Origin of the sequence: Desulfopila sp. IMCC35006 (assembly GCF_005116645.1) — a bacterium.
GTDB lineage: Bacteria > Desulfobacterota > Desulfobulbia > Desulfobulbales > Desulfocapsaceae > Desulforhopalus_A.
This window is the reverse complement of sequence record NZ_SWCM01000008.1, coordinates 173,014-230,684: the sequence shown is the minus strand read 5'-3', so window position 1 is coordinate 230,684 and position 57,671 is coordinate 173,014. Positions and strand designations below refer to the sequence as shown.

Here is a 57,671-nt window from a genome sequence, read left to right as displayed (position 1 = left end):
GACATGGATTATCAGAAACAGTTCCAGTTTATGAACGAGGCTTTTGCACGGCTGTGCACGACCGATGATGCAAAGGAAGGAGTCGCTGCCTTTTTGGGGAAGAGAAATCCACAGTGGAAATTACAGTAGGTGTTGAGAATATCCCCGCCGACAATTCTGTTTGATCCCCCTGCACCCAATAAAAAATGCGCTGCAGGGTCCTAACGGCTATTTTTTTTCAGCGGAAATTCATGCAACCGGTCTCATCGACACGCATACCCACCATCTGTTCAACCATTGCCCGGCGAGGAAGACACTATGGGAAAGATTATTCATCAATCGCACATCACCATTACCCGCGAAAACGGCCCGACCCGCATCGCCCATATTCGAGGGTTCGATCAACCGGTATACTACGGCGTGCATGGTGGCATTAAAAAATTCTACAATGTTGAACCGGAAGAAGAGCACGCCGCCACCCTGGACCACCTGGTCGGCGCAGTCGGCGGGTGAATGATGGGTACATTGGCCACGGTGCTGGCCAAAAAAAAGATCCGAACCTTCCAGGACCGTTATATGGCAACGGTTACCGGCGATATCGAGGACGTCAACGGGGTGCTGAAGATTGTGCGTATTCACGTGCACTATAATTTAAAGCTGCCGGCGGATAAACGCGCGGATGCAGAAGAGGCGTTCAACAACTATATCACCCTCTGCCCCGCCGCCCAAAGCGTGATTGAGGCAATCAACATCACCCATGAGCTGGAGATGGCGGACGAGGCCTGAAAATTACTGTAACACCTGCACGCCGCACGGGGCGCGGATCGTCAGACTAAAAAGAACGGCCGCAGCGTGATGGAAAAACGCAGAATGGGCCCTCCTCCCTGCCTTCTGTCCCCATGTAGTTAAAGCCGGTTCAGGGCCTGGGCCTGCTGCAAGCTTTCCGAATTACGCGCGGTCAACTCAGGCGCATGGCTTTTTCAGGGCAGATCTCCTGGCAGCAGAAACAGGTAATGCAGGTATCGGCATCTACGACTGGAAGAGAATCCCGCATGGTGAGCGCAGAAACCGGGCAATGTTCTATGCAGGCCCCGCACGCAGTACATAATTCCGGATCGGCCTTGGGTTTAACATTGATTTTGGTATTCATTAACTGCTGAATCGCCTGATTCCCCGCGATCGCTTCGCCACCCAGCGGGGGCAGCTTGAAATGAGCCAGAATCGGCATGACACCGTCGATTTGAATCGTTTGCGCATCGAAATCGCCAAGTCCAAGGGCCTTGGCCTTCTGCAGAAAACGCAGACGGGCCGGATCAACGCCCATCATCCTGGCAACCACCGCATCGAGCGCAACCGCATTATCCGCAGCCAGAATCACCCCGATCTCCCGCAGTTCGGGCGACGCGGGACCATTACCCTCCATGCCCACGACGGCGTCCATGATAAACAAATCAGGCACCCGCAGACGGAACACCTCAACGATCAGCTCATGAAATCGCTCCGGCGTCCCCGCCAGCTGGTGCAGTCGTGCCTTCTGGGCACCGGGCAGGATGCCATAGCTGTTTTTAATGGCGCCGGTCATAACAGTCAGGCCATGGGTCTTAAACTTGGGTAAACTGATAAAGATATCCGCGTCCATGATATCTTTTGAAACGCCTACTTCGGGCATAAACTCAGGATTAAAGGCCATGTGCCGGGTGGTGTCGCCGAGGTTTTTGTAATATCCTTTTGCCGCCTCCATCAGACCGGTTTCTTTAAAGCTGTTTTCATTGTCGCCATAATTAAATAAGCCGGGATTGTCGCCGACAACCAGCTCACGTGGCGACAGCTCCTCAACTTTATCAATCACCGCGCGCAACAGGGCCGGGTTGGTCACTATGTGCTCTTCGGCTTTCGATGTACGCAGGACATTCGGCTTGATCGTCACCTTTTTCCCGGCAATATCCTGGGGGAAAAGCTCAAAAGCCCGATCAACCGCTTTTCGACAATCGGCGTACGTTGCCGGATGTATCATGACTCGATGCATAGTGCCTCCTCTTGGTACCATTAAGCTTTTGACAGAGAAATAATGTTGCGCAGAGTACGTCTTTTCATTTAAGAGTTATGCTGTAAATTACCATGAAACCGGAGAAGGAACACAGAAATTTGATCCGGCACATACCACCCCTCGAAGAGGAAAGGAAATGACCATGCAAAAATATTATATAATGACCGCCTTTGGCCAGGATCGCGTCGGCATCGTCGCCGATGTTACCCGCCTGCTTTATGAAAATGGCTGCAACCTCGAGGACACGACCATGAATTTACTGGCCGACCAGTTCACCCTGAACCTGCTCTTTTCCTGCACACAGAATACCATTGAAGAGCACTTGTCACGGGAATGTCGACGGCTTGAACTTGAAAAAGGGATTTCGGCTTTTGTCAGATCACTGCCGGCACCGCAGAAAAGCCCCCGGAAGAAGGACAAAACCTGTACCTTGCACATCGAGGGGCTGGATCAGGCGGGAATTGTTTACAAAACCAGCAAGTTCCTGGCCGAAAAAAAATTAAACATCGTCCATCTCAATTCCACGGCGCAAGCCTCCCCTGAGAGCGGCGCCCTGCTGTACAGGATGGACATCCAGATCCAGATCCCGGAAGACATCTCGCTTGATCTCTTGGAAGACGATTTAAGTACCCTGGCCGATGAGCTGCAGGTCGATATAAATCTGTCGCGCTAAACAGACCAGGCGTCACATCTTTAACTGCTCTTCTGTCTGATAAAAGTATTGTCCTGTAATTCGGCAAAGGCCCTGTCCAGTTCCTCTCTGGTATTCATGACAATAGGTCCCCGCCAGGCGATGGATTCATGCAGAGGTTTGCCTGAAAGTAATAAAAATCGAAGCGGCCTGTCGCCGCCACACACCTTCACGGCATCACCATCGGCAAAGAGGACCAGCGTCTGATCGGCGACCGCTGTCTCATTTACCCGCCCCTCCCCTCCGATCACGTAAAGAAAGACGGTGTATCCTCTTTTAGTGTCATGGGAAAATTCTGTCTGCACCGGAACCGTGCAATCCAGATATTCAGGATCGATTATGATATCGGCGGCCGGGCCAAAAACGCCACCTGCCGAGCCGGCAATGATCTTTACCGTGGTCCCGTTTTCGCGGGTCACTGCGGGAATATCCGCAGCTTTAATATCCCGGTAACGGGGATCCATCATTTTGTGACTTGCCGGCAGATTGGCCCAGAGCTGAAAGCCGTGCATGGACCCACTGCCGTCTCCCTTCGGCATCTCCTGATGGATAATACCGCTGCCGGCGGTCATCCACTGCACATCTCCAGATGAGATAACCCCTTTATTCCCCAGGCTGTCACCATGCTCAACATCTCCCTTCAAGACATAGGTAATAGTCTCGATGCCCCGGTGTGGATGCCAGGGAAATCCAGGGAGAAAATCTTCCGGCGTATCGGAACGGAAATCATCGAGCAGGAGAAATGGATCAAACAGCTTTGTTTCGTTAAATCCAAAAATCCTCCGTAACCGAACCCCCGCTCCTTCCGTTACTTTCTCACCTTTGAATACCTGTCTGATCTCGCGTCGCATTGTTTTCTCCAATCGCAAATTAAGATTTACCCTGCTGTGATCTGTCTCCTCCAGAGAAAAACCATATCCCTCCTACCTGTTCACGCTGAAAATCAAGTATAGCAAGGTTTGGAAGAAATCCGTCTAAAAATTGCTTTCCACCGCCCTCGAAGATATCCCACCAATCTTGGTGATACAGCTCTTATCGCAGAGCTCATTACGAAAATCGCTGCGGCGGCCACCTGCTTGACAAGGTCATCGGGAACCGGTAACTTTTCGCATTATGCCGACAAAATAATTCAACAAAAATAATGGAATATGCCGAATGAAAGGAGAGACCACGTGACCCCCGACAACTATCATTTCGAAACCGGTGTTTACCGGCCCCCCAGCGAGGGTGGAAGCGCATCGCTTCTTGTCCGGTTTACCCGCAACTGCCCCTGGAACTATTGTACGTTCTGTGCCATGTACAAAACAGAAAAGTTCCAGCTGCGCCCCTTAAAGGAGATCAAAGCGGATATCGATGCAATGGCTGCCTTGGCCAAGGATCTGAAAACCGAATCCATCCGTCTGGGCTGCAACGGTGAAATTACCCGGGAGGCTATTCTGGCTCTCGTCGACCGCGCTCCTGAACTCAACTTTCATCAGGGGGCTGACATGCTGATCCAGTGGCTGGTTTCCGGCGGAAAAACCGCCTTTATCCAAGACGGCAATTCTTTGATCATGCCTCCCGGGGAGCTGATTCAGGCCCTGACCCATTTAAAATCCACCTTCCCCACCATTCACAGGATTACCACCTATGCCCGGGCACGAACCATTGCCCAGAGATCCCTGGAAAATCTGCAGGCCATCAGAGCAGCCGGACTGGATCGGGTACATCTGGGCCTGGAAACCGGGGATGACGACCTGCTCAAGCAGATCAAAAAAGGAGTAAATGCCCAGGGGCACATAACCGGCGGCCAAAAAGCCATGGCAGCAGGATTTCAGGTTTCAGAATACTGGATGCCAGGCCTTGGCGGCAAAGAGATGTCTGAGCAACATGCCCGCAACACCGCCCGGGTTCTCAATGAGATCAATCCCCACTATATCCGGTCCCGCCCCTTTAGACCCATTCCCGGCACCCCGATGTACGATCAGGTTCAGGCAGGGAGAGTAACTCTTCTCACCCCGCGAGAGCAGCTGCTGGAACTGAGACTCATGATTTCTGCGCTGGACGTCAGCTCAAAGGTTTGCTTTGACCATGCGGGCAACCATTGGCGCACCCCCGGCGGCAATCTGGTCTTTACCCATGATTATGAAGGTTACCAGTTCCCCGGCGACAAGGACAAGGTATTGGAACGGATCGACCAGGGCCTGCGCTTTAAGCACGTTTTGCCCTGACATTTTCGATCCTTTCAAGTCGCCACTCTTTTGAGAAACGCTTGTTTTATTTCGATTTTGGCAGTACATTTGCTGTCATTCTCAGGGCAGGGTGCAATTCCCTACCGGCGGTGATTTCCTCTTGTCGAGGATAAGCCCGCGAGCGCCTGCTGGCAACAGCAGGGTCAGCAGATCCGGTGGGACTCCGGAGCCGACGGTCATAGTCCGGATGGGAGAGAAAACGGTTGATGGCGGTGTTATTCTGCTGGAGTGCATGGGGCAGATCCTTGCCTGCTTTTCTGAAGGAAAAGGCAGACGTATGGACAGTTTTCCTGATGCAGTCCGCAGCAATCATATCGCCAGAGGCTTAAAAAACCGGCAGAGGGCCGGTTTATTCCCGCACGCCCTGATTCTGGTCACTGAGCCTTAAGGAGGCAACCATGAATCAGACCCCAGGCAGTTCACTTTTATCCCGCTTTGGCAATCCCCGGCAACGAGTAGAAAACGCCGTAACCGCTCTTCATCAAGGCAACGGAGTCCTTCTGGTCGACGACGAAAATCGCGAGAACGAAGGCGATGTTATCTTCTCAGCGGAACATCTCACCAACGACCAGATGGCCTTGCTCATCCGTGAATGCAGTGGCATCGTCTGTCTCTGCCTGACCGATGAGCATATCAATCGGCTCAAGTTGCCGATGATGGTCAGCGAGAACACCAGCACATACGGAACCGCCTTTACGGTGAGCATCGAGGCACGAGAAGGTGTAACGACCGGAGTTTCCGCCCAGGACAGGGTTACAACCATCAAGGCGGCTATCAAGCAGAATGCAGGCCCTGCGGATCTCTCGCGACCAGGCCATGTATTCCCCCTGCGCGCCCAGCCAGGAGGCGTTCTCACCCGGGGTGGTCACACTGAGGGTACTGTTGATCTGATGATTCTGGCTGGCCTGGAACCGGCAGGCGTCCTTTGCGAGCTGACCAATGCGGATGGCACCATGGCTCGTTTACCGCAGATTGTTGCGTTCGCCGAACAACACAACATGCCTGTTCTTTCAATTAATGACTTAGTTGCCCATCGCCAGTCAGAGCCCGCTTTTGCCTGATCTCGATTGCCGCAGGCGCTCGCGCCTGCGGTTTCATACGTTTTTGCCTGCAACCTCTCTTTGATTACCAGAACAGAGGACAAGTGCGAAATCCTGCATTACCCCAACAGAAGATGAGTAGCCCCAAGGCATAAGGATATTCATCCCGAGTGACGGTCTATAGCATGAGCCCATTGACCTTTGCCAACTGATAGGAAGTAACTATTGGAAAAGGCATATAACTTATGCTAGTCAATGGCTTTGTAAAGAATGCGCCACCTATACTTTTAATCAAGAACTTTCTGGGGGAAACCATGCAGAATCTAAGTAAAATTTTCATCTTCGGTTTATTGTGCCTGCTGCTGACAACTGCTGCTCAGGGGAGTGACCTTGATGCTTTTGTCGGGCAAAAGGGAATTCTCAAGATTGCCGGAGGAACCGCCCATATTCCGGTGATGAAAGAAGCTGCGGAACTCATTATGACCAGTAATCCTGATATTCGTATCACAATTGCAGGTGGCGGGACAGGTGTTGGGATCAAACAGGTGGGAGAAGGGCTGGTCGAAATCGGTAATGCCGGGCGCAAGGCGACGGATGAAGAGATTGCCACCTACAAGCTCTCTATGGTGAAGTGGGCAATTGACGGAGTCGGCGCGGTCGTTAATCCGCAGAACAAGGTGACCGCTCTTACCGCAACCCAGCTCCAGGATATCTTTTCCGGCAAGATTGTTAACTGGAAAGAGGTCGGTGGTGAAGACAGGGGGATTAATATTTATGATCGGGATGCCGCAAGCGGAACACGTGAAGTGTTCTGGAAAAAGGCATTGCAGAGTGGCGATGTAACCAAAAAAGCCAATGTCGTTGTTTCCAACGGGGCCATGAAGACGGCAATTGCTCAAGATCCATATGGCATTGGGTATGTCTCGGTTGGCCATATCGATGGAACGGTTACTCCGGTGGCTCTTGATGGGGTCGTGCCCAATCTTGAAAATGTCAAAAGCGGTGCCTACGGTGTTGCCCGCGGTCTTTTCAGCCTGACCAAGGGAAAGCCCGCCGGTCTTGCCAAATCCTTCCTTGATTTCCTCCTCAGTCCGACCGGCCAGCAAATTGCCAGAGACAAAGGGTTTGTTGCGGTGAAGTGAATATTCGTCCCGGCTTCTCGGTTCATATTTTCCGGCTGGCAGCGTTTGGCTGCGCCTTTCTGACCATTGCGGTCTTTGGGATGATGCTTTTTCTCGGCTGGCCGCTGTTATCAAGCGGCCAGTTTTTTGTTCTTCTCACCCGGGAATGGCTTCCCAGCCAGGAGATATACGGCATATATCCGATGATAGCCGGGAGCATGACGATCGCCCTGCTGGCTTTATGCCTGAGTTTGCCGATAAGTCTCGGCACCGCCTTTGTTGCTGCGACCCTTGCTCCGCGACGGCTACGAAAAGTGGTGCTGGTTACCGTCAGATTCATGGCCGGAATACCAACCGTCATTTATGGATTTGTTGCTGTATTTTTACTTGTGCCGTTTATGCGGGAACAGCTTGCCGGCGGTTCCGGGTTGAATATTCTCACGGCTTCCATGGTGCTCGCACTTCTCATCGCCCCCACCATGATCGTTTTTTTTGTCAATGGTCTTGGCAACGTTGCCAGGAGCTATTGTCTGGCCGTCGATGCCCTGGGCGGCAAACCGGTGCAGAAACTCCTGTATCTGCAGTTGCCGCAGGCCTGGCCGACGGTACTTGCCGGGATTATCCTGGGTTTTGGCAGGGCGATGGGCGACACGTTGATCAGCCTCATGCTGGCTGGCAACAGTATAGCCATACCCCGGGGAGTTTTTGATTCTGGGCGGACCCTGACAGCGCACATCGCGCTGGTTCTTGCCGCCGACTTTGCCAGCATGGAATTCAAATCAATCTTCGCCTGCGGTCTTGTCCTGTATATTTTTTCAGTGATCGTGGTCATACTTTTGCGATATCTGACCGGTGCTTTGGTGAGGCCGCCAGGATGAGAAGTTTGATTGAACGGGTGATCATAGCTTTTTCCTGGGGAAGTGTCGTCTTGCTGCTGTCGGCACTCTTTTTCATGCTGGGCTACCTCATGTATCGAGGCGCTGGGGTTATTGGTACCGAGTTACTCTTTGGCAAGATTGCTCCGATTGACGCCCTGCTATTAAAACGGCAGGTTTTCAATGGGCTGTTTCCGGCTGTTATGGGTACCTTTGCGCTGGTACTGCTCGCAGTTGGTTTTGCGGTGCCGATTGGTCTTGCTGCCGGAATTTATATGGCCGAATATTGTCGCGGCTGGTCACGGCAACTGCCGACGGTGCTTTTTGATATCCTTGCCGGACTGCCCTCCATTGTAATCGGCCTTGCCGGTTTCTCGCTGACTATTATCCTGCACCGGTTTTTTCCCGGTCGCCTGGGCCCGTGCCTGCTGATATCGGCATTGGCCATGTGTTTTTTAATCCTGCCCTATCTTATCCGGAGTACTCAGATGGCCCTGGAATCCGTCGCACCGTCCCTGCGACTCACTGCACCAGCGCTTGGCGCAACACGCCTGCAAAATATTCGCTACGTTCTGTTACCGGCAAGGCTGCCCGACATCCTTGGCGGAGTCATCCTCGCTATAGGACGGGCGGCGGAGGATACGGCGGTCATCATGTTGACAGGCGTGGTCGCTTCGGCCGGACTGCCGCGATCACTATTTGAACAATTTGAGGCGCTGCCGTTCTACATCTATTATATTTCGTCGCAATATACAAATCCTCGCGAGTTGCAGATGGGATTTGGGGCTGCCATCCTTCTCCTGACGGTCTGCGCGGTCCTGTTTGTCACCGCTTTTTTTATCGAGCAGGCCATTTCCTGGCAACTCAGCAGAGAGTAATCTATTGAAAGACAGGACAAAAATATTTGCCGAAAAAGTGTGTTTTTCGTACAGGAACAAGGCAGTTTTAGAGGATATTAATCTTGCCTTGCCGGAGAACAGTATTATTGCGGTAACCGGTCCTTCGGGGACCGGCAAATCGACATTTCTCTCTATTTTTAATCGATTGTGGGAAGAAAACGGTGGTGGTGCATTTAAAGGCCGGGTGATGATCCGATTCTCCGAGGGAATAGCCGATATTTACAGCAAGGAAGTTTCATTAGCCAGGTTGCGGCGCTCTGTTGGGATGGTCTTTCAGACACCGAATCCGCTGCCAATGACGGTATATAAAAATATTGCTTTTCCCTTCATCCTCCAGGGTGGAATGAAGAAAAGCGAAGTGGCGGAGAAGGTTGAGACAATGCTCAGGAAAGTTCACTTGTTCGATGAGGTGAAGGATCGCATGAACAGTGATGCCCGCAATCTCTCCGGTGGACAGCAGCAACGTTTGTGCATTGCCAGGGCGCTGATTTCCGATCCGGAGATAATTCTTCTCGACGAACCGACCTCGTCACTCGATGACAAAGCCTGTGCGAAGATCGAGGAACTTCTCATTGAATTACGAGAAAATTGCACGCTGCTGATGGTTTCGCACTATCAGGACCAGGTGCGGCGGGTTGCCGACCGGGTATATGAAATGGCTGACAGGCAACTCACTCGTGTTTCCTGATGCCTCAATCCTGAATATAAAATCACTCTTTAGCAATGAAGATTCTCCATCTCATCAGTCAACACCCGGAAAGTACCGGCAGCGGTTTTTACCTGCAGAATATTATTCGCCAGGCAACGGCTGACGGCCATCAGAATTTTCTTATAGCGGGGATCTCCGGCAACAGACTGCCGCAGCTTGATTGCATCAAGGCACAGTCCTGCCGTTTTGTTCACTTCGACCAGGGACGGCTGGATTACCCTATTCCAGGCATGAGCGACGTCATGCCCTACCCCAGTTCTACCTTCGGCACACTTTCACCTGGTCAACTTGCTACCTATGAGCAGGTATTTGGTGAGGTTATCCAACAGGCGGTTGACGATTTTTCTCCCGCTCTCATCCACAGCCATCACCTCTGGCTGGTAAGCGCAGCTGCCCGAAAACTCATGCCCGCCATGCCCATGGTGACATCCTGCCATTCTACCGATCTTCGTCAGTTTCTCCAGTGTCCGCATCTAAGAGACCGGGTCCTGCCCCATTGCCAAAAGATTGACCGGGTGCTTGCCCTGAGTGGTAATCAGGCAGACAAAATCAAGCAGCTCTATGCCATAGCCTCCCAACGGATCGATATCGTCGGCGGTGGCTATGACGAGACTCTTTTCACCATGCAGCAAAAGGACAATTCACCTGAAGTGCAGCTGCTTTATGCCGGCAAGCTCAGTTTCGCCAAAGGGGTTGATGTATTACTGAAGAGCATCCAATCAATAGGTAAAGGGAGAGTGCATCTCCATCTTGCAGGGTCCGGAACCGGGGAAGAAGAACAATACTGCCTGGAACTGGCGGCCAAAGCGGGTGTTTCAGTTACGATTCACGGCCGGATAAGCCAGCAGGAACTGGCTCGATTGATGGGGCGCTGCCATGTTTTTATTCTGCCGTCTTTTTACGAAGGGCTGCCGCTTGTACTGCTCGAAGCGCTCGCCTCCGGGTGTCGAATCCTGACTACCGATCTGCCCGGCTGCAGGGAACTGCTTGGTGACGCCGATGCCGATCTCGTCCAATTCATAAAACTGCCGGTCATGAAACAGATAGATCGTCCCGAACCGGAAGATCTGCCGCTCGTCGAGAAGCGTCTGGGAGAAGCGATACACGCCATGGTGGCCCGGGTGCGCGTCTCCCCCTCGCCTGCCCCGAAGAATATTCACGCGATTACTGCTCAGTTCGGGTGGAAAGCGGTTTTCGGGAAAATTACGCTGGCCTACAAAAAAGTGCTCAGCAGCTGATTGCCACGGCGGCGATATCGTCGTGAATCTTGAAACGGGGGTATTTTCGGCAATGCGGGTCCAGCTGTTGCAGATACCGGACATGATCGCGGACAGCTTGCAGCCCCCCCTGGCGATAAAGCTTGACAAAGGATTGCCAGTCATGATCTTCCAGTGGATTTTCCCGGGGGAGCTGCAGCCCATCGGTAAAGAGCAGGATGTCGCTGACATCGGCAAGATTTTCATAACCGTGGCGAATAAAAGCCAAGGCCTCGGGTTCGCCGTTCAAGACACCGTAAGTGACGTTCATTTCCAGGCGTACTTTGTTAATCTGATCGGCGAGGACCTCATGGATACGGGCATCTGGCGACACCTGCATCTCCTGCCACATCTGCAGGGTGTCCCGGTCGATATCGATATCCGGAGTAATAATTTTGTAACTGCCGTCTTTCAGCACAAAGAGAATGAGCGCATCACCCGTCTGGCAATATTCAAGCCGATTTCCAGCCAAATGAACAACCGCAAGGCTGGTGGACCAGAGTTTATGCCGTTCGTCAAGACCGATACCTTGCTCTCTCTGTGCTCTTTGAATATTTTGATTTGCCTCTTTGGCCTGTTGGTCAAGGGGAGTTCGATTACCCTGAAAAGACCCCGCAGCGGTCCTTGCCGCAAGCAAACCACCGGTCAGACCTCCGTGAAAACGCCGTTTGTCCAGGCTCGTCGCCCCATCAAAAACACCGAGGAGATCGCCTTCCTCAAGCAGGACGTCCTCATTGAATTCGCCACTGCCTTTTTCTAAAAGAGACCTTACCTTGTGTTTATGAAGAGGTCGGCTAAGGTTGGCAAAGGTGCGCTGTTCGGTGGACAAATACATAATATGTTGTTTTATAAATTTGATTTTCGGTGATGATCGGTTGCCAAGGAATATAGTTGACATGAGAAATATTACCAATATGATGTTCTTATAGCAAAAAGGCCCCTTATAGCCTTTTTCTATGATGACATATAACATGCTGTTTTTTCTCGGTATAATTTTGCCAACATGATCGACATTTTAGAAGATCCACCCCAAAAAAAATGGGATCACTACGCCGCTCAAAATATTGCGGCAAAATATTCCCATCTTTACGATTGGGGAGAAAGCCTTGCGACCACCTACGCCCTGCCAATCTTCCGGCTGGCGGCAATAAATCAGCAGACAAACCGATTCAGCGGCATCCTCCCCCTCGTTCTGTTTGACCCGCCAGACAATAAGAAGCGTTTGATTTCGCTGCCCTACACCGATGCGGCGGGCATACTGGCAGACGACGGGGAGAGCAGTCGTCGATTGCTCGCCGCCGCGCTCACGCTAGCCGACGAACTTGGCGCAGACCATCTCGAGTTACGTCAGGATGGAGTGTTACAAACCTTTTTTCAGCAGCAAAAGAGCATCGGTACCTGGTGCCATACCCCCCATACTTTCAAGACGGGCCTGCTTCGAGCGCTTCCAACATCAGGAGATGCACTCTGGACGGGGCTTTCCGCAAAAGTTCGCAATCAGATCCGCAAGGCCCGACGATGCGGTTGCAGAGTCAAGGCTGGCGGCGTCGAGCTCCTTGCAGATTTTTATGCGGTTTTCTCGGAAAATATGCGCGATCTGGGCTCCCCCGTTCATACGCCCGAACTCTTTCAGAACATTCTGAGCAGCACGTCGCTTGCAACCGGAATCATTGTCGTCTCGTTGCATGGCCACCCTGCAGCAGCAGCTGTCGTATTGCTGCATAATGAGACCCTCTACAACCCCTGGGCTTCGTCTCTTAAGAGTTACCGGCCATCCTGCCCGAACATGCTGCTTTACTGGTCCATGCTCGAATATGCGGTCGATCATCACTGCAGGTGGTTTGATTTTGGTCGCTCCTCTCCCGATGCCCCCACCTGTCGGTTTAAACGCCAATGGGGAGCCGGGATGGAACCACTTGACTGGCATGTTTTTTCACGAAAGCCGCACAACTGGGATCCCCGTAGCGAATCTCTGGAATACGATACCTGGAAAAGCATTGATCTGGAACGATCGCGCCGGGACGGTCCGGCAATCCGGCAATGGATCAGCCTGTGAGGCAGAAGATGAATCATGCCACCGGTAAAAATATCGAAGTCTTTTTACCTCTGCCGATTTTTCCGGTTATTGAGGATGTCGGCTGGTGGCAGGGAGAAGATGGATCCGCTGTTCAGCAGCCGTATCGCAACGCTTTTCCCAGACGACACTGCCTGGCGGATTACCAGGCCCTGGTCCGGCTGGCCGACAGACTTGGTGTACGCATTGGCTTGGGAATGGTACTCGGGGAATGGGACCGCAACAACTCCCTGCGGGGGGTGACGGGTGCCACCTGGATGGGCGATCATTGGAACAATCAGATTAATCAGGGGCCGTGGCTTGATGAAACGGCAGAGTATCTGCGCCACCAGCAAGGCTCCCTTGAATTGGGATTACACGCGCTTTGTCATGAATTCTGGCATGAGGGAAAGATGGAGCGCTCCGAATTCCATGATCAGAACGGTAATATGCGATCAAGACAGGTCATCACGGCTCATCTTGAGGCTTTCAGGAACATTCTCGAACAAAACGGATTTACAGAATTGCCCCGTCTTTTCTTCCCGCCGGCTCTCAACCACAGTTTCGGCAACGACCAGGAATCGATCCAGGCAATCCTGCACGACTACGGCATTCGTTATGTGATAACCCGCTTTTCCCGGGCACGACGCTTTGCTCCTCCACTTCATGAAAAGATCACCTGGGAATGCGGCGTGGGTCTTTTGGAACGAGGGCTGGCGCCGGTCCCATGGAATGTATCGGCCAGTCTGCCGGACTGGGATTTTTCCGGACCAATTCTGCCCCTGCATTGGGGCAATCTGCTGCATCCTGATCCAGAACGCAGCAGCGACATAGTTGATGGATGGGCAGAAATGCTCCTTGCCGGAACAGCCGGGCCAGAGCGCATTCTGGCCGCAAATTTCGATACCTGCTGGCGCCAGGCTGCCATCTTTTATTTCGGCAGTCTCTCCAGTGATGGTGCATCCATCGTCGTAGATCTGCAACCACTGCCACAGGATATGCCAGGTAGCAGTGGGTCGTTCTTCCTCAAGGTCAGGGGCAATCATGCGGCGCAGTTTCGATCTCAGGAGGCACAGATAGTTTCCGATCACCTTGATAACAGCAGCATCCGTACCCTGCAAATCCTGCCGAAAAAAGGAAGGAAGAGAATACGGCTGCTGCTTTGCTGATAGAGACGCCACGGTGAAGATACCGCCCAGGCAAGTGAAAAACTGAGCACCTCTCACCCTGCTGGCAAAATTAATGCTCGCTAAACCGTTTGTTGAATTGACTCCACGGTGACTTCAAGTACCCGTGTCAAAAAGGAATATTTTTCTTTCATCATATCCCACTCCGGGCCTGAGGGGATGAATCTCGCTGTTCCCTTTACAAGAAAACCAGTTCCAGGTCCCATTTTACCTTCTACCTCTTTTGACCCGACAGTGAGCAATACATTATTATTCTTTCGTACTTTCTTTTCGGTTTTCCTCATTGACCATGCAGGAAGCAGTATTCTTTCATCATCTGTGATGTGGAGGTAGCTATTCCAAGTATTTACAACATGAGCTTCATTGTCGGCGCAAGAAACTATGGCAACAACACCTTCGTGACTGATTACATCTAAAAACTTGTCGGTGAGCATGTCTCATCTCCTTTTGTGTTATAAGATCTATTGTGGATATATGTTATCCATGTTAACCTTAATACAAAAAAGAAATAATGGTCAAGACATTTTTTGGGTAAAAGAGTCTAATATGCGGTTTTGAAATCATCCAGGGAGATCATCGATGCAATACAGTATAGGCGTTGAATATGCGTTTCATTCACTTTTCTATATGGTGGACTTACCCGAACATAAAACTATCGGAATCAAGCAGATAGCCGAATTAAACGGCATTACTGAAACGTATCTTTCGAAAGTTTTCGCCAAATTACGCAAAGCCGGGATAGTCCGCTCAATTGCTGGCGTTAAGGGAGGCTACCAGTTAGCTAAAAGCGCTGACGCTATATCCTTTTGGGATATTATAGAAGCAATCGAAGGTCCTTCTTTTTTGTTTCAATGTGCGGAAATCAGGAAAAAGAACATATTTGTGGATGACCCGAGTGTCTTCACCGACAAATGCCCCTGCCTCATAAAGGTAGTTATTCAGGAAGCGGAAGAGTTAATGCGCAACCAGTTGAGGGTCAAGTCACTGCAATGGCTGCACGAACAGGTGCATAAGGATTTTTCGGTGGAAAAAAAAGATGGAATAGTCAACTGGTTGAAAACTATCTAATTTGATTTTAACGCATCCAGAGGGCAGCCGCAGGCCTAGCTAAACGGTGCCCTCTGGAGCGGAATCGCCCCTTTTAATTCTTCCCGGCTATCAGCGGATAAAATGCATCCAGGCTTTGTCTTCTTTTTCAGGCGGTGCGATCACTCCTTTGCCATTTTCAACCAACTTCATCAACCACGCCATATTCCTGCCCAGCGTTCGCATGATCTGTGCGCCTTCCACATCCTGGGTCGCCTCTCCCGGCTTGGTACCATGGATGACATTCCAATAATTGGATGTCGGCATCAGCATCTCGGCGTAACAGATGAAATTATTGAGTTGATTGAAAGTCGGCAGGCCACCGGAACGCCGTACAGCGACAACTGAAGCACCCACCTTATGTCGCAGCAGAGAACCGTTAACGCCGGTCACGTAAAAGGCACGATCGAGAAAAGATTTCATGGTTCCTGCGATGGCAGAAAAATGAACAGGTGAACCGAAAAGAATACCATCGGCATTTTTCATCAACTGAATCCACTCATTAACCGGATCGTCGACCTGAACACACTGTTCGTTCTGCTTTTTGACGCATTGACCACAGGCCAGGCAGCCTCGAACAGCCTTGTTGCCAACATGAATAATTTCTGTTTCAATCCCTTCCTTTTCCAACTCAGCAGTCACCATTTGCAGCGCATGACAGGTGTTGCCTTTCTTATTGGGGCTGCCATTAAATGCCAATACTTTCATAAAATCTCCCTCTGTTTCCTGATGGTAATTAATAGATACGTAATGTTGTTAAACACGTTTGCGCTATAATGCGCCATAGGTTACATTAAGTCAATAACGTACTTTCATGGTACGTAGTATCTTTGAGGGTACCTTAACACCATGTATCCCAGTTTCAAATGAGAGATTAAAATGGAACACAATGCAGTAACCAGCGACGTGATTGTTTTTCGGGACAAGCAGTACAAGTGTGGTATCGACGTTACCCTGGCAGTAGTCGGCGGGAAATGGAAAGCATCGATCCTTTGGCACCTCGCACAGCAGACAATGCGATTTTCTGAGCTGCAAAGACAGTTTTCCGAGACGACTCGAAAAATGTTAACCCAACAACTTCGGGAACTGGAGGCCGATGGGCTTGTGCACCGCAAGGTTTATGCGCAGGTGCCCCCCAAAGTTGAATATTCCCTCACCGAAAAAGGACGAAGCATCTATCCAATTCTTGACATGATGTGCAGTTGGGCTCGGGAGCATTTGCAGGATTAAGGATCGAAATATGAAGTACGCATGGCATCCTGGCCGGGACATTGGCAACCCTCTCACGTCAGTTTGCTCTGGCAATTTCAAACAGCCAAGATCTTGCCCGATAAGATTATTCCCAAATTCAAAAATAAGACATCAGATCGCCCCATGTGTCAAAGTCGCTCGATCATTTTTGATCCACCGTTTATCCGTTCAATGGGCATTCTTTTGCCATCCGGCAGCATTCATTAATCTGACGACCTCATGGGCGACGTAATACAGTTCAGTGGCAAACAGCTCTTCCTGAAGCATTCCGTCTTCATCAAGATATGTCCTGGTCTCTTCCAACACTTCGGTATTAGACGGACCAGCACATTGATCAAAACGCCAATAACCGTCAATACAGTTAAGCCCAAGGGTTGCCAGCCGCTCGCCAGATCGACTGCGAAGAGAAAAAAGACAGTATGACAACTCAGCGCATTGCTGGTGATAATCCAGGCAACAATTATTCATATGGTAGCTTTCCGACTGCAACAATTTCGCCGATGTTAATGGCATTATCAAATACGCACCAATGAGCATTTCCGGCAATTTACACTTCCACTTTTTGGGTCGTCTCAGAATAGAATTCCCGGTGGCCAACTCAGTTGCAAAAAAAACATTAGAAGTATCGACTTTGGATTGATATAGCATTTTCTTAGTACCTCCAGACGGTTACCGTCACCAGAAGATTAAACACCAAACTAAAACGATTTATACCGTTTGCTGCATCTGTTCACGTGCCATTGTTGCTAGAGCTTCTTCGCTTAAATAGTCTTCAATTGTCATGTATCCATGCAGTTCCGAGCACGTTTCACAAAGATACCTAAACCAGTGAGGGGCGCAGACAAACAGCCCGATAGCTGGTTTTCCATCCAATTCACATACCAACCGAGACTCTTGCTCGGCTTTCCGGATAAGATTGTGCACCACAGCGTCCCCGCCACGAATTTTTACCTGAAGCTCCCCCATCCTCTGCTGGACTTTGTCTATTTCAAGATTCTTGAGATGCGGATACTGAACGAGGTGTTCTCTGAGGCGTCCAGCGAGTACACGAATCAACTCAAACCACCCATCCTGGCACGCAAAACCGTGAATTAATCGCTCACGCCGAAATAGTTCCGGAAACTCTTGAAACAATCTCTCCGTCTTCTCTGTATGCATACATGACTCCTTTTCTCATCGTTCAGCTTCTCTGCCCGTCCATCCTATAATTGCATTATGCCACACCAGGGGTATCACAGAGTGAGTACCCTATGATTTATTTTCATTTTTCTGAAAATAAATTGACTCAGCAGGATAAGCGTCGATGAGGGCACAGGATGAAGCGTCGAGTAGAATTACAGATAGGTTGACGTCACAGCACTGAATATGGGTATGATTGTTGGTTGGGCTATTTATCGAGTGCGCAGAGAAAAAACCGCTCAACCCGAAGACATTGAAGAATCCACCCTTAGCAAACGACCTCAACCACAGTGACAGGCAACCTCAGGAACTTGTGGGAATAATCAATTGTAATATAAAATAGCTGGTGGTAACAATATAACATAAAGAAATCAAACAGGATGTTACTGCTACGCCGTAGCAGTCCAGCATTATTATCACTTGTCGCGCCATGTCGAATCTGGTTGACGACCATAGTTCAGATATGTTGGAAATATGTTGACTGTAGGTAGTCGCTTTTCGGATGAGAAAAAGAACAAATACAATAGAGCTGCTCGGTCGAGCATCAAAGACAAGTGAAGTAATGATATCCGATTTCCGGCCATCACCCTTTCTAGAGTGATAGGCAGTTAGGATAAGGCGTGTTACGGTAAAAAAGAATTGAAAAAAGATTCCGGCTGGATGATATCCAGTTTCTGGATACTAACTTGTTATACGGCAACGCACGAGTATCCTCTTTCGCCCCAAAGCGGACATTGAAATCAAATGCCCTTGCTTTATTTCAGAGAGGGGGAAAGGACTTAGATCTATATAAATAGATCCGTCCCCATTTGTCTTGGCTTCTGTCGGCTTTCGCTTCAGGCTAAGCCCTAAATCAAGGCCACCTACGACAACGCCAAGGATAACTATTGCTACGCCTATGGCAGCGAATTGCTTTCCAGATGCACCAGATTGGGATACAGATGCCAGCGTCGCATACCGAAACGGCCCAGATACTCAGACCCTTTGGTGAAGACATAACGCAATCAGGGAAAATTTAATGAATTTTGATCTAAATGAAGCAATCCGCGATGTCCTAGATTTTCTTAAAATTCATTGGAAGCCATCATTAGCGAAATATATTATTTGGCCGTCAATGACGGTAGGCTTAGCGTCACTTAGTGTTCCTCTATGGGTTGATATTGCCAACTGGATATTAGTCCACCAGAATTTTCTCCCCGATTATAAGTTTCCTCTTGCGCAGCCAAATTACCCTCTAGGAGTACTCCTTATTGGTTTAAGTGTTCTTGTTTATTTCCTTGATGTGCGGCTAAAGAAAAATAGCAATCTACCCACTCAACTAAAAGAACTTCCGTCCCAAGTAGCTAATGAAATAACAACATGCATGAAGAGCGCGGGCTTTACCGCTCAACATCTTCAAGACGAGAAAATAAAAAAGCTTGCTCACGAAATTACCTTGCTACGATTTTTCGGTTCGTTTCCTAAGGAAGAGAAGGCGATTACTTTAGCAGAAAGCATTATTGATGGAGAGTTGTCTGGCGGTACTCCTCATGTAAAAGGTCGGGCACTAGCGCAACTTGCAAGATACATGTGCGTGGGAGAAAGAGTTGAGCAGGCGAAAAAATGGTTAGCAAGCTCTAAAAAACTATGCCAAACGGAGGAAGCAGAAATAGCTCAGGCATTTATTGAGGCTATTGGATCGAACAATGTAGACGCGGCTTCTGGTTTGCTTAAGGTAAGTAGTCCCTTAAGTTATGCTGCCTTCTTTATGATTAAAAAAACAGTTGAGGGAAGCGGGATTGCTTTGGGCTGGTTCGAAAGCACTGGCTTAAGCACTCAAGACTTAGATAATGATGGAAAGGTCGCTTTAGTTTCTGCACTGCTGTCAGAGCATCAATGGGAAAAGGCTTTAAATATTGTGGAGACATTAAGCGACGAATCCTTGTCTATGTCACCAGCACTGGCTCAGCTTTCTGCATTTACGTTTTTGGTAAATGCAATTAAGGCCGCTGAGCTCCGTGAAAGTGTAATGACTTATATTCCCTTTGCAGCAGACAGGTTTCCACTTGCAGATGATTCTATATCTATTGCGCTTAGAAATCGCTCTGTTGAGCTGTTTAAAGTTTGCTCTGGTTTGGCAAGACATCTCGGTGCTGAAGATGTGGCGAATATGACGGATAACTATGTGCTGTGGTTGGAGCTTAGAAACAGCGAAACACATGAACAAGCAAAGGCACAACTTCGGAGCTACTTCGTTAGTTACACTCAAAAAACGCTTGAGTATTTACCGTTAGCATTTGCGTTTGGAATTGATATCGAATTTGAGTCAATTGAAAAGGAGGTTAATAGACAGACAGCGCTAAGCCATGATAATGATCCAATTCTTGGTTTAGCCAGATTTATATTGGCACAGACGAAGAAGTCATTCCCGGCAGTGGTGGAATATATTGCCAGCTACAGAAAACAAATGGAAAGAGCCGTTAATCCCATTGTTATTGGTATGCTTGAAATAGAGGCATTGGCTCAATCAGGATTGGTGGATGATGCAGAACAGCTCCTACAAAAGATAGAGGGTTCGGGAGCGCCTGATGCTGAAGTAAGGAATCTGAAAAATATTATTGAGTCAGCCAAAGGTAAAGATCCAGTAGCTTTGGCTATAAGCCAATATCAAAAAAGTAAAGCTATAAATGATCTTTCCCATTTGGTTAATTTGCTAGAAAGAGAAAAACTTGGAGAAAAATACTACTCATATTGCCGGGAGCTTTTTGATCGTACTGGCCAGGAATCTGACGCTATCAGAGTTTGTAATGCCGCCTCTTCGCTTGGAAAGTTTTCTGAGCTTCATCAATTTCTGTCAGATAGGATGGATATCGTCAAGAGAAGCGAGGGGCTACAAGTTCACTGGGCGTGGTCATTATTTAGAAAGGGAGACTTAAGTGGAGCCCATGAACAGATTGCACGGTTGAAGCAATCTAAATCACAACTGCTTGATCTCAAAGCTCTTGAAATCAATTTATCTATATTTGGTGGTGATTGGGAATCTCTTAGCATTTTTGTGGAAGATAGCTGGAATCGTCGGCAGGAGTTGAAGTCTAATGATTTATTACAAGCGGCGCAGTTAGCTAAGGCAGTTTCCCCCGGTCGCGCAAGGCAAATAATAGAGTTCTGTACAGGCCAATATCCAGAAGATCCTCAAGTGCTAGCGTCATCGTATTTTACGGCGACCACAATGGGCTGGGAGGACAGTCAAGAAACATCCGAATGGCTCAATAAGGCGATCATTCTTTCTAGTGATGGTGGTCCATTGCATCGGGCTTCTTTAGAAGACTTAAAAGAAATGATGGATGAAGCCAGGGAAAAAAATGAAAGGGTTTATAAGGCCTACTATGATGGTGATGCTCCTATTTTTACAGTGGCGGAGCTATTAAACAGGACTATGTCTGATTTTTACCTTATTCAGCCCCTTGAAAACAAAAAGACGAAGGACATACGGCGGAAAAACTTAGTCCCAATATTTCATGGAGCAAGGCTCGAACAGGTTATTGCTGGAAAGACGATTGCCATCGATGCCTCCAGTGCTTTGGTTGCGGAGAATGTTGGACTGCTACCTCATTTGTTTGATTGTTTTGAGAGAATTGTTATTCCTCACTCTTTCATGCGTTGGTTGTTTGAAGAAAAGCAAAAAGTAGCCTTTCACCAGCCGAGCCAAATTGAAAAGGCAAAGTATTTTGAGCGCCTTGTTTCTGACGGCAGGACTTCTATTTTCCACCCTAGGAAAATCAATAATCCTGAACTCGCACTGGATGTAGGTGATGAGCTTGCTTTTATGCTTGAGAAAGCGCATGAGAATCCTACGAATGAATCACAGGCGTTTGTGGTATGTTCGTACCCAGTATACAAGGTCGGAAGATCTTTTAAGGAGGTAGAAGCTGACCTTTCTCCATTTTATCACTGTCTGATTTCATGTTCGCAGCTGGTCAAAAGTCTTAAAGGCATGGCTGTAATAACGGAAGCTCAGTGTCTCAAGGCATTAAGCTATCTTCACCAACACGAGAAAGAGTGGCCTACCGGTCTAGAGGTGACAGGCGGAGCAAAATTATTTCTTGATTCATTATCGATTACCTATTTGATGACTGTTGATATGCTCGACAAGCTCAGCGAGGCCGGATTCGAAGTGTATGTATTTAAGGGGGCGCGAGATAGGTATAGATCGCTGATAAACTATGATTCAATCGTCAAGCAGGCAGATTTAAAAATAGAAAATATAAGGAAGCTATTTTCTAGTGGGCTTACGTCTGGAAAAGTGGTTCTTGCTGAAATGCCGCTCAATAGAGAGCGAGTGGCTGCGTCGAAGAATAATGATGCCAGGCCAACTGAGGAGATTTTTGAAGCGGTTAAAATGTGTGATGCGGCTTTGATAGATGATAGATTTATGAACCGGCATGGGACAATTACATTTGACGAAGGAGCTGTGCCAATTTTTACATCATTAGACTTTGTCGAGACTCTACACCATAAAGGACATATTTCTAAAGAGCAGAAGCTTGATGTCAGAACGTCACTTCGGGAGTTGGGATTTGAGTTTGTTGGTATTTCCTATGAAGAGCTTGAATATCATTTAAGTCACTCAGTTATGTTAGATTGTGAGTTTAAACCCACAAGGGAGCTGAGGCTGTTAAGAGACAGTCTACTTTTGATAAGGATTAGTGGGCTGGTTCAGCTCCCAAGAGATGCCCAGTGGCTACATGAGACCATGAAAACGATTGCAAAAGCAATTAGGGCTCAGTGGTCGGCTGATATCCCGCTCGAACTAAGCCGTGCCAGATCTTGCTGGCTATATGAGCTTATGGGCTATCGGGAGTGGGCTCAAGCTTATCAAATAAGGGGCGATGGGGGGATGGCCCACTTAGGCGAAGTTTTTAAGGTGAATTCCATATTGATTGCGCCGGAGTCTGTGCCTGACGAGCAAAAGGAAGGCTATAAAGCATGGTTGGATGAGTTTGTTTTGACACCCCTGAAGAATATTGATCCGTGGAGCTTCAAGAATGCTGTCGATTCGATGAAGCAGCAGGTTAAAAGCATCTCGCAGCAATCGATATTGGAGGAAGAAATGGATGGCTAACTCGGATTCGGTGCATGCTTATATGGCTTCACACCTTATCAAACTATTCCCCAGTTTGGTAAGGGCGGAACTCTTATCTGATACCAAATTGATGGAAGAGCTAGGTCTGGCGACAGATGCCAAGGTTAGTTTTGGTGATAAAGATATAGCCTTTTCCAGAAGCGCTCTCTTTAAGGCTATTCGAAGTGCTTTTGAAAATGTCGAGGAAGAATTCTGTGTGGACGATATTAGTAGCAAAACTTGGTCTTTACGCAATCATCCGGGAGAGCGTCCAGCCTTTTCCTTAACCAATGGAGACGCACACATACTTAATAATAGTTTTTGGCCACTTTGTGGAGATGTCGACAGACGGTTAAGCATATTTGAGACAGAAGCGAAGAATAGATGGCTTTCGAAAGAGGAGCTGGAGCGCTGGAGGGCAGTTCTTTCGGAGGCAGCAGTTAGTGACGATGATGTATCAGACCTGTTGCTTGATTTGGATCGCTCACCAAAACACATTGAAGCCTTGTTGCGACAGGAATTTCAGGGGAAGTCAAATAAGGTTTCTACGTTGGTTCCTGAGGATATTCGCTATTACGAAAGGCTTGTTGGGAAATATTGCGGGAGTAAAAATATTGATGAGTACTGTAAGGTCGAGCTAAAACAATATTTTGCCAGCAGAATAGAAAATGAAGTGAGTGAGAGTGATTTATTGCTTTGCATGCACAAGTCAGTATCAGAAGTCGTTTCTAATGGTATTGTTGAAGAAGCTTCGTATCACGCAATCGCAAACCGGGCAATCGAAACCTGCCATCCAATACTTTTAATATCATGCCTTGAAGTCGGCATGCGGAAATTCACGGATACATCAGTTGAGATCCTTAAAAAGATTTTTGAATGCATATCTTCTGAAAAAACTTTAGATAACCTACGTTTATTTTGCTCGATGGCAGTTTTTGTTGATGGAGAACTGGCACGATTACAGATATTCAGAGGGATGCCACCATTCTACCGGCGTCTTGCTTCACTTACTCAGTCAGCCTTGATTGTCAAGGTGGGGCTGGAAGAGAGCATTGCTTTTGACAAAGTAGAACAGTGGGCTACTCAGCAAAGGGGGCTTTATTTTTTCTGCCAGAGCTTTGTCGATCTAATAGAAGAACCAAGATGGCTTCCGACTTATTTAACCGCGGAGCAATTCATTAATGAGCTTAACGGGCGGGCAAATAATGCATGTCAAGAGGCTGGTAAGTGCGAAGTCGCTGAATATCTTCAAGAGGAACTTATGTCTGGTTCGCGATTGAATATGCACTCGTTTTTGCCTGGGCCGTTGGAAGGTAACTCTACGCCAGCGGTTGTGCCGGATGAAATCTCAAAGTTGCTTGCTAAGCATATCAACGGCGAGGCTTCATTTGAGTCCTATAGGGTTTTGATGAATTCAGCACCCTTCTGGAAAATTGATGATGAATATTTGGAGCGTGCAGTTTTGCTGCTCGAAAGCGCACAGCACAAATTGGCAGCGGTTAACGACAAGGATTCTGTGTATCAGGTGTTAAATGGATTGGCTCAGGTTGCTTGTATGACCAGAAGTAGAAGGCTTGCTGCATCGGTGATGATTTTAAGCCGACTATATCGGGACTATATTGATGTGGATTCTGAGCCCGAAAACTATCTGGCATTAGGTGTTGTAGCGGGCGCTGCTTTTGAGGATAAAGATGGCTGGGCAGAATATATAGGGCAATGGTGCACGGAGTTGGCGTATCTGCCAATCAGCGAAGAAACTATTGTGAAAATAGAACTGATGCTCGAAAGGCTTTGCACCCTAGAGCCCTATTTATATTACACCTGTTCAAAAGCACTCGATATTTTGAGAATGTTGAGTGGCCGAAAATAAACAGTTTCGGAAAATATTTTGCTGTTTTTAGAAAATACTAATGTTTGGTATAGCATTGCTCCTTGGGTGAACATTCATAATGTCTATTTTTAATTGATGATCCAGACTAATTACGTTCGTTTTTGGCCGTATTCGAGAATTTGAAGACAGATTCAAGCGCCGTATAACAAGGCGCTTCTGTCGGACAAATTTTCGCTGCGATCTAAATTTGCCACAGAGCGCGGCGTTAAAAGTCACGATCTCACCTATGGATTTTGACTTACCTTTGCCGAAGGAAATTGTCCAAATAAATCTACTGTCTGTCACCATTTCTTTCGGTTATGATCTTAATGGAAATATCTTTACTTTGGAGTCACCATAAATTTGATAACACAAGACATTACTTTGGCGGCTTACCTCATTTGTTGATTATAGGGCCTTGGGAGAGAGGATCACAGGTTATCTTTCTGTGAAACTACAAAAATTGGGTGTTTCACAGATCTGGTAAGATACTTGTTCATGGCGACGCAGTCGCCATGAACCGCGGAGCTGACTTCGTCAAGCTCCGCGGTTGGGCAATTAGCACAAATTAAAGAAGAAGGTTAACTGTGGTGATGAAATGAAACAAGTTCATGGAAGTTGGTCAGGGCGTATTACAGGAACAAATAATGCAAACGTGTTCGCCGAAATAAAGCAAGATGGGTCGAAGCTATATGGGATAGCAGCAATTCCCGGAAAAATTACAAATAGCTGAAATTGCAAAATAAGTTAAAAATGCAGTTCGTAAACTTTTATAACACCAGTCATAGGTAAGTAGTCAAAATTATAGTATAGATAATTTTCCAGCCATAACATTTTTTACTTGACAAAACCGGCTGAGAAAAATCGCTTTTTTCTATGTAATTTCAAAAACATACATAGGAGAAAGCGATGAAATCAAAAAAGTATTATCCGGCCAGCGTGTCAGGGCTGGCAACAACTGCTGAACGAAAAGTGAGAAAACACCTCAACGCTGACAGCTTGTTTGCGGCAATACAAAAGGATTTTCGACAAATCCCCGACAGCAGAGGTGCCAATTCCACAATCTCACTGGATGATGCACTGATGTCAGGCTTGGCGGTGTTCCAGTTAAAACACCCATCCCTGCTCGCCTTTGACCAACAACGACAGAAAGAACCGCAAAACCTGCATTCAATGTTCGGCATAACCAATATACCCTGCGACAGCCAAATGCGGACCATACTGGATCCATTGTCACTTTCTTCGTTGCGTGCACCTTTTCGCACTGTTTTTCGGCATCTTCAGCGGGGAAAAGATTTCGAAAAGATGGCTTACATCGACGGGCACTATCTCCTGAGTGGTGACGGTACCGGCTTCTACTCATCGGGCAAAGTTTCATCTCCTTATTGCATGTCAAAAAAGAGTCGCAATGGTCAAACTCTGTATTACCAACAGATGTATGCCGCTTCTTTCGTGCGACCGGACTGCAAGGTGGTCATCCCCGTCTTTCCGGAGATGATGACCAAACAGGATGGCACCAGTAAAAATGACTGCGAGCGAAACGCAGCTCAACGTTTCTATACAAGGTTCCGAAACGAGCATCCCCACTTGAAGGTTATTGTGGTTGAAGATGCGTTAGCCTGCAACGCGCCTCATATTCGAGACCTGCAAAAGCTCAACCTTCGTTATATTCTCGGTGCCAAGCCAGGTGATCACACCGCACTTTTTGCTGCGCTTGCGCAGGCTGTAAAAGAAGAGCGAGCCGTTCAAATGTCTTTTGTTGATCCGGAGAACCGTAAAATCGGCCACTTTTTCAAGTTCGTCAACCAGGTTCCTTTGAACAAATCCAATCCTGATCTGCTGGTTAATGTGCTCGAGTACAGCCAGATCGACGAGAACAAAAAAATAACCACCTTCAGCTGGGTAACCGATATTGCGATAACAAAAGAGAATGTTTTCAATTTGATGCGGGCCGGCAGAGCGCGCTGGAAAGTTGAGAATGAAACATTCAACACGCTAAAAAATCAGGATTATAACCTGGGCCATAACTACGGCCTTGGCAAAAAGAACCTGAGCGGGGTGTTCACTATTTTGATGATGCTCGCGTTTCTCATAGATCAGGCGCAACAGCTGAGCTGCTGGCTCTTTCAGGAGGCACTGGCCAAAGAAGAATCAAAAAGATCGTTGTGGGAAGCTATCAGAGCTTTCTTCCGCAATTATCAGGTTGATTCGATGGAAACTATCCTGCGGGCTATCGCTCATGGAATTGATGGACCTGCCCTAAAAGAGGTATGCCGGACATAGCAATGCTATAGTCTTGCAATTATTCAGTTGTCAGAGATCAAAAACTCTTGGAAAATCAGGTTTTGCCAAGGTTGAGGGAGTAGTATGTCCCAAATGTATCAGAATCAGCGCAAAAGTCGCAAAAACATGACAACAATTTCATTTTAAGGGTGCGACTTCCGGTTATGTCACGATTCACGTAGGTTAAAGTCCGAAGAACTGCTCTTAAACCTCGTAATCGGTGATAAAACGGGAATAGCTGATGGGATAGGTAGAATAAACGATCCGCAATACGGAACATCGGTTTATAATTTCACGGGCGTTATCGATGGTAATATAGTTACTCTATCAATGGTTCCTGACGAAAAATTCGTGAATAAGGAAGAAACCCATGAGGTAGTAATAAATGGTCGCAGGATGACGATTACTGCTAATATGGTAAGACATGGGAATGTAGATGTAAATGCAAAGCTTGTAAATAATGGTACTATAGAAGGAACGTGGCAATCAACCATAGGCACAGGAGGAAATCTCTTTCTTATAAATGAAAATGAGAAAAATACCGACCATGAAAATACAAGCAAAGTTGGAAAGAGAAATACGATATTTATAAGCTATAGCCATGAAGATCAAAAGCATTTGAAGAGGTTACATGTACATATAAAGCCTTTGGAGAAGAAGGGGCTGGTAGACGTATGGGATGACACAAAACTGAAAACTGGAGAGAAATGGCGAAATCAAATTGAATCAGCTTTATCGAAAGCTGCAATAGCAATATTGATTATCAGCGCCGATTTTTTGGCATCTGACTTTATAGTTGATAATGAGTTACCTCCGATCCTAAAAAAAGCGGAGCTAGAGGGGACTCTTGTGCTTCCTGTTATATTGAAACCCTGTAGGTTTTTAAGAGAGGATATGCTTTCTCAATTTCATGCATTGAATCCTCCAGATAAGCCAATTTTGTCGATGTCTGAAGTTGAACAAGAAGAGATGTGGGATAAATTGTCTCGGACAATAGAAATCGAATTAAATAGATAATGAATCCAAAAACATATTTCAAGCGGATTTGATTCCATTATTATTCAAAATAACTTTGTACGTTCAAAAATATGAATCAACTCGACCTTATACAAAAATTAAAATCCATTTTGCCCATGGTCAGAAAATGGATTGAAGACACATTAGAAAAACACAATGCCAATGCTACTCCCGTGATCAACCTTTCTTTTTCCCGTTTGAAAACCATTTTACCCCCTGATCTACTTAATAGAGCAAAGGTAGTTGTAGTCAATGGGGATGTGCCATTTCCACCTCTCAGTAGTATGGGCTTACCCGAGCTTTCCCGTATGGAAAATATGTCGATGGCTGGTGTTACTTACAAAGATACTTTCTTTGTAAGTCATCTTCACCAAACAGAGAGCTTGTATTTTCATGAAATAGTACATGTTGTACAATGGGAGAGACTCGGGATTGAAAAATTCTTACTTGCCTATGGTTACGGCCTTATGCGATTTGGGTATCAAGATAGTCCTTTGGAAAAGATGGCATATTCCCTACAAGCCAGATTTGATAACGGAATGCTTTCAGGTGATATTGTACAATTTATCCAGCATGAGACAGATGCTGTTTGGAATACGGTGTCCGAATCTATTTCTATGCCAGGAAAAGTATAACCTATTCCCAGCCAGGCCTTTCATTCCGACTCTCTTTGCTCGCGGCTGAAGGCTACGTTAAAAGTCACGATATCTCCGTATAATGATAATAAAATAATTGCTATGGAAATATTTGCCGGTTTTATACTAGGAATTATTGGAACTTTCTTGTTTTGGAGGTTTCAAATTAATATTAAGCCTAAGATAGCAATTTCAGATCACATATTGAGAGGCCAAAGTAATACAGATCCTAATAAATATCTCTATCGCATAAAAGTTTACAATTTATCAAATCGTCAAATCATCAACATTTCAATAGGTTGCTCATTATCTTACAAAATAAACATAGGAAACGGTAAAAGAAGTGTTGGTAAATCCTTAACTGTAAAACCAAAAACTGTCCAATTCCTTGGTCCTAAAAAGAATTGGGGAGACCCGTTCGGGTTGAGCCCTGTCAAGATATTTCAGCTTACGGATATTGATTATATAGAAGAAAATTTTACCAATGAGAAAAGAATATTATTTACAATTCTGGCGACAGATGCGGAAAGTGGAGCAGCCACAGTCCTAAGAAAAGTATATATGTTAAATGACATTAAAATTGGTAATTTTGAGCCTGGTCTTCATTTTGGTATCGCTGAGAACTAATTGAAAATTAGAAATGGTCATAACCAATCATTAAACGCGTAAAAGTGGTCCGATCTGACTAATCTCATATGTAAGACGGTCCCTTGAGGTCGATTTTGCCAAAGTCCAGATACCTCCTATAGACCTAGAAAGATCAATTGGAAATATGTTAACCAGCAAATGGTTCCGGTTAATATTTTCAAAAAGATTTCTGCTTGTTTATAAATTGGTTGGGAGTGGTTTACAATAAGTTTTTAATAGCTCATTTCACCCGTATATAAAAAAGGACAACCCTATGCCTAGTAAATATATGAAAGCAGACGTTATTGGTGTTGGGAAATTAATATCAGAACGAGGGTATTTTAGGGTTCCTGATCATCAACGTGATTATGCTTGGCCAACTGGAGCTGTTGATCAATTTCTCGAAGACATTGAGATGGCCCTAAAAGAAAACGAAACTGACTATTTCATTGGATTGATAGTTCTTGTTGAGCCAACGCTAGATTTGTCCTGGCAAATTCTAGATGGTCAACAAAGACTAGCGACAGCGACAATGGTTTATTCGGCTATTCGTAGTTGGTTGATTGAAAATGGTTTTGACAAGGACGGACAAAAGGTTCAAGAAAGATATATTGGAATTTCCGAACTTGGCGAGGCGAAAGACAGACCTAGAATTGCTTTAAATGTAAAAGACCGCAATATATTTGAGAGCGTGGTAGCAAATCAAGTTAGTGACAACTACCTGGAAGAACAAAAGAAAAAATCTGGTCGTAATTCATCTAAGAGAAAGGTTCTTGAAGCTTTAATGACTTGCAGAAGTTTCATTTCAAAACTTGCCTTAGATGCCGGAGGTGACGTTACCAATCAAGCCAAAAAATTATTTTCTTTAGCTGATTATATAAGAGATAACGTCCATGTTGCTTACATGGATGTTCCGTCGTCTGGTAATGCTTATGTGATTTTTGAATCACTTAACGATAGAGGTATAGATCTTTCGGTTTTGGATCTTGTCAAAAACTATGTGTTCAGTAAAGCGGGAGCTGATTTAAAAAAAGTTCAGTACAATTGGATCAAAATGACGACTACATTGGCTGATCGGAAAGCAGATGATTTTTTGAAAGTATTCTGGACTTCACGATATGGAAGAGTTCAACGAGGGGCTCTTTTTAACAAAATAAAAGCAAAATACAACAAAAAAGCTCTTGCCGTAAAGTTGTCTGAAGAGCTATGTGAGGCTGTTGAGCTATATGCCGCTTTAGATTCTCATGATAGTGATATCTGGACTGACCATTCAGAAGAAACGAAAGAACATATAAAAACTCTCACTTTGTTAGCAGGAACCCAAGTGAGGCCAATAATTTTGTCTGCTCTCCTTAAATTTAACCCTAACAAGATAGAGCGATTACTTTATTGGCTTGTTTCACTTATAGTTAGATACCAGACGGTCGGTGGTGGAAGAACAGGTCGGCTTGAACAGCAATGTACCTCAGTAGCTCCACGAATCTATTCAGGTGACCTAAGTTCGCCCCAAAATGTTTGGGATCAAATTAAATCTATTGTCCCCAAAGATGATGAATTTTTCAATGATTTTCAGGCGTATGAGGAGGCAACTGCTTCTAAAGCAAGATATATACTGTCTCGATTAGAAATTACTAAATGGCAACAAGAAAACCCTGGTAAAGGTATAGAAAAAACTCCCTGTGCTGACCCTAATATCCTCAATTTGGAGCATATCCTTCCTAAAAATCCTTCAGAAAAATGGGCTGAGGTGATAGCAACCGACAAACACATTGTGTCCGATCTTCTAAATAATATAGGTAATCTTGCCCTGTTGAATTCAAAAGCAAATAAAAAAATAGGATCATCTGCATTCGAGGAAAAATCAAGCAATATCTATTCTGATTCCGAAATGCTAACTACTAAGCAACTTGCAACAGAATTTACAAAATGGGATAGAGAATCTATAGAAAATCGGGCAAAAAGGCTTGCGAAGCTTGCAGTAAGTGCTTGGCCTATTGATTATTAGTGATAAGGTTGTATGGCCTGAAGGCTATTTTGTCCTGGCAGCTTAGAATGGAAGATCAAAAAGTTGGGACAGATCCATTGTGCGGCCGGGGAAGGTCGTGTATTTAAGCGGGTGTAAAGCCTGCTCCGGAAGGTTGGCCCCCCACCGGCCAGGAAGTCTTTGGAGGCTCTATGGTAATGTAGAGTTTTATAAGGGGCAAGTCGGCTTTTGACTCTTGTTACAAGTTCAAGATAAATTGCAGCTTATAATAACAAAATAATACACCGGTTAAAGCGGTGATCATCGTGTTACTTGCAGTTATCAAAGTCAAAATATCTCCTATATTTCTGGACTGTTAGAGAGGTGATTAGGAAACATCTTAACCAGACGAATTTACGCATCGCTTTGCGTTGGCAGTGCAAATATTGAACCTGAGCCTGCACGGGCTCGCAATTGGGGTCGGACTACGTTAGGTGTATGATTTCATGAAGTAATGTTGCTAAAAAGTGGTCGTTTTAGCTTTTAAGGCTATTTGGGGTGGCGAAAAGGTACCTTTAAGGAAAGTGTTTGTATTAAAAACCCTTTAGTGTGGTCAGTTTGGGGTCGGGCCGCGATAATTCATTGATATAGTGGTAAAATACTGAATCGCATATTGCGTAAGTAGCTGGTATTACAAGACCGCATAGTAGATTCTGGCCCCCAACTGGCCAATATCGGAATCAGCTGGGAATAACCGTCAAACCATTAAAAAGAGTTTATTAAAAAATGAATGCTGTTAAAATCCCATATGATAAATTAAGCAAGGAAGCATTGCAGGGTGTTATTGAAGAATTTGTAACCCGTGATGGTACTGATTACGGCGAAGTTCAAATCCCACTTGGGACTAAAATTACCCAAGTGTTAAAACAACTTAAATCTAAAGATGCCTTTATTGTCTTTGATCAACATTCTGAAACCTGTACTATTCTTCTCAAGGATGATCAGATTTTAGACTCTATTGATTCATGAAAATGGCCCAACAAAAACATTCTGCGGACGAGCCGCAGATGTTCACGTTATGTGAAAACGATGGAGATCATTACGTTTGACAACGACCTGTTAGGTCTTCGACCTTTTGCAGACCGACTTCAGAGATTCATTGAGGTTGAACATCAGTTTGTTGACGGCAGCCTTGTTATTGCTCTAAGTTCAAAGTTTGGATCAGGAAAAACAACTTTCTTCCAAATGTGGAAAGCCGATCTTGATAGTCGTGCGAAAGATCCAATCACGCCTTTGGTGATCTCGCTGAATGCTTGGGAAAGCGACTACTACGGCGACCCACTTTTCGCCATAATCTCTGGACTTATAGATCGAGTCCGAGAGGACGGTGACTCTGCCGACTCGATTGTCGATGCTGCTAAAGACATTGGTTGGTTTGCGACCGCGATCGGCGGGCAAATAGTCAAGAAGGTGACCGGGATAGACGCCGTTTCTGCGGGTGCTCTTGCGGAGGGAAAGAAGGCCAAGAGAGTTGCCACTGCACAACTTCCAAAGGACACGTTTTCAGTGTACGAAAGCAGGAAGAACGCGATGGACAATCTGAAGAAGGCTGTTCAGAAATTTGTCACATCCTCTGAGCCAAAAGTGCTCTTTCTCGTCGATGAGTTGGATAGATGTAGACCAGATTACGCCATAGCATACCTTGAGACGATTAAGCACATTTTCGACGTCCAAGGCGCCGTGTTCATCCTTGCTGCTGACAGACAGCACCTAGAAAACTCAGCGCGGACAGCATTCGGTCCCGATTTAGATTTCGAAGAGTACTATCGGAAATTTGTCCATCGAGAAATCTCGCTCCCGCTAATCTCAAAGGCCGGCTATGCAAAACTGGCTACAACGTACGTAGATGACTATCTCCAGCGTGATGGGCTACGAAATTGTTTCATGAGCCTCGATTCGTATAGCGTGGAATACATCTCAGAACTAGTGGGCGCCTTGAAGCTGACTCCTCGCCAAATCCAAGAAATGTTCCGAATTCTTGGGCACGTCTTTGAAACATCGGAAGATAAACGAGGACGCTTAAAGTGGTGCCTTGCTGTGGGATCGGTTGCCATGGCAGCTTTCAAGGTTGGCAATCCAAGAGTCTTCGATCTCTTGGGCAATCAAGAATTCGAACCTCTAGAAGCCCTTGACTTCTTAACCAACTTGCTTGAAGGCAGCCGCAGTCACTGGTGGTTTATGCTTTTTCTGACCGGCGGAGGCCTAAAGATGGGCAAAGAAGAGAAGGAAACGGATGTACTAACACAGGTTGGTCTGAGCGAAGAAGAAACAGAAGCTGGACACCTCAGCCATTTGGGACAATGGTACGAAGGATGGGGGCATTCCTCAAACAGACGATTTACACAGATTCATGAGAAGATCGAGCAGATCCTGCAATGGAACTAAAGTAGCCAACAATTTGGTGCTCTTGACCGGGAATCCATTCGCGATCGATCTCGGCAGGAGAGCATGGGGTTATAAGTCAATATCTCTCCTAATATGGTTGACAGACGTAACATGCTGATATCATAACACCCAGGCTTTTGTGTTAACCGTTAGATTTTGTGGTTGACAGACTCTCAAATTCTTACGTGTGTTACACCATACAATCTATCGATCAAGATGTGCGCAAAAAAGTGCGAAAGTGGTATCTGATAATAAAGCAAATACAAGGGAGCAATATCATGGCAATGACAAACATGACGCCAGAAGACGCTATTAACTTTTGGCTCGAAGAATAAGGGGGTAATAAAGTGTCTGCAGCTAATTTCCTTTGTGACAGGCATTCACATATACCCGAAAGAATCCCATTTTAACGTACCGACCGTGCATGATGAAAAGAAAGGTTATGTTCTGTGTCTTTTCACTTGTCAGGAGTTTTCAATAAATTTCAAGTTATGAGGATTGTGCCTTTGCCCCTGAACAGCCTCACTGAGTGTGGATAGCAGGGTGAGATCATCGGGTGTGAGTTCCATATTCAGTGCACCGATATTGTCCTGCAGATGGCTCCGCCGTTTCATACCTGGAATAGGTAGGATGTCCGCCCCTTGGCTGATCAGCCAGGCAAGTGCGACCTGGGCTGCTGTGCCGTTTTTTGCCTGCGCCATTATTTCCAAGGCCTCAACCAAGGCGCGGTTTTTCGCCAGATTCCCTTCAGCAAAACGGGGCATTTCTCGCCGATAGTCCCCTTCGGCAAGCTCTGCACGAGACTTCACCTTGCCGGTTAGCAAACCCCGACCGAGGGGGGAAAAGGCCACAAGGGTCGTGCCAAGTTCGCGACAGACCGGAAGCACTGTACTTTCCGGATCTCTTGTAAACAAGCTGTATTCTGACTGGAGGGCCGCTATGGGATGGACGTCCGAAGCCCGGCGAAGTGTTTGGGCTGAAACTTCAGAAAGGCCGAGAAATCGAACCTTCCCTTCACTGACAAGATCTGCCATGGCGCCGACTGTGTCCTCAATTGCCACCCGTTTGTCGCGTCGATGCAAGTAGTAGAGATCAATCACTTCCGTGCCAAGCCGCCGCAAACTGGCTTCGCAGGCGATCTTTACTCGTTCCGGGCGACCATCAACGCTTACCTGCCCATGCTCATCTCCGACGAAACCAAACTTAGTCGCTAAAAAAACATCCTGCCGATGGCCAGCCAGGGCCCTACCCAACAGAGTTTCATTGTGGCCATCACCATACACATCCGCGGTATCAAAATGGCGGAGGCCGATAGCCAACGCTGCCTCGATCGTGGCGATGGATTCCTTTTCATCCGCTGGTCCATAGGCGTCCGACATGCCCCAGCAACCTAGACCTATAGAGGGGGTGCAGAGTCCTGCAGGCAGCTGGCTGATTTCCATAATATTTTCCTTGGAGGTTTGGGGGTGACTATGCTCTTCTCAGCCTCAGATTACCTTTTCGCAGCCGTTTTTTCAATCTTAAGGTCACGACACAACGGTAGGCCGATTTGGTATGTGCCTCAATTTGAAACATGTAATATTAAGGCAGAATAAATAGTTTGTGAGTTACCAATAGATTGACGTGGTAGTACTCTTCTCTGTGGCAGGTTTACACCGGAAGGAACCAGAATCTCTAAAGGAGCGAGTAGAATTTTTTATCCCGGAAAGCGCCGCCGACTCATATCTCAAAAGTCCATATAGCTATATTCGATCTGAACAGCAGTCAGAGTCAAAAATCGCTCCTATCGAATTTGACTGGTTAGTCTTACAAAACATGCATCCAGAGAAAGTCTCGCGCACAATCTGCCGTCAGAGAGTTGTGTGGGAGACAAAATCTTGGTTCTCGTAATTCGAACCAGACTTTTTTATCTCATTTTGTGTGGGGGGAGAAAAGAACAAGGCACCTAACGAAAATCGCTAGATGCCTTTATATAATGGTGGGCGAGGCGGGATTCGAACCCGCGACCTTCGGCTTCGGAGGCCGACACTCTATCCAGCTGAGCTACCCGCCCTTGGGGAAGACTGCAATTGTGAAATAAGTTACCCTCTTTTAAACGAAAATGGCTAAACAATCGACAAGAAAATGAATGATATTCTGCTTTTCATTCTTTTTCGCTGCTCTTTTTTTCGAGATACCTCTCCCATTCCAGCGGCAACATACTTTTTTTCAGATTATTGCACGCCTTACAGCTGGGGACGAGGTTATCTTTTGTGGATCGACCGCCTCTGGCCAGGGGAACCAGATGATCCATGGTTATATCACTGAAGGCGACTTTTACGCCGCAGTAGTGGCATAATCCGGGGGCTGTCTTCTGCTGCCACCAGCGGGTTTTCCGCAAGTCCCTGGCTTTACCGCGCTCGGCACGAATTTCTGCGTCATCGGGTGCATCGAAATCAAAAAAATCTCTCGCCACTACACCAATTCTCCCCGCAGCAGATGCCGGATCTCACCGATAAGGTAGAGAGATCCGCCAATTACAATCAGATCTCCATCTTCGGCGGCCTCCTGTGCCGCACGAAGCGCTGCATCGACATTTTTAACACATTGGGCTTTGTTTTTCTGTTCTGCATCGAGGATAGAATAAATATGCTCCGGAGTGGCGGCTCTTTCGCCGTATGGTTGCGTGAGGATCAGCGTACTCACAAGGGGGGCAATCAAACCGAGGGTCGTGCGCAGATCCTTATCATTCATTGCACCCCAGACCCCGACAAGTCTTCCATATCTGAAATTTTCCCCCAGAGTTTTCGCCAGATTTCTGACACCGTCAGTATTGTGCGCCCCATCAAGAAGATAACGGACGAACTTCGGGCGATTTCCCGTTTCAGCAGGGGCTGCATTGCTGACATATTCCTGTTCAAAATATTCCATTCGGCCCGGCCATTTAACCTGAGCGAGCCCCTCGCTTATCTGCTGACCGCTGACTTTGAAACCATGATCCTGCAAGAGTTGCAGTGCGGCAAGACAAAGTGAGTCATTTTCCGGCTGGACAAGGCTCGAGCGACTGCAGCGCAATCCGTCGATCTTCTTACTGCCCAGTCTTCTTCCTCCTGTCCAGGTCCATGTTTTATCAGGATGAACCGTGTAGTCAAAATCTTGACCAAGCGACAATACCTGAGCATTCACCGCTTTCCCGGCTTCTTCAATGACCGGAGCCACCTCCGGATGAATGGCCCCCGACACCACGGGAACTCCAGGTTTGATAATCCCGGCCTTTTCCCCGGCTATTGCCGTGAGGCTGTCGCCAAGATACGCCTCATGGTCCATACTGACGCTGGTGATAATTGATACCAGAGGAGTTACCACATTGGTCGCATCGAGTCGTCCCCCCATCCCGGTCTCCAGCACAACCAGATCAACATTGGACTGAGCAAACCACAGCAGGCCAAGGGCGGTAGTGAACTCAAAATAGGTAATCTGTTCGTCGCCGAGAACCTGGCATATCCTGGTGCCGAGTTCGGCAAAAGCCTGCTCGCTGATGTACTCACCCCCGATCCTGAATCTTTCCCGTACACTGCTGAGATGGGGCGACGTGTACACGCCAATACGATATCCGGCCCGGCCAAGTACCTCGGAGAGAGCGGCACAGACCGATCCTTTCCCGTTTGTTCCGGCGACATGGATAAATTTCAGGCGGCTTTCCGGTTGATCCACTTTTGCCAGAAAGGACTGCATCGCCTCAAGGCCCAGTTTTATTTTATGCATCTGCAGGGCGTCAAGATGCGCCAGTACTTCATCGTAGGTCATAATTGTCTAATATGAGAATGAGGGTGAGTTGATGTCAAAGAATTGTCAGTTTTGCGTAGTCCAGATGGAGCGTTTTCAGGCCATGTCGGTCAAAATGAATATCAAGCGATCGCGATTTCGACAATTTAGTGACTGTGCCGTCGCCAAAAAATGGGTGTTTCACTCTACACCCCATAGAAAAATCTGTCATTTCCAACTTTTTCACCTGTGACTTTTTCTTGCCTGCCGGCGCCGAAAAAGCAGTTGACTGAAAGTTGAATGAAGCACCAGACTCCCCGTACTGTTCGTTGATATGCTCAAAGAGTCCACCGCTCAGCTCGGTCAAAAAAGGCGACATGCCCACTCGGCGGAATTGGCGATCCGGGGTCATCATTTGCCGCGGATAGGTCAGATAGAGATACTTTTTGGCCCTTGTCGCCGCAACATACAGCAACCTGCGCTCTTCTTCCCACTGCTCGCCAAAGGTGGCCGAAGCATGGGGGAAACGACCATCCGCCACCCCGATAATAAATACTGCTTCAAACTCGAGGCCTTTGGAGGAGTGGATTGTCGATAAAATAAGCCGGTCGGCTCCCCGTCCATCCCGGCTGCTCTCTTCAGGGGGATCAAGGGTCGTGTCATCAATAAAACTCTGCAGATCCTCGTAGCCGCCCATGATGCTTTTAAGCTGGTCCAGATCTTTCTGTCGTTTAGGAAAATCGTCACTGTACAGCCTCTCAAATACAGGCTGGTAATAATCCAGGGCGATCTCAAAAAGCGCCGCGGGAGATGCATTACCGCCATGCAGCTCCACAAAAAGCCGTACCAGCCTTGCATAGGAGTCTTTCCACGTCTTTCCCGGCACATAGGATTTCAAGGCCTCGAGCGCGTCGCTCGCCCCGGCGATGTTTGCCGATATTTTCTGGGCGGTTGCCGGCCCCACCTTCTCCAGCTGCAGCAGAATCCTGTTCCAGGAGAGCGTGTCCTGCGGGTTGACCAGCACCCGGAGAAAGGCAATCATATCTTTCATATGGGCCGACTCGGTCAGCTTCAGCCCTCCCCTCTTTTCATATTCCAGGTTGTCTGAGCCAAGTTCCAGTTCCAGTTTATAGGAGTGAAAACTGGAGCGAAACAAAACCGCGATATCCGACAACTCGACGCCTTTTCTCAGGAGTTGCTGGATCGTTCGGACGATAAACGCCGCCTCGTCACGCTCATCCCTGGCGGCGAAGACCATCGGCCGGAGATCGCCTTCAATGCTGGTAAAAAGCGTTTTGGTATATTTTTCCGCCGCATTCCTGATAATATCATTGGTGAGGGAGAGTATCGGCTGGGTCGAACGATAATTCTCCTCTAATTTTATTATCTTCGCTCCAGCAAAGACCTTGGGGAAGCGCATGATATTGTAGAAGTCAGCCCCTCGAAACGAATAGATCGACTGGGAATCATCGCCGACAACCATGACATTGTCGTGGGTATGCGCGGCCAGCCGGATAATGTCGGCCTGGATAAGGTTGGTATCCTGATATTCATCAACCATAATATAGGCAAATCTCTCCGATACGGCCTGCTGTACTTCCGGCGCCTCGACCAGCAGTCGTTTCCAGTTGACCAGCAAATCGTCATAATCCATCAGACCGTGGTCAAACTTGAACTGGTGATATGCTTTGGCCAGGGCGAGAATATCCTCAAGATGATCGGACAGATGGGCGTATTGATCCTGCACCAGCCCCTCAAGGTCGATTGACCGGTTAACGGAGCCGCTGATCATATTGATGACGGCACGCTTGGAGGGGAAGCGTTTGTCGAGCTTGCCAAGCCCAAGAGAAGATTTCAGCAGGTTGACGATCCCTTCGGCGTCGGCACGGTCGATAATGGAAAAAGACGACCCGTAGCCGATGTGAGAACCATATCGTCTCAGCAGCATATTGGCGATCCCGTGAAAGGTTCCCCCGACAACCCTGCTGCAGTTTTCGTTCAACAGCCGGCCAGCTCGCCACAGCATCTCCTGGCTGGCTTTTCTGGTAAAGGTAAGAAGCAGGATAGCTTCGGGCGGAACACCACTCTCTACCAGGTGGGCAACCCGATACACCAGCGTTCGTGTTTTACCGCTTCCGGCTCCGGCAATCACCAGTACCGGACCTGCCGTTGTTGTTACCGCGAGATACTGGGATTCGTTCAGTTCCTGCCGATTTACGACCGCAGAAACGGCTTCGGAAGTTGGAGAAAATGTATCATTTTTCATGGCCGCTACTGTAACACAGGCCATTTCCCGGTGCAACGTCGGTTGACAAAATTGGTTGCACTGTTGTATTATTGCCCGGCAATTCCTGTAAAGAATAATTCTTCGTCATCTCGATCAGAGAAATCTTTAATTACAATACCTATGACAACCGACACGATAAAAGCTGTACTGACACCAGAGAGTTTAGCGACAATTTTCCCAAAAGAAAGGACCAATGATTTTTTTGAGGCGCTTTTCGGTGATGCCGCCGAAGGCGCGTATGACATCGAACTGGCCTACCGGGAATGTGATGGCAGCACGCTCATTATGGAGCTGCTCCTGCACGAACGGCCAAATTGCTGTCTGGCCTGCAATCTTACCCAGGGACTTCCGCAGGTTTTCTCCCGTCATCCGGTTATCAATATCACCGGGGTCGTCCGCGAGCTTGATGCATTGCTTGGCGACACGTATACTTGCGGCGACTGGAGTCTTGGCTATACCGAGCAACACACCAGTTCCCTGCACGCGATTCCTATCAAAATCGCGATAAGTAAGAACTGACATCTTTTACCGTCCAACATTCAGGATGGAAAACAAAAAAAGGCCGACTTTTTCAAGTCGGCCTTTTTTTTCCATCCTGTAAGACTGTAAATCTATTCCACAGCAACCCGTGATCGACCTTCAGCCTTGGCATGATAGAGAATATCGTCGGTGCGCTCCAGCCACTGCCTCATGGACTCTTCCTGCTTAAGCTGGGTAAGACCAATTGAGACGCCAAGTTTGGTTGTCTCATTTGCCCAGATGTTCAGCTTATCCACGGCGACACATAATCTTTCTGCCAAAATTCTGCCACTTTTCAGATCGGTATTATCAAGGATGAGCAGAAACTCGTCGCCCCCCATACGGACCAAGAGATCAGTTGATCGAACGGCCCGTTTGAGAACGTCAGCGACGACCTTCAACACCTCATCGCCTGCCTGATGACCGAGATTGTCATTAATTTCCTTAAACTTATCCAGATCCATCGAAATCATCGACAAAGCATGATGATGCCTCTTGGCACTGTCTATCATGCCGTAGATGCGATCTTCAAAAACCCGTCTGTTAGACAGCCCGGTGAGTTGATCATTGCTTGCCCGCTCGAAAAGGTCCTCGTACTCCAGCCCGCGCCGCAGACATTCTGCCAATATCTCAAAAGAATGGTTGATCAGATCTATTTCCTGAGGCGACAGCTTGTGGCCTTTCTTCAGAATCAGCAGGATCCCGGCGTCATCCGCCGTTTCAAAAACCCATTTATAGGCATACCGGCCATTTTTATTGGTGAAAGATCCGTTGAGCGGTGATTTATTGTCAATGAGCTGCTCAGCAAAGTTAATGGCTTTTCGTCTGTTGGGCCCGTGTCCGGAGCAAAAGAGATGCCGTTTTTTTCGACTGCTGTTGTTGTAACCGATAAGTTCATGTTCAACCAGTGGCATCAACCAGACTGAATAGGCTTCTATCATTCCAGTCAGACTGAGCACGCCTGCCATTCTTGCATGCAGCTTATTTATGAGATCGAGTCGCTCAGACTGTTTTTTGACATAGTCAAGCTCAACCATTACTTTTTCCAACTCTACCTGCTGCAGGTCCGGCCTGGAAAATTGAGCTTCTTTGGTGGTGAAAGTCATGATCGAAGTTCCTCAGTATTGTACGTTATCAAAAGATTTTTTGTTACTCAGTATTGTTATCGGCTACCCGCCAAAAAATCTTTACCTCTCTTTTTGTTATTTTTTCTAAAGCATGAAACATGCCACAACTAAATATTCTGCCCCTGCGCGCTCTCACACAAACCGCAAGATAATAATATTATTAATTTATTTCTATGCGTGCGAGGTAAATTATTTTTTTCACTGCCTCCTTCCAATCGCTGCTTCACGCCGCGCATTATTTCTGTCATAAAATTGACACCAGATATCCGGGAAAAATACTTTGACAATTCCAGCCGCTGAAAGTAATGCTCAAACCAGCGACAAGCTGATCCCTCAAGAACAAATGCCAACACCGGAATACATATGTCCCCTCCCTCTCTGGAACAGAAAATAGGTCAACTTTTTATCCTGGGTTTTACCGGTGACAAAATCACTTCCGACCATCCCCTTGTCGAAGACATAGAGAAAAGAAATCTTGGCGGAGTGATTCTTTTTGATCGTTTCCTGGCCGCCGCACAAGACACCAATAATATTATCGATGCCGACCAACTCAAGAAGCTCACCGCATCCCTGCAAAACCTGGCAGCCGACACCCTGCTTATTGCCGTAGACCAGGAAGGCGGCCAGGTCAATCGCTTCAAAAAAGAGCGAGGCTTCCCGGTTACTCCATCGGCGATGGAACTGGGCCAGTGCCCTGATCTGGAAGCGACTGTTGCAAGCGCCCGGCAAACGGCCCGGATGCTGGCTGATGTTGGCGTTAACCTGAATTTCGCCCCGGTGGTCGATCTCAATGTCCACCCGGAAAATCCAATCATCGGCAGATACGGCCGCAGTTTTTCCGCCGATCCCGCCACCGTCACCGCCCATGCCGGGGCCTGGGTCAGCGAACACCGGCGCCAGGGAGTGCTCTCCTGCCTGAAACACTTTCCAGGTCACGGCAGCTCCCGTACCGACTCACATCTCGGTTTTGCAGATGTCACCGGAACCTGGCAGGAAATTGAACTGCTGCCGTATCAGCAGCTGATACAGGGCGGTCTGGCAGACGCAATCATGCTCGGCCATCTCTATAACAGAAAATTTGACACGCACTTTCCGGCCAGTCTGTCCCGGGCCACTATCCAGGCCCTCGTCCGGCAGAAACTGCATTTCACCGGTGTTATCGTCTCCGATGATATGCAGATGAAAGCAATCACGGCTCACTATGGAATTGAGGATGCCTGTTGCAAGGCACTTGCCGCCGGTGTCGATCTTATAGTTATCGGCAACAATCTTGTTCATGACCCAAAGATCCTGCCAAAAGTGATGGAGACTATCATGCAGGGGCTGGACGAAGGGATAATTACGGAGGAGCGGGTGGAAGAAGCCTGGAAGCGAATCCGGAACTACAAACAATCAATCAAGAAAGATAATGGACAACAATAACAGCACGACCCATTCCCTTATGCTCGGCTATCTGCTCTGGATTTTTGGTTTTCTCGGAGCACACCGTTTCTACTATGGAAAACAGATCAGCGGCACAATCTATTTTTTTACCCTGGGATTATTTTTCATCGGCTGGATCGTTGATCTTTTTCTCATCCCGGGGATGAACAGGGACGCGGATATTCGCTATCGCCCCGGCCAGATAGATTATAACCTCGCCTGGCTGCTCCTTGTTTTTCTCGGGATTTTCGGGATCCACAGGATGTATATGGGCAAATGGATAACCGGCTTGATATATCTCTGCACCGGCGGGCTGTTTGCCTTTGGTTATCTCTACGACCTGTGGACACTCAACGATCAGATCAGTCTGCAGAACGGCGCGGAATACCGCGGCTGATTACAGGATCCCCCCGGGCGGGCTCGATTGCCTGCTCCGGGCGGCAGTTCCAAGAAATCGTCCGACCACATGGGACAATTCCCTCATGGAGATCGGCTTCATGCAGTACTCTTTTATGCCTGCCGCCACGGCGGCATCCTTTGACACTTGATCCGAATAGCCGGTAAAGAGGACAATAGGCATATCCGGGCGTATCCCTTTGACCCGTTCACTCAGCTCCAGTCCGGTCAGTCCGGGCATAGTCAAATCGGTAATAATCATGTCAAAGTCATCGGGTGAACTGGAAAAAAGCTCCAGCGCTTCCAGCGGTGAAGTCCTGCCGACGATCTCATAGCCAAGACTCTGCAAAATCTCTCCGGTAACCTGGACCACCTGCTCCTCATCGTCTACCAGCATGATCCTGCCGGACCCACCCTGCAGATCGCCTAGGGAGACGACCTGCTCGACCCCGGTCTCCCGCTGGGCGATGGGCAAACGAACCCTGAAGACAGTCCCCTTGCCAATCTCACTTTCCACCTCAATATGCCCGCCCTGACGGCTGATGATACCGTGGACCATGGCCAGTCCCATGCCGGTCCCGCTGGTCTTTTCTTTGGTGGAGAAATACGGTTCAAAAATTCTATCGAGCAATTCCTCTTCAATGCCGTCACCGGTATCCGCAACACTTAGCTCCAGCCATTCTTTATTGCCCACTTTTGGCAGTACTTTATCGAGTTTCACGGTGAGCACCCCATGTCTGCCCACCATGGCATGGGCAGCGTTGGTGCACAGATTGATGAGAACCTGATGAATCTGGACGGGATCAATGAGTACCCGGCCGCACCGTTCATCCACTTCCTCATTGATCACGATGGTACTGGGCAGGGTGACCCGCATAAGCTTCATCACCTCTTTGATAATAGGATGCATATATTGCAGCATCGCTTTCTTTTCTGTGCTTCGTGAAAAAGTCAGGACTTGCTCGACAAGAGACTTTGCCCGTTTCGAAGCCTTGAGGATTTGCTCCAGATATTCATAGACGGCCTTGTCGCTGAAGCCGTCCTGCTGCAGTTTCAACCGAATGATCTCCGTATACCCCATAATCGGTGTGAGTACGTTATTGAAGTCATGGGCGACACCGCCGGCCAGAGTACCGATAGCTTCCATTTTCTGGGTGTGCCGCAGCTGTCTTTCCAGTCGGTATTGTTCGGTCACATTCTGGGCGATGACGATTACTCCGGAAACTTCGCCATTTCTGCTCTTGACCGGGGAAGCCGTAATATCGAAAACCGTCTCATCGCCATCTCTGCCGAAAATTCCGATACGCTGGGTGCTCGATTCAATTTTACCGCTCTGTATGCTCTTTGGGAAGGCGCATACCGCACACTTTTCCGTACGGGCACAAAATATTTCATGACAGGATTTACCGATGGCATCAGGGTATTTTTCATGCATCGTCCTGTTGATATATTGCGCCTTCATATTGTGATCGAAAAGGATGAGTATCCCGCTGAATCCTTCAAAAATGGCCTTTTTCTGCGCTTCACTTTCAAAGAGCGCATCGTAAACAGATTGCTTGTTCTCACTAGAATCCACGGTATTTCCTTTCATTTTCACTATTTTTTTTGATGTAGTAGCGGGTATTGCTTCGCTTTTGCAGGCACTCTGCTCGATTGTATCATCAGAGATAGATTTATTCAAAAGAGTATTTCCTGAAAGACGTCCAGAATCATCTTACAGGTCTTTTTCTTGACACAGGCCAGCCCATTCATTATTACTTTGCAGCAAAACACTTCATTACAGTGAATACCATCCATAGCTATTAAAGAGAAAAAAAATGGTTTTGTACAACAATAATCTGCGTCGGGAATCACCCGAACAGCCTGAAATAGAATACCCCTGCAACTGGGCATACACGGTCATAGGGGAGGACTGCAGCCTGCTCAAAGACACAATTGTGGCAGCCTGTGCGCCGCATACCGTCAAAATCAGTCATTCACACTCAAGCTCGAAGGGTAAATATCACAGTCTCCTCGCAGAACTGGAGGTACCAAACGAAGAGGTCCGGCTGCGCATATATGAAACGTTAAAAACAAGCCTTTCCGTAAAAATCATTCTCTAATTGACACCTGTCCAATGGAAGCAAAGTCAACGAAAAAACAATCACAACTTATCGGTTCCCTGCGTGAAGGGGTCAGCATTGTCCAGATGGTGTTCTATAAAGAAGTGCGCACCAGGCTGATGGAAAATAGGCCGGAGCGAGAGAAAGAACATCTCGTCATGCTGGCCGGTTCCATCGTCAATGAAGTCTTTGGTACCCGCAATCCGGCCGAAAAATTTGTCCGTTTCCGCCAGGAGAACTGGGGAGATATTGAGCAGGAACTTCTCACCATCAGAGAAGAGTTCTCCTCCCTCTGCCCCCTTCTCACCGACGCCCTGCGCATTCAGACGCTCTGCGACCACCAGGAAGGCGGCGACAGCTCGGCGACTCTTATCCGTGCCAAACAGCTGGAGTTTTTGGCAGAAGAGCGAGATATCCCGCTCCCGTCATCATTTATGACCGCCGTAAGAGAATTGGGCAAACTGCACAATCTGCTCATTCCACCGATGGAGATAACACCCGAGCAGGATGATTCAATGGTACACTGACCTTACGGCGCGTTCGTTTTCATCTTCACCCGCACCAGACCTCGAACAGAATTGCAGAGAAAGAGAGCCTCGGCTGCAAGCACATCGTCTTTGGTCAGTATGTCTTCGACGACAGGAACATCACCACTTGCCAGCAGGTGTCCACGCATCACCCCCGGCAGAAGGCCTGCTGCAACCGGAGGCGTGAGATACCTGCCCCCCCGGTAAATAATCAGATTGGTTATACAGCCCTCAGTCACCTCTCCTGCACCATTATAGAAGAGGATGTCATACAGGCCATTTTGTTGCGCCAGGGCAAACTCCGCGTCGTATCTGGAGCGCATGGTCGTTTTGTGGAATAGCCATGGGCCTTCGACATCTATCCTGGACGACGAAAAGGCAACCAGTGGCTGCTCAGACACCTCTGCCTGTTGTGGCCTCTCTGGCAACTTCATGAGCGCAGGCGCCGCACATGGTACGGCCGTGAGTGCTATTCGGCCATCCTTGGCCAGAACCAGGCGCACTCGATAACATTCGTTCTGAAAGGACAACGCTTCCTCGTCAAGTCGAGTACGGACTTCCTGCATGTTACAGGAAAATTTAAAGAATTGTGCGGCATCGGCCAACCGCTGCAGGTGTTCTTTACGCAGCCAGTAACCTGTGCCCGGCTGCCAGAGGAGTGTTTCCAGCAACTGAAAGTCAGGCTGGCAATGGGTTAGGAACCGACCCTTCAGCAACGATTCATGCCATTCTTCCTCAGCTATCGAGTCATGGGTAATGCCCGCGCCAATGCCCATCTCTCCGGCATTTCCCCGAAGCCGTATCGTCCGGATAGGCACGTTGAAAACCGCAGAACCATCCGGGCCAAAGTAGCCGATGGCACCGGTATAGACACCCCGTCGTTCCTTTTCCAAGGCATCGATTATCTGCATCGTTCGAATTTTCGGCGCACCGGTTATCGACCCGCAGGGAAACAGAGCACGAAAAAGTTCAGTAAGCTGCAGCTTCGACATCGCCGGCGACGCGCTCCTGGCTTTCACCGTTGAGGTCATCTGCAGCAGGCTCTCATAGGATTCAACATCAAACAGCGATTCGACGAAGACCCGACTTTCGCCATGTCCATGCATCAACCGCGCGAGGTCATTGCGCAGCAGATCAACAATCATGACATTTTCACTTCTGTTTTTGCCGTCCTGGTGGAGCATAGCGCTGTTGTGCTGCTCTTCGCCACTGGTTCTTCCCTTTACCGCAGTCCCTTTCATTGGACGAACGGTAATCTCGCTGCCTTTTTTCCTGAAAAACAATTCTGGCGAAAACGATAATATCCGTTCCTCGCCGTTTCGAATATATGCGCTATAGGCAACAGATTGATTTTTGCGCAGCATGGAGTACAGCATTTCAGTGGAGCCGGCAAAATCAAAGAGCAGCTTCATGGTAAAATTCACCTGGTAGGTATCGCCGGCTATGATATACTCCCGCACCTGATCGAGAACCCTGAGAAATTCCTCTTTGGCCATGTTGGGACGAATATTTTCGATGGTATAGGAAGAGGTGGCATCCTCGTTGCAATCGCCATCAGTCACCAAGGGGAAATCATGTTCAGCGGTAATGTGGTCAAATCTGCAGGGTTTTACATACACCCCTAAATCGGCCAGCACCAGGCGCTCACCGGTTGAACAACCGTTGCCGGTGTAGATGTTCCCCTCAAGCATTGCACCAAATTCATAGCCCACCCATCCGGCCAGGTACAACCCTTGATCCAGGCGACACTGCAGGGCAGCCATATATTCAGCAAGATTATCGCCAGGCCTGCAGACCAGTCTCTCCACCGGCTTCAGAAACAAGAGTGATTCAACATTTTCACGATCCGGTCGCGAGGTATCGAGAAACACAAATTCCTCTTGTTGAACAAGAAAATTCAGGAGTTTTCTCAAATCCGAATCTTGAATTCTTATCATAGAGCAACCCTTCCAGTACATATTCCCATCAAGACTTCGTCACCTAATGCCATGCACTTTGCAGCGACTGGCACAACAGCCTGACAATCTTTTGACTTATGTCAGTTTTGTTTTGCTTATGGTACAGTTCAGCAATTTTCATTCATTGCATGGTTGCAACGATGCGTAAAGTGTGGACGACTAAATTTATCGCTGAATTAGTTGTAATTCAGCCATCCATATACTATTATCACCGAGTATTTCGTGAACGACCGCCCATACCCCTCAGGACATTTATACTATTTTGGCAGTTTTCGCCACGTTACTGGCCCAACAAATAGGAATAACAAAGGAGAACAAATCATGTCGCGAAAGATGGTAACAATTGACGGCAATCAGGCGTGTACCCATGTCGCCTACGCCACTAGTGAAGTCATCACGCTCTACCCCATTACCCCTTCAACTCCACTCGCAGCAGAAGCTGACTCCAAGTCTGCCACCCTGCAAAAAAATATCTGGGGAACAGTGCCCGTAGTCAACCAAATGCAATCCGAAGCCGGGGTTGCCGGGTCTATTCATGGATCGCTCACCACAGGAGCTCTTTGTACCACCTTCACTGCTTCGCAGGGCCTGTTGTTAATGATCCCCAATATGTACAAGATTGCCGGTGAACTGACACCGACGGTATTCCACGTAACGGCGAGAGCAATAGCCTGTCAGGCGCTGTCAATTTTCGGCGACCACAGCGATATCTATGCCGCACGACAAACCGGCTGGGCAATGCTCTGCGCTGAAAACGTTCAGCAGGCCATGGATATGGCACTGATCGCCACCCAGGCAACCCTGGCCTCCCGTATTCCATTTGTACATTTCTTCGATGGTTTCCGCACCAGTCATGAAATCCAAAAGATCGAAGAGGTCAGTTACGATCAGATGGCCGAGATGATCGACGAAGAGTTGGTTTTTGAACACCGTCACCGGGCACTTTCCCCCGATCATCCGACCATCCGCGGCACCGCGCAAAATCCGGATGTCTTCTTTACCGGTCGGGAGACAGTCAATAAATACTACAATGCGGTCCCTTCCATCGTGCAGGAGACCATGAATAAATTTGCCGATATTACCGGCCGGCAATACAACCTCTTTGATTATCACGGCGCGCCCGATGCCGAAAACGTCATAGTCATGATGGGTTCAGGCTGTGAAACCGTAGCATCCACTATCGACTTCCTTATCTCAAAAGGGGAAAAAATCGGTATGGTCATGGTTCGCCTGTATCGTCCGTTTGACTCCAAGGCCATGGTTAATGCCCTGCCTGCCACCGTGGAAAGAATCACCGTGCTCGATCGTACCAAAGAGCCCGGCGCCCCCGGCGAACCTCTCTACCTTGATGTGCGTGCGGCAATAGGCGAAGCCACCGAGACAAACAGTTCCATCTATCCGCCGGTCATTCTCTCCGGCCGTTATGGACTTGGTTCCGCAGAATTTTCCCCGGCAATGGTCAAGGCGGTTTTCGACAATATGAAGACCATGGCTCCTATGCGCAAATTCTGCGTCGGGCCCAACGACGATGTCACCTTTTCCAGCCTCAAATATGACCCGGCATTCACTATCGAAGGTAAAGACGTCTATCGGGCCATGTTCTATGGTCTCGGATCAGATGGTACGGTTGGAGCCAACAAAAACACCATCAAGATCATCGGTACCGAAACGGAGAACTCCGCGCAGGGCTACTTTGTTTATGACTCAAAAAAATCCGGGTCGATCACCACCAGCCATCTGCGTTTTGGTAAAAATCCGGTTGTTGCTCCGTACCTCATCAACAAAGCCAACTTTATCGCCTGCCATAATTTCACCTTCCTGGAGCAGGTCGATATGCTGTCCAATCTGGACGAAGGGGGCACCTTCCTGCTGACCACCAGCTTTACCAAAGATAACGTCTGGAACGAGCTGCCTGGAAATGTACAGCGCGATCTCATCAATAAAAAAGCCAAATTCTATATCATCGATGCGGTATCTTTAGGCCTTGCTCTTGGACTGGGCGCTCGCATTAACATGATTATGCAGACAGCTTTCTTCTTGATCTCGGGAATCCTTACCCAGGATGAAGCCATTGCCGCCATCAAGAAAGCGATCAAAAAAACCTACGGCAAGAAAGGCGACAAAGTTGTCGAGATGAACTACAGTGCGGTTGATGGCGCGGTCAAAAATATCGTTCAGGTCCCTCTGGGAACCAGTGTCGATGGTAAACCGATGCCGCCGGTCGTTCCTGATCATGCCCCCAAATTTGTCAAGGAAGTTACCGCCAAGCTCATTGAGGGCAACGGCGCCAAACTGAAAGTATCGCAGATGCCGGCCGATGGTACCTGGCCAACCGGCACCACGCAGTATGAAAAACGAAACATCGCCGTTTCCGTTCCCCGCTGGATTCCCGAAAACTGCATCCAGTGCGGCCAGTGCTCGCTGGTTTGCCCGCATGCAGCAAACCGGATTAAAATCTATCCAGAGGCAAAAAATGCCCCGGAAGCGTTTCAGTCTATTGAAGCCGTCGGCAAGCAGTTTAAAGGCCAGCGCTTTACCGTACAGATCTTCACGGAAGACTGCTGCGGCTGTACCCTCTGCGTAAGTGTCTGCCCGGCGAAAACAAAAGCATTGGAGATGATTCCAAACACCGAAGAGGTCAAAGCCGTTCAATCGAAAAACGTTGAGTATTTCCTTGAACTGCCGGAAATCAATCCAGCTGATATCAATCTGGCGACTGTGAAAGGCAGCCAGCTGAAACAACCACTGTTTGAGTTCTCCGGTGCCTGTGCCGGTTGCGGGGAAACACCGTATATCAAACTTATCTCCCAGCTGTTCGGCGACAGAATGTACATCGGCAACGCGACCGGTTGTACCTCTATCTACGGCGGCAACCTGCCGACTACCCCGTACAGCAAGCGCAAAGACGGCCGGGGTCCGACCTGGGCGAACTCACTCTTCGAGGACTGTGCCGAGTTCAGTGCCGGCATGCGAACCACCATCAACAAGATGCGTGACCAGGCCGCCGAACTTCTGGTCGGTGCCACCGAAGCAGGCATCATCGGTCAGGATCTGACAACTTCCATTCTGGAGGCAGTTCAGGTAACCCAGATGGATATTGAGGCACAGCGTGCTCGTATCGATCAGCTCAATGCAGCGCTGCTGACCAACACTAATCCAATTGCCCGCCGCCTCCTGCATGTCAGCGATTTTCTGGTTAAAAAATCCGTCTGGGGCTTCGGCGGTGACGGCTGGGCCTATGATATCGGCTACGGCGGAGTGGACCATGTCCTGGCTTCCGGCGAGAACGTCAACCTTCTCGTGGTCGACACCGAGGTATACTCCAACACCGGCGGTCAGATGTCCAAGTCCACACCACGCGCCGCCACTGCCCAGTTTGCCTCCAGCGGTAAGAAAATGCCCAAGAAAAATATGGGCGCTATCTTCATTACCTACGGTAATGTCTACGTTGCCCAGATCAGCATCGGCGCCAACCCGGCACAGGCGATCAAAGCCATTGCCGAGGCCGAGGCCTACGACGGCCCATCTCTGATCATCGCCTATGCACATTGCATAAACCATGGTATCAACATGGCGCTCGGCCTTGAGCAGCAGAAAAAAGCGGTGGCCAGCGGGCATTGGCCGCTGTACCGGTTCAATCCAGACCTGGAAGCCCAGGGCAAAAATCCGCTGATCATTGATTCGAAAGAACCGACGATCGGCTTCGAGGAATATGCTCTTGGCGAAAACCGCTACCGGACCCTCAAGCGCGTCAACCCTGCTCATGCTAATGAACTTTTAGAGGCATCGCAGAAAGACTTGCTGAAGAGCTGGAAATTCCTCAAGAGTCTTGCAGCAGCCCTTGAGCCTGAGGCGAAAGTGGAAGAATAATTTATCTCCGCTTGATACCATTCCGGTCTATTCCGGAATGGTATCAGTTCACCCGAAACAAAAAAGCCCAGTGGATAGACCACTGGGCTTTTTTGTTTCGTGAGGATTGTTGAATTTACTGCTTTTTGATCCCTGTGGCGGCCTTTTGCTTGGCAGTTTCCGCTTTCAGTTCCTCGTACTCTTTGACTGATTGCTGGACCGCCTCATCCTGACGTTCTTTTATCTGAGCCACTTTCGCTTTAATTTTATCTTCCTTGATCTTCAACGCCTGGGCCCCGAAAAGCGTCGCAGCCAGATATTTAAAAGAAAAGAGCATCAATTCAACGTCGTCTTCCCTGATTTTATCGATTGTCTCCTGATCCAACTCATAGGTTTCCAGAAAGGAGCTCTCGAAAATAAACTTACGAAAGGTGGCCAGATCTGTGGATGCCATGAAAAACATCCGTTTGGCCGGCTCCGAAAGGGTTGCCTGAAGGCCGTAGGATTTACGCCGCATAACCAGCCGCAGCCACTCCTTATTCATTTCATCCCTGACGTCGACCCCCTGGTCCGCTCGCCACTCACGGATGGTCCATTCCTTGTCTTCTTCAAATCCTTTACAGTGCTCTTCCCGAACGGTGAAGAAGAATTTTTCTTCTGCCGATTGAACTTCTTTACCATCGGCGTCTCTTGAGCCGCCTTCATGAAAATCAGCCATACCAACCGGATAATATCGACAAGCCGTGGGGCGGTCGGTGTATACCGTGCAACCTTCAGGAGTGACAAAAGGACATTTGTTGTCTTCTTCCCGCAATTTGATCATGACACCGGGCATGTCGGTCTTTTCCAGGTAAGTCGGCTGAGTATAGACGTGAAGAAATTCATGAGCCGGGATATCCAGTCTTTTGGTCAGCCGCAAAATATCATAGGGTGTCAGAACAATCTTAATACCACCGCAACATGCGGTAAAGCATCGCACCCCCGGATGACAACGGAATTTCAAGGGACTGTCCAGAGTCAATTTTTTAGGTTCAATTGACGATGGATTTTTTTCTTTGCCAAAGATTGTTTTTACCTTCGAATCATTCTCTGCATTACTCATTACACCACCTAAAAATAAATTTATGTTGGAACCCTTTCTGCATGATTACGTTTCTCGCAGACAACCTTATACCATAAACGCCTCCACCTGTTGTGTAAACCAATTTCAGCGTCCCGCCTTCTCTTAATCGTGGACTATGAAGAAATCTCCAGGTTCGACTGACAACAGGACCAGCAATGATCCCTTTTATTCCGGTTAACTCTTGCAGTTTTTCTTAATAGATCGTATATGTCTTGTTGCTTACACATTTTATTTATTTTTTAGCATGCCGGGCAACCGGCAGCACAAGGTTTTTACAGAATGAAAATATTTAGTCGTCCAATTGATTTAACCGGCGTCAGTACAGTTGTTTATCATCTCCCTGATGGTCCGGCCCTTTCCCTGAAAATTGAAGGCATCGAAGAATATCTTGATCTTGAACTCGAACTCGGCCATGTCTGCGACACCTCCGATATCGACGGTGTGCTGCATTTTTTCCCTAAAGGAAACGCCTGATTCTTCTCTCTTTTTCATCCGACCTGCACACATGAAATGGACAAAAACAGCTCTGCTTTTTTGGCCGATCCTCTTGTAGACTCGCATATTCATACTCGCCTCTGCGGCCATGCAGTCGGTGAGATGGAAGAGTATGTGCAGGCCGCCCTTAGAAAGAAATTAAAAAAAATCATCTTCCTGGAGCATATGGAGGAAGGTATTCATTCTCTTCATGGTAAAACCTGGCTCTCTGAAGAGGATTTTGATGCCTATTTTGCCGAAGGAGAACGGTTGCGCTCTGTGTATGCGGATGCAATCGAGATTGGCCTGGGAGTGGAATGTGGGTACAACCCCGATTACCGGGCGGTGCTCAAATCAAGACTCGCCAGAAGATGCTGGGATCAGGTTGGCATCTCCTGTCATTTCCTCAAGATCGAAGGAATGGCACAGCACCTGAATATGTTCAGCCGCAAAGAAGAGAATACTCAGCTCGCCCGGCATAGCGGCACCGAAGATATCCTCCATCGGTACTTCACCACACTCATCGAGGCGGTCAATTATCTGCCCGGCACCATGCTCTGCCATCTGGACGGAGCACTGCGCTATTTACCTGAAATAAGCCTGAGCGAGATGCACCATGGGCTTATTGATGTATTACTGCAAGCCGTTAAAGACAATAATCTGGCAATCGAAATAAACACATCCGGGATTGATATCCGTGGGGAGCAGTTTCCCGATCGACGCATCCTCGCCAAAGCTGTTGATCACAATATCCCCTTTATCTTCGGCTCGGATGCCCATAAGCCAGAACAAGTGGGCAGACACTTTACCGCCGTCAAGAGGACACTTTCTGCAAAGTTCGGTCTATAGCCGCACCAAGGCTTTTGGCATTAAACGGTTTGTGAAGGATATCGTTGATTCCGGCCATATGCGCCGCTTCATTGTCCTGGCTCTCATTCTGGGTTGTCACCATAATTACCGGCAGTAACCTTGCCGAATATTTTTTGCGGATACTTTCAGTGAGCTGGATCCCGGTCATATTCGGCATATTCAGATCGGTGAGAACCATGAGAGGTTTCTCCGTCTGCAGCCATGCCAGGGCCGACGCCGGAAATTCGAAAAGCACCGGATCGTAGCCGAGTTCATGAAGTGTTGCTTTATAAATATTGAGAATCATCCTCGAATCGTCTACGGCCACCACTTTGGGCCGCTGCGCAGTCTCTTCCTCGCCAACAATTTTCCGCGCAAAATCATTCTTTCCAGCCTGTTGCAACAGTCTGATATAATTATTGCGGATGTCTATATGGGTATGGGGAAGATAGACAAGAGCCAGTTTCTCAAACAGATCATCATCAGCCAGGTAGCCAAAGATCTGTTCAACCTGGGCATTGACAATGATTTTGGCAATATGTCGCGCCTCCTCTTCCGGTCCGCGCAGCAGGTTTTTTATCCCGGCGCCAAGAATCTTTGAAAAATTTTTATCAATCGCCCTGGCTGCGGCAATACACACGTGGTCTTCACGATCGGTCAACCCGGCTGTCAGGGTGTACGCCCCCTTTTTCAGAGGAAGGAGAGCCAGCGCTTCATAGGCCGCAAATCGGACATTCGCACTTCTCGGTTCATTGGTCAGCAATTTGCGGATAGGCTGCACCGCCGACTCGTCGCCGATATCGCCCAGGACATTCAAGGTATGAATCAGGAAATCCGGATCATCATGGAGCAGGTTCTCAATCAGTACGGGAACGGCCTTGGGGCCGATCCTGACAAGCTCTGATTTGGCAAAGGTACGCATGTGCGCATAATGCGACCGGATTGTATCATTCAGCTTTTCCAACGAGACGATATCCTGCACCTCGGAAAAAATTGACAGTATCAGATAGTCAATCTCATTATCAGTTCCCATTCGTTCGGCCAGCCGGTGCATTGCCGTAGGCGTCCCCACCTGCCCCAGCGCCTGCACGGCAGCGACTATCAGCTCCCTATTGGCGGCATAAAGGTAGTCGGTCAGCGTATTTATAGCCAGGGGATCACCGATAAGCCCGAGGGTCTCGATGATCAACATAATTTCAACCTCACTTTCAGATTTCGCAATGAGGTCGAGCAATACCGGCGTCGCCGCAACAAAACGGACTTCACCGACAATTTTAATCAATTCGGTTTTGTCGACTATTTTCGAAGATTCGAGAAATCCGATTAATTTTTCCGGATATGCCAGGAGAGTGGACAGCAGCGTCTCGCGGATGACCGGCATCTCGTCGGCAACCGCCATCTGGTCTGTCAGAAGATAGATAAAAAGCGGCACGGAAAAGTCTGCATCCGCTTTCGACAATAAATACACCAGACGGTTACGGGTCTTCGGCTCCACCGCTCCCAAATGTGCCAAAACAAGCTGCGCCTTGAGCGCGTCTCCGGTCTTGATATTGTCCTGCAGTTCTTCGATCATGTGTTGCGGATTCAGTTCAGCCATATTGCTTCAGTATGCCCCTGCTCTTATCAAATTTTGTTTAAACAAAAAGCCTCTTTCCTCAATGTGCTTACCACTAAACTTCAGCTACATGGGGATATGAGGTGCCCTTTGCACGGGTGTTCCGCAGCCTGGATGGCTGCGGTCAAGCCCCCAGGGATGGGTTTATGGCGTCCCGTGAAAAGGGCTCCTCATATCCCTCTGGACCTTCTAAGCTGAACTCTAGTGGTAATCACATTCCTCAAAGTCAGCATCATACCACAGCATCGCACTTTTTGTCTAACGCAGGGGCACAACTAATCCATCGGTACTCTCTTAAAATCATCGGAATATTGTATGCCCTGCTGATATCTTCGTGCCATTGCGGGTAACAAGAACTTCCCGTTTTTTTATTACTCATGAGGGAGGCGAAAACAGAGTGGCAGATTTTCATAAGCAGGGCAACTCCTCACAGTGAGCTGCCCTGCTCGAAATAGCAGGTGCTATCAGCTCACCGGCAGCCAATCGGCCCCCATCCGTCTGACGATATTGAAGCCGCCTGGAACAACGCGACAATCCTTAAAACCAACCGAAGCAAGAAACAATTGAATTTCAAACGATCTGGAACCGGCGTTGCAAAAGACCAGAAACTTTTTATCCGATGGCAATTCCCGATAGCGATCGCGCACCTGATCATATGGCAAAGAAGTCCACAGAGAGGTGCCAAAGCGTTCAATGAACGGGACAGCCTCTTTGGCATAGCGCACATCAAGCACCTGCCAGTCCGGATGACTTGAGGGATCGGCCATCCACTGATAAAAATCTTCCATGGAAATTTGCGCCATGCGTTTATCGCAAAGGTTATCGGCAATATAGGCCGCGGCATTGATCGGATCGATGGCCGGAGAAAAAGGCGGTGAATACGCCATTTCAATGTTGGCAAAATCATCAATTGTGGCACCGGCAGCAAGTGCCACCGCTGCTGCATCGATACGGGCAGAGAGAGCATCGTTGACGGCTCCGGTCCCCTGCAGCCCGAGAACCTTTCTGGTGCGTTTATCAAACACCAGTTCCAGACAGAGAATACTCTGCCCCGGGAAGAAATGGGCCCGGTCCGAGGGGGCTGAAAGGGAACAATCGGCATCAAAGCCTTCAGCCCTGGCCCGGTCAAGACTTAATCCGACTGCCCCCAGTGAAAGCTCGAAGGCCTTAACGATAAAGCTTCCAACACCACCTCTGAAGACCGACGGTATCCCGGCAATATTATCGGCGGCGACCCGGCCTTCCCTGTTGGCCATACTGCCAAAGGGGGCGACAAAACGCTTGCCGGACACCAGGTTAATAATGTCGACACAGTCGCCCGCTGCATAGATATCAGGATCAGACGTCTGCATCCGTTCATTGACAACGATGCCGCCGGAGGCCGCCACGAGGAGTCCGGCGTCTTTGGCCAGTTGGGTGTTGGGCCGTACCCCGACTGCCATAAGAACCATATCGGCATCGAGTGTTCGTTTTCCCGTTCGGACAGCCGCGACTTTGCCGTCCTTGACGACAATCTCTTCGGCGGCTTCCTTCAGATACACCGCAACATTGTGATCGCGAAGATGTTTCGTTAAAATGGCGGCCATCGGCCAGTCGATGATTCTTGGCAACAGCTGGTCCATAAATTCGACGAGTGACGTTTCTATGCCCCACAGATCAGTCAGTGCCTCGGCCATTTCAATACCAATGGCTCCGCCACCGATGACCACCGCCTTGCCGACCTTGCCTTTGGCGATCATATCCTTTATAGCTATAGCCTTATGCAGATCGGTCACGGTAAACACGCCTGCGGCATCGTTGCCGGGGATCGGCGGCATTACCGGCTTACTGCCCGTTGCGAGCATCAAGGTATCATAGGCTATTTCCGACCTTGTGCCGGTTTTCAGATCTTCGAGCTGTACGGTCTTTTTCTGTCGATCAATTGCCAGCGCGCGGGTAGATGTCAATGTTTTGACGCCCTTGGCCTTCTCGAAAAAATACTCATCCCGGACCATATGAAAACTCGTTGAGCGCAACTCCTTCTCATCAGAGACATCGCCTGAGACATAATAGGGTATACCGCATCCACCATAAGAAATAAGATTATCCTGATCGATAACGGTTACTTCGGCGTCCGGCATAAGTCGCTTTAACC

At 48.1% G+C, this 57,671-nt stretch carries 50 protein-coding genes, 1 tRNA gene and 1 riboswitch (2 of these 52 only partly in view); of the genes, 33 read left to right on the top strand and 18 right to left on the bottom strand.

What is annotated here, in order from left to right:
* The 3 genes from FCL47_RS15060 to FCL47_RS15050 form a co-directional block, all read left to right on the top strand.
* Nucleotides 1-129, top strand: partial view of an enoyl-CoA hydratase/isomerase family protein gene (locus tag FCL47_RS15060; RefSeq protein ID WP_240744259.1) — the final stretch only. It extends 648 nt beyond the left edge of the window; 129 of the gene's 777 nt are visible here — the last part of the coding sequence; the start codon falls outside the window, past its left edge; its stop codon occupies nt 127-129.
* Nucleotides 130-297: 168 nt separating this feature from the next.
* Nucleotides 298-492 carry a hypothetical protein gene (locus FCL47_RS15055; RefSeq protein WP_136814337.1) on the top strand — a complete coding sequence of 65 codons (195 nt, stop codon included), beginning with the start codon at nt 298-300 and terminating at the stop codon, nt 490-492.
* Nucleotides 493-765 (top strand): OsmC family protein, encoded by a 273-nt coding sequence (locus tag FCL47_RS15050; protein WP_136814336.1) that lies wholly within the window; start codon nt 493-495, stop codon nt 763-765. It begins immediately after the preceding gene.
* 172 nt (nt 766-937) lie between these two features.
* Here FCL47_RS15050 and FCL47_RS15045 read toward each other — a convergent pair whose 3' ends face one another.
* Entirely contained in the window at nt 938-2,005 is a 1,068-nt protein-coding gene (locus FCL47_RS15045; protein ID WP_136814335.1) for a DUF362 domain-containing protein, read from the bottom strand.
* 163 nt (nt 2,006-2,168) lie between these two features.
* Between FCL47_RS15045 and FCL47_RS15040 the strand changes: the two genes are divergently transcribed.
* Nucleotides 2,169-2,699: a glycine cleavage system protein R gene (locus FCL47_RS15040; protein WP_167496509.1), complete on the top strand. Its 531-nt coding sequence runs from the start codon at nt 2,169-2,171 to the stop codon at nt 2,697-2,699.
* A gap of 20 nt (nt 2,700-2,719) precedes the next feature.
* Here the strand turns inward: FCL47_RS15040 and FCL47_RS15035 are convergent, their stop codons facing one another.
* On the bottom strand, nt 2,720-3,568 hold the full coding sequence (locus FCL47_RS15035; RefSeq protein WP_136814333.1) for a pirin family protein: 849 nt from the start codon (nt 3,566-3,568) through the stop codon (nt 2,720-2,722).
* 321 nt (nt 3,569-3,889) lie between these two features.
* Between FCL47_RS15035 and FCL47_RS15030 the strand changes: the two genes are divergently transcribed.
* From FCL47_RS15030 to FCL47_RS15000, 8 genes are all read left to right on the top strand, one after another.
* Nucleotides 3,890-4,927: a radical SAM protein gene (locus FCL47_RS15030; protein WP_240744258.1), complete on the top strand. Its 1,038-nt coding sequence runs from the start codon at nt 3,890-3,892 to the stop codon at nt 4,925-4,927.
* 73 nt (nt 4,928-5,000) lie between these two features.
* Nucleotides 5,001-5,151, top strand: a riboswitch (FMN riboswitch).
* On the top strand, nt 5,136-5,336 hold the full coding sequence (locus FCL47_RS24425) for a hypothetical protein (RefSeq protein WP_153306374.1): 201 nt from the start codon (nt 5,136-5,138) through the stop codon (nt 5,334-5,336). It overlaps the preceding riboswitch by 16 nt.
* 10 nt (nt 5,337-5,346) lie before the next feature.
* Nucleotides 5,347-6,009 (top strand): 3,4-dihydroxy-2-butanone-4-phosphate synthase, encoded by a 663-nt coding sequence (gene ribB, locus FCL47_RS15025; protein ID WP_136814331.1) that lies wholly within the window; start codon nt 5,347-5,349, stop codon nt 6,007-6,009.
* 293 nt (nt 6,010-6,302) lie between these two features.
* Nucleotides 6,303-7,130, top strand: coding sequence for a phosphate ABC transporter substrate-binding protein (locus FCL47_RS15020; RefSeq protein ID WP_136814330.1), 828 nt, complete (start codon nt 6,303-6,305; stop codon nt 7,128-7,130).
* Nucleotides 7,127-7,987 (top strand): PstC family ABC transporter permease, encoded by an 861-nt coding sequence (locus tag FCL47_RS15015; protein ID WP_240744257.1) that lies wholly within the window; start codon nt 7,127-7,129, stop codon nt 7,985-7,987. The genes FCL47_RS15020 and FCL47_RS15015 overlap by 4 nt, the downstream gene beginning before the upstream one ends.
* Nucleotides 7,984-8,862 (top strand): PstA family ABC transporter permease, encoded by an 879-nt coding sequence (locus FCL47_RS15010; protein WP_136814329.1) that lies wholly within the window; start codon nt 7,984-7,986, stop codon nt 8,860-8,862. Before FCL47_RS15015 ends, FCL47_RS15010 begins: the two co-directional genes overlap by 4 nt.
* Nucleotides 8,863-8,866: 4 nt before the next feature.
* Nucleotides 8,867-9,571 (top strand): phosphate ABC transporter ATP-binding protein, encoded by a 705-nt coding sequence (locus FCL47_RS15005; RefSeq protein WP_136814328.1) that lies wholly within the window; start codon nt 8,867-8,869, stop codon nt 9,569-9,571.
* Between the two features lie 35 nt (nt 9,572-9,606).
* On the top strand, nt 9,607-10,830 hold the full coding sequence (locus FCL47_RS15000; protein ID WP_136814327.1) for a glycosyltransferase family 4 protein: 1,224 nt from the start codon (nt 9,607-9,609) through the stop codon (nt 10,828-10,830).
* On the opposite strand, the gene FCL47_RS14995 is transcribed toward FCL47_RS15000, so the two are convergent.
* Nucleotides 10,820-11,746, bottom strand: coding sequence for a protein phosphatase 2C domain-containing protein (locus FCL47_RS14995; protein ID WP_167496508.1), 927 nt, complete (start codon nt 11,744-11,746; stop codon nt 10,820-10,822). The genes FCL47_RS15000 and FCL47_RS14995 overlap by 11 nt on opposite strands.
* A gap of 105 nt (nt 11,747-11,851) precedes the next feature.
* Between FCL47_RS14995 and FCL47_RS14990 the strand changes: the two genes are divergently transcribed.
* Together FCL47_RS14990 and FCL47_RS14985 are read left to right on the top strand one after the other, a co-directional pair.
* The gene (locus FCL47_RS14990) at nt 11,852-12,904 is read left to right on the top strand and encodes a GNAT family N-acetyltransferase (RefSeq protein WP_136814325.1); all 1,053 of its coding nucleotides are present in this window, start codon (nt 11,852-11,854) and stop codon (nt 12,902-12,904) included.
* 8 nt (nt 12,905-12,912) lie between these two features.
* Nucleotides 12,913-14,070, top strand: coding sequence for a hypothetical protein (locus FCL47_RS14985; RefSeq protein WP_136814324.1), 1,158 nt, complete (start codon nt 12,913-12,915; stop codon nt 14,068-14,070).
* 80 nt (nt 14,071-14,150) lie between these two features.
* On the opposite strand, the gene FCL47_RS14980 is transcribed toward FCL47_RS14985, so the two are convergent.
* Nucleotides 14,151-14,522, bottom strand: a complete 372-nt coding sequence (locus tag FCL47_RS14980; protein WP_136814323.1) for a pyridoxamine 5'-phosphate oxidase family protein — start codon at nt 14,520-14,522, stop codon at nt 14,151-14,153.
* 145 nt (nt 14,523-14,667) lie between these two features.
* On the opposite strand from FCL47_RS14980, the gene FCL47_RS14975 reads away from it, so the two are divergent.
* Nucleotides 14,668-15,156: an Rrf2 family transcriptional regulator gene (locus tag FCL47_RS14975; protein ID WP_136814322.1), complete on the top strand. Its 489-nt coding sequence runs from the start codon at nt 14,668-14,670 to the stop codon at nt 15,154-15,156.
* 90 nt (nt 15,157-15,246) lie between these two features.
* On the opposite strand, the gene FCL47_RS14970 is transcribed toward FCL47_RS14975, so the two are convergent.
* Entirely contained in the window at nt 15,247-15,882 is a 636-nt protein-coding gene (locus tag FCL47_RS14970; RefSeq protein WP_136814321.1) for a flavodoxin family protein, read from the bottom strand.
* 171 nt (nt 15,883-16,053) lie between these two features.
* On the opposite strand from FCL47_RS14970, the gene FCL47_RS14965 reads away from it, so the two are divergent.
* The gene (locus tag FCL47_RS14965) at nt 16,054-16,404 is read left to right on the top strand and encodes a helix-turn-helix domain-containing protein (RefSeq protein ID WP_136814320.1); all 351 of its coding nucleotides are present in this window, start codon (nt 16,054-16,056) and stop codon (nt 16,402-16,404) included.
* Between the two features lie 189 nt (nt 16,405-16,593).
* Here the strand turns inward: FCL47_RS14965 and FCL47_RS24580 are convergent, their stop codons facing one another.
* Nucleotides 16,594-16,893 (bottom strand): hypothetical protein, encoded by a 300-nt coding sequence (locus FCL47_RS24580; protein WP_167496507.1) that lies wholly within the window; start codon nt 16,891-16,893, stop codon nt 16,594-16,596.
* Nucleotides 16,894-17,133: 240 nt separating this feature from the next.
* Nucleotides 17,134-17,583, bottom strand: a complete 450-nt coding sequence (locus tag FCL47_RS14955; protein ID WP_136814318.1) for a hypothetical protein — start codon at nt 17,581-17,583, stop codon at nt 17,134-17,136.
* A 1,039-nt stretch (nt 17,584-18,622) separates the two neighbouring features.
* Here FCL47_RS14955 and FCL47_RS14950 point away from each other — a divergent pair.
* From FCL47_RS14950 to FCL47_RS14905, 9 genes are all read left to right on the top strand, one after another.
* On the top strand, nt 18,623-22,705 hold the full coding sequence (locus FCL47_RS14950; protein WP_136814317.1) for a hypothetical protein: 4,083 nt from the start codon (nt 18,623-18,625) through the stop codon (nt 22,703-22,705).
* Nucleotides 22,698-24,575 carry a hypothetical protein gene (locus FCL47_RS14945; RefSeq protein ID WP_136814316.1) on the top strand — a complete coding sequence of 626 codons (1,878 nt, stop codon included), beginning with the start codon at nt 22,698-22,700 and terminating at the stop codon, nt 24,573-24,575. The genes FCL47_RS14950 and FCL47_RS14945 overlap by 8 nt, the downstream gene beginning before the upstream one ends.
* 909 nt (nt 24,576-25,484) lie before the next feature.
* Complete coding sequence (locus FCL47_RS14935) at nt 25,485-26,858, top strand: transposase (RefSeq protein ID WP_205747334.1); 1,374 nt, start codon at nt 25,485-25,487, stop codon at nt 26,856-26,858.
* Between the two features lie 351 nt (nt 26,859-27,209).
* Complete coding sequence (locus FCL47_RS14930) at nt 27,210-27,875, top strand: toll/interleukin-1 receptor domain-containing protein (RefSeq protein ID WP_240744256.1); 666 nt, start codon at nt 27,210-27,212, stop codon at nt 27,873-27,875.
* Between the two features lie 71 nt (nt 27,876-27,946).
* Entirely contained in the window at nt 27,947-28,510 is a 564-nt protein-coding gene (locus FCL47_RS14925; protein ID WP_136814314.1) for a hypothetical protein, read from the top strand.
* Nucleotides 28,511-28,612: 102 nt separating this feature from the next.
* Nucleotides 28,613-29,137: a hypothetical protein gene (locus tag FCL47_RS14920; protein WP_136814313.1), complete on the top strand. Its 525-nt coding sequence runs from the start codon at nt 28,613-28,615 to the stop codon at nt 29,135-29,137.
* Nucleotides 29,138-29,411: 274 nt separating this feature from the next.
* Nucleotides 29,412-31,142 (top strand): DUF262 domain-containing protein, encoded by a 1,731-nt coding sequence (locus FCL47_RS14915; RefSeq protein ID WP_136814312.1) that lies wholly within the window; start codon nt 29,412-29,414, stop codon nt 31,140-31,142.
* A 744-nt stretch (nt 31,143-31,886) separates the two neighbouring features.
* Complete coding sequence (locus FCL47_RS14910) at nt 31,887-32,129, top strand: YheU family protein (protein ID WP_136814311.1); 243 nt, start codon at nt 31,887-31,889, stop codon at nt 32,127-32,129.
* Nucleotides 32,130-32,189: 60 nt separating this feature from the next.
* On the top strand, nt 32,190-33,545 hold the full coding sequence (locus FCL47_RS14905; protein WP_136814310.1) for a P-loop NTPase fold protein: 1,356 nt from the start codon (nt 32,190-32,192) through the stop codon (nt 33,543-33,545).
* 464 nt (nt 33,546-34,009) lie between these two features.
* On the opposite strand, the gene FCL47_RS14900 is transcribed toward FCL47_RS14905, so the two are convergent.
* From FCL47_RS14900 to FCL47_RS14880, 5 genes are all read right to left on the bottom strand, one after another.
* On the bottom strand, nt 34,010-34,987 hold the full coding sequence (locus tag FCL47_RS14900) for an aldo/keto reductase (protein WP_136814309.1): 978 nt from the start codon (nt 34,985-34,987) through the stop codon (nt 34,010-34,012).
* Between the two features lie 534 nt (nt 34,988-35,521).
* Nucleotides 35,522-35,598, bottom strand: a tRNA-Arg gene (locus FCL47_RS14895).
* 90 nt (nt 35,599-35,688) lie between these two features.
* Nucleotides 35,689-36,000 carry an HNH endonuclease gene (locus FCL47_RS14890; RefSeq protein WP_136814308.1) on the bottom strand — a complete coding sequence of 104 codons (312 nt, stop codon included), beginning with the start codon at nt 35,998-36,000 and terminating at the stop codon, nt 35,689-35,691.
* The gene (locus FCL47_RS14885; protein WP_136814307.1) at nt 36,000-37,331 is read right to left on the bottom strand and encodes a folylpolyglutamate synthase/dihydrofolate synthase family protein; all 1,332 of its coding nucleotides are present in this window, start codon (nt 37,329-37,331) and stop codon (nt 36,000-36,002) included. Before FCL47_RS14885 ends, FCL47_RS14890 begins: the two co-directional genes overlap by 1 nt.
* Nucleotides 37,332-37,365: 34 nt before the next feature.
* On the bottom strand, nt 37,366-39,555 hold the full coding sequence (locus tag FCL47_RS14880; RefSeq protein ID WP_136814306.1) for an ATP-dependent helicase: 2,190 nt from the start codon (nt 39,553-39,555) through the stop codon (nt 37,366-37,368).
* A 141-nt stretch (nt 39,556-39,696) separates the two neighbouring features.
* Between FCL47_RS14880 and FCL47_RS14875 the strand changes: the two genes are divergently transcribed.
* Nucleotides 39,697-40,095 carry a pancreas/duodenum homeobox protein 1 gene (locus FCL47_RS14875; protein WP_136814305.1) on the top strand — a complete coding sequence of 133 codons (399 nt, stop codon included), beginning with the start codon at nt 39,697-39,699 and terminating at the stop codon, nt 40,093-40,095.
* Nucleotides 40,096-40,187: 92 nt separating this feature from the next.
* Here FCL47_RS14875 and FCL47_RS14870 read toward each other — a convergent pair whose 3' ends face one another.
* Complete coding sequence (locus FCL47_RS14870; RefSeq protein WP_136814304.1) at nt 40,188-41,201, bottom strand: GGDEF domain-containing protein; 1,014 nt, start codon at nt 41,199-41,201, stop codon at nt 40,188-40,190.
* 384 nt (nt 41,202-41,585) lie between these two features.
* Between FCL47_RS14870 and FCL47_RS14865 the strand changes: the two genes are divergently transcribed.
* Nucleotides 41,586-42,644, top strand: coding sequence for a glycoside hydrolase family 3 protein (locus tag FCL47_RS14865; RefSeq protein ID WP_136814303.1), 1,059 nt, complete (start codon nt 41,586-41,588; stop codon nt 42,642-42,644).
* Nucleotides 42,631-43,041 carry a TM2 domain-containing protein gene (locus FCL47_RS14860; protein ID WP_136814302.1) on the top strand — a complete coding sequence of 137 codons (411 nt, stop codon included), beginning with the start codon at nt 42,631-42,633 and terminating at the stop codon, nt 43,039-43,041. Before FCL47_RS14865 ends, FCL47_RS14860 begins: the two co-directional genes overlap by 14 nt.
* On the opposite strand, the gene FCL47_RS14855 is transcribed toward FCL47_RS14860, so the two are convergent.
* A complete protein-coding gene (locus tag FCL47_RS14855) occupies nt 43,042-44,616 on the bottom strand; it encodes an ATP-binding protein (RefSeq protein WP_167496506.1) in 1,575 nt (524 codons plus the stop codon). It abuts the gene before it with no gap.
* Nucleotides 44,617-44,857: 241 nt separating this feature from the next.
* On the opposite strand from FCL47_RS14855, the gene FCL47_RS14850 reads away from it, so the two are divergent.
* Nucleotides 44,858-45,142: a DUF493 domain-containing protein gene (locus FCL47_RS14850; protein WP_136814300.1), complete on the top strand. Its 285-nt coding sequence runs from the start codon at nt 44,858-44,860 to the stop codon at nt 45,140-45,142.
* A 14-nt stretch (nt 45,143-45,156) separates the two neighbouring features.
* Nucleotides 45,157-45,669, top strand: a complete 513-nt coding sequence (locus FCL47_RS14845; protein ID WP_136814299.1) for a hypothetical protein — start codon at nt 45,157-45,159, stop codon at nt 45,667-45,669.
* 2 nt (nt 45,670-45,671) lie between these two features.
* Here the strand turns inward: FCL47_RS14845 and FCL47_RS14840 are convergent, their stop codons facing one another.
* Nucleotides 45,672-47,606, bottom strand: coding sequence for a chorismate-binding protein (locus FCL47_RS14840; protein WP_167496505.1), 1,935 nt, complete (start codon nt 47,604-47,606; stop codon nt 45,672-45,674).
* 342 nt (nt 47,607-47,948) lie between these two features.
* Between FCL47_RS14840 and nifJ the strand changes: the two genes are divergently transcribed.
* Nucleotides 47,949-51,497 carry a pyruvate:ferredoxin (flavodoxin) oxidoreductase gene (nifJ, locus tag FCL47_RS14835; protein ID WP_136814297.1) on the top strand — a complete coding sequence of 1,183 codons (3,549 nt, stop codon included), beginning with the start codon at nt 47,949-47,951 and terminating at the stop codon, nt 51,495-51,497.
* 115 nt (nt 51,498-51,612) lie between these two features.
* Here nifJ and FCL47_RS14830 read toward each other — a convergent pair whose 3' ends face one another.
* Nucleotides 51,613-52,578 (bottom strand): YkgJ family cysteine cluster protein, encoded by a 966-nt coding sequence (locus tag FCL47_RS14830; RefSeq protein ID WP_136814296.1) that lies wholly within the window; start codon nt 52,576-52,578, stop codon nt 51,613-51,615.
* Between the two features lie 300 nt (nt 52,579-52,878).
* On the opposite strand from FCL47_RS14830, the gene FCL47_RS14825 reads away from it, so the two are divergent.
* Both FCL47_RS14825 and FCL47_RS14820 read left to right on the top strand, forming a co-directional pair.
* Nucleotides 52,879-53,073, top strand: a complete 195-nt coding sequence (locus FCL47_RS14825; protein ID WP_136814295.1) for a hypothetical protein — start codon at nt 52,879-52,881, stop codon at nt 53,071-53,073.
* A 36-nt stretch (nt 53,074-53,109) separates the two neighbouring features.
* Nucleotides 53,110-53,922: a histidinol-phosphatase gene (locus tag FCL47_RS14820; RefSeq protein WP_136814294.1), complete on the top strand. Its 813-nt coding sequence runs from the start codon at nt 53,110-53,112 to the stop codon at nt 53,920-53,922.
* On the opposite strand, the gene FCL47_RS14815 is transcribed toward FCL47_RS14820, so the two are convergent.
* Complete coding sequence (locus FCL47_RS14815; RefSeq protein WP_136814293.1) at nt 53,888-55,519, bottom strand: response regulator; 1,632 nt, start codon at nt 55,517-55,519, stop codon at nt 53,888-53,890. The genes FCL47_RS14820 and FCL47_RS14815 overlap by 35 nt on opposite strands.
* A 482-nt stretch (nt 55,520-56,001) precedes the next feature.
* Nucleotides 56,002-57,671, bottom strand: the 3' portion of a protein-coding gene (locus tag FCL47_RS14810) for an FAD-dependent oxidoreductase (protein WP_136814292.1). The gene runs 58 nt beyond the window's last position; only the last 1,670 of its 1,728 coding nucleotides appear in the window; its start codon lies beyond the right edge, outside the window — the gene reads right to left on this strand; its stop codon occupies nt 56,002-56,004.

What these genes read in the sequence shown, in the direction of transcription:
- FCL47_RS14980 (WP_136814323.1), bottom strand. Translation starts at nt 14,522, where the DNA reads ATGCTCACCGACAAGTTTTTAGATGTAATCAGTCACGAAGGTGTTGTT.
- FCL47_RS14990 (WP_136814325.1), top strand. Translation starts at nt 11,852, where the DNA reads ATGATCGACATTTTAGAAGATCCACCCCAAAAAAAATGGGATCACTAC.
- ribB (WP_136814331.1), top strand. Translation starts at nt 5,347, where the DNA reads ATGAATCAGACCCCAGGCAGTTCACTTTTATCCCGCTTTGGCAATCCC.
- FCL47_RS24580 (WP_167496507.1), bottom strand. Translation starts at nt 16,893, where the DNA reads ATGAATAATTGTTGCCTGGATTATCACCAGCAATGCGCTGAGTTGTCA.
- FCL47_RS15040 (WP_167496509.1), top strand. Translation starts at nt 2,169, where the DNA reads ATGCAAAAATATTATATAATGACCGCCTTTGGCCAGGATCGCGTCGGC.
- FCL47_RS14905 (WP_136814310.1), top strand. Translation starts at nt 32,190, where the DNA reads ATGGAGATCATTACGTTTGACAACGACCTGTTAGGTCTTCGACCTTTT.
- FCL47_RS14880 (WP_136814306.1), bottom strand. Translation starts at nt 39,555, where the DNA reads ATGAAAAATGATACATTTTCTCCAACTTCCGAAGCCGTTTCTGCGGTC.
- FCL47_RS14860 (WP_136814302.1), top strand. Translation starts at nt 42,631, where the DNA reads ATGGACAACAATAACAGCACGACCCATTCCCTTATGCTCGGCTATCTG.
- FCL47_RS14840 (WP_167496505.1), bottom strand. Translation starts at nt 47,606, where the DNA reads ATGATAAGAATTCAAGATTCGGATTTGAGAAAACTCCTGAATTTTCTT.
- FCL47_RS15010 (WP_136814329.1), top strand. Translation starts at nt 7,984, where the DNA reads ATGAGAAGTTTGATTGAACGGGTGATCATAGCTTTTTCCTGGGGAAGT.
- FCL47_RS14950 (WP_136814317.1), top strand. Translation starts at nt 18,623, where the DNA reads ATGAATTTTGATCTAAATGAAGCAATCCGCGATGTCCTAGATTTTCTT.
- nifJ (WP_136814297.1), top strand. Translation starts at nt 47,949, where the DNA reads ATGTCGCGAAAGATGGTAACAATTGACGGCAATCAGGCGTGTACCCAT.
- FCL47_RS14945 (WP_136814316.1), top strand. Translation starts at nt 22,698, where the DNA reads ATGGCTAACTCGGATTCGGTGCATGCTTATATGGCTTCACACCTTATC.
- FCL47_RS15055 (WP_136814337.1), top strand. Translation starts at nt 298, where the DNA reads ATGGGAAAGATTATTCATCAATCGCACATCACCATTACCCGCGAAAAC.
- FCL47_RS14915 (WP_136814312.1), top strand. Translation starts at nt 29,412, where the DNA reads ATGCCTAGTAAATATATGAAAGCAGACGTTATTGGTGTTGGGAAATTA.
- FCL47_RS14830 (WP_136814296.1), bottom strand. Translation starts at nt 52,578, where the DNA reads ATGAGTAATGCAGAGAATGATTCGAAGGTAAAAACAATCTTTGGCAAA.
- FCL47_RS14875 (WP_136814305.1), top strand. Translation starts at nt 39,697, where the DNA reads ATGACAACCGACACGATAAAAGCTGTACTGACACCAGAGAGTTTAGCG.
- FCL47_RS14850 (WP_136814300.1), top strand. Translation starts at nt 44,858, where the DNA reads ATGGTTTTGTACAACAATAATCTGCGTCGGGAATCACCCGAACAGCCT.
- FCL47_RS15000 (WP_136814327.1), top strand. Translation starts at nt 9,607, where the DNA reads ATGAAGATTCTCCATCTCATCAGTCAACACCCGGAAAGTACCGGCAGC.
- FCL47_RS14900 (WP_136814309.1), bottom strand. Translation starts at nt 34,987, where the DNA reads ATGGAAATCAGCCAGCTGCCTGCAGGACTCTGCACCCCCTCTATAGGT.
- FCL47_RS14970 (WP_136814321.1), bottom strand. Translation starts at nt 15,882, where the DNA reads ATGAAAGTATTGGCATTTAATGGCAGCCCCAATAAGAAAGGCAACACC.
- FCL47_RS14870 (WP_136814304.1), bottom strand. Translation starts at nt 41,201, where the DNA reads ATGACTTTCACCACCAAAGAAGCTCAATTTTCCAGGCCGGACCTGCAG.
- FCL47_RS15020 (WP_136814330.1), top strand. Translation starts at nt 6,303, where the DNA reads ATGCAGAATCTAAGTAAAATTTTCATCTTCGGTTTATTGTGCCTGCTG.
- FCL47_RS14820 (WP_136814294.1), top strand. Translation starts at nt 53,110, where the DNA reads ATGGACAAAAACAGCTCTGCTTTTTTGGCCGATCCTCTTGTAGACTCG.
- FCL47_RS14815 (WP_136814293.1), bottom strand. Translation starts at nt 55,519, where the DNA reads ATGGCTGAACTGAATCCGCAACACATGATCGAAGAACTGCAGGACAAT.
- FCL47_RS14925 (WP_136814314.1), top strand. Translation starts at nt 27,947, where the DNA reads ATGAATCAACTCGACCTTATACAAAAATTAAAATCCATTTTGCCCATG.
- FCL47_RS14885 (WP_136814307.1), bottom strand. Translation starts at nt 37,331, where the DNA reads ATGACCTACGATGAAGTACTGGCGCATCTTGACGCCCTGCAGATGCAT.
- FCL47_RS14995 (WP_167496508.1), bottom strand. Translation starts at nt 11,746, where the DNA reads ATGTCAACTATATTCCTTGGCAACCGATCATCACCGAAAATCAAATTT.
- FCL47_RS14965 (WP_136814320.1), top strand. Translation starts at nt 16,054, where the DNA reads ATGGAACACAATGCAGTAACCAGCGACGTGATTGTTTTTCGGGACAAG.
- FCL47_RS14845 (WP_136814299.1), top strand. Translation starts at nt 45,157, where the DNA reads ATGGAAGCAAAGTCAACGAAAAAACAATCACAACTTATCGGTTCCCTG.
- FCL47_RS15045 (WP_136814335.1), bottom strand. Translation starts at nt 2,005, where the DNA reads ATGCATCGAGTCATGATACATCCGGCAACGTACGCCGATTGTCGAAAA.
- FCL47_RS15035 (WP_136814333.1), bottom strand. Translation starts at nt 3,568, where the DNA reads ATGCGACGCGAGATCAGACAGGTATTCAAAGGTGAGAAAGTAACGGAA.
- FCL47_RS14825 (WP_136814295.1), top strand. Translation starts at nt 52,879, where the DNA reads ATGAAAATATTTAGTCGTCCAATTGATTTAACCGGCGTCAGTACAGTT.
- FCL47_RS14865 (WP_136814303.1), top strand. Translation starts at nt 41,586, where the DNA reads ATGTCCCCTCCCTCTCTGGAACAGAAAATAGGTCAACTTTTTATCCTG.
- FCL47_RS15050 (WP_136814336.1), top strand. Translation starts at nt 493, where the DNA reads ATGATGGGTACATTGGCCACGGTGCTGGCCAAAAAAAAGATCCGAACC.
- FCL47_RS14955 (WP_136814318.1), bottom strand. Translation starts at nt 17,583, where the DNA reads ATGCATACAGAGAAGACGGAGAGATTGTTTCAAGAGTTTCCGGAACTA.
- FCL47_RS14975 (WP_136814322.1), top strand. Translation starts at nt 14,668, where the DNA reads ATGCAATACAGTATAGGCGTTGAATATGCGTTTCATTCACTTTTCTAT.
- FCL47_RS14920 (WP_136814313.1), top strand. Translation starts at nt 28,613, where the DNA reads ATGGAAATATTTGCCGGTTTTATACTAGGAATTATTGGAACTTTCTTG.
- FCL47_RS14910 (WP_136814311.1), top strand. Translation starts at nt 31,887, where the DNA reads ATGAATGCTGTTAAAATCCCATATGATAAATTAAGCAAGGAAGCATTG.
- FCL47_RS24425 (WP_153306374.1), top strand. Translation starts at nt 5,136, where the DNA reads ATGGGAGAGAAAACGGTTGATGGCGGTGTTATTCTGCTGGAGTGCATG.
- FCL47_RS14935 (WP_205747334.1), top strand. Translation starts at nt 25,485, where the DNA reads ATGAAATCAAAAAAGTATTATCCGGCCAGCGTGTCAGGGCTGGCAACA.
- FCL47_RS14985 (WP_136814324.1), top strand. Translation starts at nt 12,913, where the DNA reads ATGAATCATGCCACCGGTAAAAATATCGAAGTCTTTTTACCTCTGCCG.